This window comes from Streptomyces sp. NPDC052064 (assembly GCF_055585925.1).
Window position 1 is genome coordinate 476666 of record NZ_JBVJJE010000004.1, and the last position, 57274, is coordinate 533939.

Sequence of the window (57274 nt, forward strand, 5' to 3'; positions counted from 1 at the left end):
CCTCGTCCCGGTCCATCACCGGCCCGGTGGATCCCGTGACGCCCATCGATCACCTCTCGCTGCGGTTGTGCCGGTTGGTGGGGTCGGTGCGGTTGTCAGGTCGTGCGCAGGTACTGCGGTGCCGGTGGTTCCGACTTCTCCGGATCCTTGCCCAGTGTCGCCGACAGCCATTTGTCGTACGACGCCTGCCAGCCGTCCGCGGTGTCCTTGCGGTAGTCCACCAGGATCTGGTTGACCCGGCGTACCAGATCGTCGGCGTCCTTCTTCATCGCCACGCCGTAGTACTCGGCAGTGAAGGCGTCGCCCTTGAGCTGGACCGTCGGATCCTGTGCCGCCTGGCTCGCGGCGAGCGCGCCGTCGGTGACCACCGCGTCGGCTTCGCCGAGCTGGAGCCTGACGAGGCAGTCGAGTTGGTTCGGGACGGTTTTGGAGATGTCGGTGGTGGCGGGGAGTTTGCCGTCCTTCTGGTCCGCTTCCAGCGTGGAGTACGCCGTGGAGCCCGTGGCCGTGCAGATCCTCTTGCCGGCGAGCGTGTCGTCGTAGCCCTTGATGGGTGAGGACTTGGGGGCCAGGACGTGCTGTCCCGTCTTGAAGTACGGCGCGGAGAAGGCGACGTCCTCGATGCGCTCGCAGTTGATCGTCATCGTGCGGACGACCATGTCCACGCGGCCGTCCTGGATCGCCGGGATGCGCTCGTTGGTGGGGATCGCCTTGAACTGGACCGCCCGCGGGTCGCCGAGTATGTCCTCGGCGATGCGGTGGACCAGGTCGATGTCGAAGCCCTCGAGCTCCGCGGTCCTGCCGCTGTTGGGGTTGCGGTAGCCCCAGCGGTAGCTGTTCTGGTCGACGCCGACGATCAGCTTGCGCTTCCCGCCCGTGCGGTTCTTGATCGTCTGGATGGTGTCGCCGTCGGCGGAGGAGGGCGACAGGGTCTGCTTCTCGGGGGCTTCGCAGTCCTCTTCTGCCTTGTCGGCCTTGACCCGGGCCGACTGGGCGACGGACTGGCCGTCAACGGTCCTCGTCCCGGACAGCGGGAGGCACAGTGCGAAGACGGCCACCAGGGCGCAGACGACCGCCATCGCGGCCACCCCGCCCCAGCCCTTCAGACTGGCCCGCAGACGTCGTGCTCGCATGGTCGCGCCCCCTTTCACCCGTGTCCCGTTCATCGGTACTCCGACAGCCTGCGGCCGATGCCCAGCACCGCGCCCGCGGCACCGAGCACCGCGAGGACGGCCGCGCCTGCCGACAGGCCCGTCAGGGCGTCCCGGCCGTCACCGGCCGCGCGCTTGAACTCGGTCTCCTCGTGTGCGAGTGCCGTGCGCAGGTTCTCGTCGACGCTGTCGAAGCACTCACCGGTCGTCTTCCCGGTGCCGACGACCTTGTCCAGCGCCTGCTGGTAGTTGCCGTTCTCGTCCTGCTCGCGGGCCGCGGTGTGGCGCTTCTTCCACTCCGTCATGTTGCCGACGGCGGCGGTGACGGGGCTTTCGCCCGATGCGTCGTCGGCGAGCTTCCCGGCGGCCGTCAGGTGCTTACCCAAGGCGTTGATGTCCGTGCGGAAGTCGTAATCGTAGGCGTCGTAGGTCTCTTTGCCGACTTTCTTCGTCTCGGCGCCGCGGGCCACCAGGGTCAGGTTCTCGTTGCCCCTTGCCTTGAGGGAGGCGATACGGGCGTCGTGCAGCACGTTCAGGGAGCGGACGCCGTGGTCGTAGGAGTCGTTCAGGCCCGCGCGGGCGACGCTGTGGCCGACGACCAGCCAGAGGAGGACCACGGTCACGGTAGCCGTGGCGGCGACCAGGCCGTGGTTCAGGACGCGGTTCGTGCGCTGGTAGTTGCGGTGCTGTGTCCAGGCGAGGGCGGCCAGGGCGGCGATGCCGAGGGCGATGGCCGCCCAGGGGTAGGGCGTGGCGTCCGCGTAGTCCGCGCGCAGGCGCTGGTTCTCCTTCTTGTACAGGTCCTCCGCCGCCGGGAGCATCTCCTGCTGCATCTTCTCGTTGGCGTAGCGGAGGTAGGCGCCGCCGACCGGGAAGCCCTGGCGGTTGTAGGTGCGGGCACGTTCGACCAGGCCCTTGTATTCCGGGAGGAGTCTGTTGAGCTTGGCGATGGCCGTCGCGGACGGGGAGTCCGGCTCCGAGTTGGCGGCGGCGTTGACGAGTTTCTCCGCGGCCGTGCGGATGTCCTTCTCGTAGCGGTCGCGGGAGGCCGCCGTCTCCTGGCCGCCGGCGAGGAAACCGCTGGAGGCGGCGGTGTTGGCGTCCGCGAGGGAGCGGTAGATGTCGGCCGCGTCCGAACTGAGGGGCTGACTGCTGGTGAGGACGTCGTCGGCGGCGGCCGCGCGGTCGGTCATCTGCCAGGCGGTGACAGCGCCGAAGGCGACGACGAGGAGCGCGAGGAGGGCTCCGATGATACGGAGGCGGCCGGGCTCTGTGGTGGCGGCGGCACGGAGTTGGTCCAGCCCCTCGGCGAAGGCGGTACGGCGGGGCTGAGGTACCACAGGGCCGTGGGGAGCTTGGGCTGGTTGCGTCGGTTGGGCCGGCACGGCCGGGAGGGTGGGCAGGCCGGACCCCGTTGGTGGTGTGCTGCTCGTCGGCAGGTGTGTCACTGTGACCTCCCCCGTGGTCATCCGTCGCCGCAAGTATCCCTTCCGGCACTGACATCCGCACCGGCCTTGCCTCGATCTTGATCTGATCGCAGCGCGAGGCACCACCCCTTGCCCAGAAACACGTCGGGGGAACCGGTTCGGTTCCCGTCGGGAATGCGCACAGCTACTCCACGTAGCGTCGAAACCCTTGCGCCGGCACTTCGAAGCCACACGCTTCGTAGAAGCTGTGGACGTACTCGTCGTCCGCTGCCAGCAGCTGCACCTTGTAGCAGCCGGCCGGCTCCCCCAGCCGCACGGCCGCCTCCATCAGTCGACGCCCGACGCCCCGCCGCTGGAAGCGTGCGGCCACCACCACGTTCTCCACGAACTGGATGGCCCGACCACCGCGGGTGAGATTCGGCATCACCATGCAGTCCGCCGTCCCGGCCACGACACCGTCGGCCTCGGCGACCAGGACGGTCCGCCCCTGCTGCCCGGATATGGCCGCCCAGGTCCAGCCCACTGACGTCCGGCCCACCCGAACACTCGCGTGTGTCAGGCAGGCCGGCCGCTCGAGCACTCACTGTCGGGGGCATGGACCCGGGACGGTCAGTCCCCCGTCGGTGTCTCCCGGCGGCGGAGCACGATCAGGGTCGTTCCGCCGATCAGGACCAGGGCGATGGCGATGCCGGCGATCAGGGGGGTGACTCCGGAGCTGCCGGTTTCGGCGAGGTTGGTGTCGGTGGCCGTGCCGCCGACCGAGGCCGGGCTCGGTTCGCTGAGGGTCTGTGTGGCCGTCCCGGTCTCGCTGCCCTGGATCCGGCAGTCCAGCATGCCGGTGAAGCGCTTGGTGAAGCCCCCCGGGCCCTCGATCGTGAAGTCGTACGCCTGGTCCTCCTGGAGCGGGACCGTCACCGTTCGGGACTCGCCCGCGGCGATGGTGTGCTCAAGGCCCGCCAGTTCGAAGGTGAACGGCTCGTCGCCCTTGTTGGACGCGATGATGTCCACGCCTCCCTCGGCGCAGTTCTTCGCCGCCGACAGTGCCGGGATCGCGCCCTCCTTCGCCCACGTCGCCCCCGCCGTCGCCGACACCGTCGACTCACTGGAACCGGCCAGGATCTGCGTCTGGCTCCGGCTCTCGGAGGCGAAGGCTCGGCCGACCGGCACGGTCGTCGAGGCCTGCACGGTCAGTTCTGCCGTGCCGGAGGCCGCGTCCTTGGGCACCTCGAAGAACACCTGTCCGCCGTTGGACGTGGAGGTGACGGTCTTGCCCTGCCTGTCTACGATCCGGACCCCGCTCGTGGCGGCGTCCGCGGGCGGGCTCACCGCCACACTGCCGGCGTTGGTGTGCACCGTCACGGGGCCCAGCCGCTCCCCCGGCCGGCCGGAGACCGCCGGCGGGTCGAGGGTGAGCGAGGCCCGTGGCTCGGGCCGACTCCGGGCGTTCTTCTCCAGGTAGTCCGCGAGCCGCTCGGCCTGCGGGTCGAGGGCGTCGACGGCCACGTCGTCCGAGTAACGCCAGATCGCCACCTGCGTGCCGGCCGCCGCGTCCTGCTCGGTCAGCACACCGCGGACGCCCGCCTTCCGTGCCAGCGCCGCGAGGTCGTTCACCTGCGGGTAGGAGTTCTGAAGGATCCAGCGGATCCGGCCGGCGTCCTTGTTGGCGCCCAGGGACGTGCCGTTCCAGGGGGTCTCGTGATACTTGGCGTCTCGTTGTGTCGGATTGTGCAGGTCGACGCAGTACGTCTGGAGCATGCCGCCGTCCTCGACGGACATCTCGAACAGGCCCGCCGACACCTGCTGGTCCCCGGTGGCGCCGTGTATCACCGCGGTGCCGTACGTCTTGAGCCCGGCTATCGTCGCGGTCGCTCCGCCCTGAGTCCGCGTGGTCTCCTCGGCGGTCGCCTGGCCGGCGCCGGCCAGCACGCCCGCGGCGACGAGGCCGGACACCAGCGTCGCGGCACCGAGGCGGACAGCCCCTCGCCTGCGTACGAACACCGCAGAGAACGAAGCAAACACCAAATTCCCCTTCGAGCAGGACCCGTCGATGTGGGGGGTACGGTCCCACCAGCAGAATCAGAGGCCTCACAGGCCGCAAGAGCCCCGAAAGCCATGCCCGGCATCCTAGGTACGCGTCGGACGCCGCTCGCCGGTGAGACGGTCGGACGAGTGATCCGAATCGGAATCGTTATCGCCAAGACCCCTTATGAGCAGGGCTTATCGACAAGTCCACCCCCGATTTTCCGGTGCGCACTCGCCGATAAGCCGCAGTTCGGGCAGGTGGTCGAGTGATTGACGTCACGTCAATACAGCGGCTTCCGGAGGCTGTTGAGACGGAACGGTCGTGGGATCCGACGAACCCCCCGGTGGTGTCTCCCAGTTGGGTTCCGGCTGCGCCGGCGCGGATGCCGTCTCCGGCTTGCCTGCGCGGCGGAACGCCGAGGTGCCCCAGGCCAGGTCGTGACCGATCGCGACCGCGTCGATGTCCGCCGAGGTCCAGCTCTGCCCCTCGCGCACGTCTGTCCGCACCTTCAGCCGGCCCTGGACGATCACGGGCTCGCCCACCGTCAACGACGCCGCCGTGTTCGTGGCGAGCTGCCGGTTGGCCCACACCGTGAAGAAGTTGGTGTGCCCGTCCGTCCACATGTTCTTCTCGCGGTCCCAGTAGCGCGCGGTCACGGCCATCCGGAACCTCGCCGACGGGCCGGACGCCATCTCCCGGTACACCGGCTGCGTCGCCACCCTGCCGACCGCGCAGACCATCGTCTCGTTCATCGCGAACCCCTCCCTCGCCCGGACACTCCGGCACCGGGCCGACACGCGTACGGGCCCGTCCCGTACGGCTGCGTCTGCCAGACTGCCGCCGCCGGGCCGAGCCCGCTGAGCGCTGTGGATCACCGCCCACCTGTGGATAATGCCGCCACCCGGACGGGTGACGCCGAGCTGAGTGATGCCGAGTGGGCGTGTGAGCCAATGGCGCGAGTGACGCAATGGCGCGAGTGACGCCGAGTGCCATCTGCGGCCCGTCACAACCGCCACGCCCCGTGAGTCACCGTCCCGGCCCAAGCGCCATCACCCCGCCGGGGCGTCACCAGCCCTGCCCTGACTCCCGCCCCCGCGTCACCTCCCCGCTCTCAACACCCTCCCGTACTGCTCCCGAACCTCCCGATACCGCAGCAGCTCCGCCGCCACCGGATCCAGCACCCGGGCCCTCCCGCACCCGGCCGCCGCCTCCCGCAACAGGCGTTCCGCCTCCAGGCCGTAGCGCCGGGCAGGCCCCCGCGCCGCCATCCGGCAGCTCCACTCGATGAGCGGGCCGCCGACGATGCCGATCACCATCAGCAGCACCGGCACGCCCAGGTTCGGCGACATGACCCCGACGATCTGGCCCAGCAGCCACAGACCTCCCAGGAACTGAATGATCGTCATGGACGCCTGGGACAGCACGGCCATCGGCCACCACCCCGGCCGCGGCGGCCGCCCCGTCGGCACCCCCGCACGCCCGGTCAGCTCGTCCAGCGCCTCGGGCAGCCCCTGGGAGCCGCGGACGGCCGCCTCGCGCACCGCCTGCGCCCAGGGCGCGGGCAGGCCCGCCGAGGCCCGGTCGGCCACGGTCCGTACCGCCTGCTCGACCCGCTGCCGGGCGGTGGCCTCCTCGTCGGCCTGCGCGCGCGAGGGGAGCCGTCCCGTAGCGGACTCGCCGCGGTCCTGGTACCAGCGCCACAACCGCAGCCAGGGCGTACCGCAAGCGCGGTTGGCATTGCGCAGCCACGCGCGTTCGGCGGCCTCGCCCGCCGCCGTGGCGCCCACCGCGTCCGCGAGCCGGTCCGTGAACTCCTCCCGGGCCTGTTCGCTGAGGCCGGTCCGGCGCTGCGTGGCGTAGACGGGCCACAGCCGGGCCGCCGCGATGTCCACGTCGGCCGAGATACGGCGGGACGGAGCCGTGCGCTCCGCGACGAACTGGCCGAGCGCCTCGCGCAGTTCGCCGACGCCGTCCCCGCTGAGCGCGGACAGCGCGAGCACGGTCGTACCCGGTTCGCCGTATTCCCCGAGGGCGATGCCGTCCTCGTCGAGGAGCCGCCGCAGATCGTCGAGGACCTGCTCGGCGGCCTCCCCGGGCAGCCGGTCGATCTGGTTGAGGACGACGAACATGACCTCCGCGTGGGCCGCCATCGGCCGCAGATAGCGCTCATGGAGGACGGCGTCGGCGTACTTCTCCGGGTCGACGACCCAGATGACCGCGTCGACGAGCGTCAGGATGCGGTCCACGTGCTCGCGGTGCTGTACGGCCGCGGAGTCGTGGTCGGGCAGGTCGATGAGGACGAGTCCGCGCAACGGTGACTCCCCGTCCCCGATCGGCAGCGGACGCCGGCGCAGCCTGGGCGGGATGCCGAGCCGTTCGATGAGGCCGGCGGCCCCGTCGCTCCAACTGCACGCGATGGGCGCCGCGGTGGTGGGACGGCGTACTCCCGTCTCCGAGATGGCCACCCCGGCGAGCGCGTTGAACAGCTGCGACTTGCCGCTGCCCGTGGCGCCCGCGATGGCGACGACGGTGTGCTGCCCGGAGAGCCTGTGCCGGGCGGACGCCTCGTCGAGCACCCGGCCCGCCTCCGCCAGCGTCCGGCTGTCGAGGCGGGTGCGGGAGAGCCCCACCAGTTCACGCAGGGCCTCCAGCCGGGAGCGCAGCGGCCCGTCGAACACCAGCGGGGACACCGTCGTCGGGGCGGCGGGACGGCTGTCCAGCACGGCGTACTGGTGTCCGCCGGTGGTCTCGTCGACCCGCCGTGCGATGAGCCCGTCGTCCCAGGCGCCCGAGGAGTCCGTACGGGAGGAGTCGCCGTCCGGCACACGCGCGTGGGTGCCGTCCGGGCTGTGGCCCTCGGAGGCGTTCTCGGGGGCCTCCGCCGATGGGTTCTCGGCGGCTCCAGCCTTGCCCGCGCCGCCCGGCTGGTCGGCGCGCTCGGTGTGGTCCTGGTCAGTGACGGCGGTCACCGGTCACCTCTCCTTCTGAAGTACGGACAGGGCGGCGATGAGTTCGGCCTGGGGCTCAGGGTGGATGTCGAGGGCGTCGAGCGGGGCGAGCCGTCGCTCGCGTTCGGTGTGCAGGACCCGGTCGACGTGCTCGGTGAGCAGCCGTCCGGCCCGGTCGCGCAGCCGCAGCGCGCCGTGGGCGCCGATCCGCTCGGCGAGCCCCTCCCCGGCCATCCGTCCCCGGCGGCCGCCCAGCAGGGAGGTGGCGACCAGGGCAGCGACCAGCTCGGGGTCGGGGGCGAGGTTCCGGTCGAGCCCGCGCACCTCGTCCTCGGCGTACTCCTCCAGCTCCCGCCGCCACCGCCGTACGGCGAGACCGATCCGGTGCTCGGCGCTCTCCGCGGCGGGTTCGCGGTCGGCGAGCCCGGGTGCGGCCGCCGCGGGGTCGCGCCGCCAGGCGTCGTCGATGCGCTCGTCGGCGGCGGTGACGGCGCACAGCAGCAGCGTGCTCAGGCTCTCCGCGAGCGCGTCGAGGAGTTCGTCGGCGGTGCAGTCCAGGGGGAAGGCGCGCCACCGCTTGAGGGCGTCCCCGGCGAGCACCGTCCCGGCCTGCAAACGGCCCCGCACGCGCGTGTGCTCGCTGTCGTACGCCCCGTCGACGGCGGCGGTGAGCCGCAGCGCGGCGGCGTACTGCGCGGCGGCGGCGCCGGCGAGCTCGGGCATCCGGGACTTGAGGGAGTCGAGGACGCCGTGCGCCGTGCGGGCCATGACCTGCTGCCGGGCCGCCGGGTCCTGGACCTGGTGCACCAGCCAGGTGCGCAGCTGGGCGACAGCACTGGCCGGCAGGAGCCCGCCGCCCCAGGCCGACTCGGGCAGCTCGGGCACGGTGAACCGCGGCACCTGCCCGAGTCCGGCCTTGGTGAGCAGGGCCCCGTACTGCCGCGACACCTCGGCGACCACCTGGTGGGGCACCCGGTCCAGGACGGTGACGAGGGTGACGTCGTACTCCTTGGCGGTGCGCAGCATGTGCCAGGGCACGGCGTCGGCGTAGCGGGCGGCCGTGGTGACCATGATCCAGATGTCGGCCGCGCAGATGAGCTCGGCGGCCAGGACGCGGTTGTCGGAGACAAGGGAGTCGATGTCGGGGGCGTCGAGGAGGGCGAGGCCGGGGGGCAGCGTCTCGACGGTCTCGACGCGCAGCACGCGCGCGGGGTTCTCGCCCGGGAGCAGCAGATCGTCCGTGGGGTCCTGCTGGGGTACCCACACACGGGTGAGGTCGGGCAGCACCCGCATCCCGCTGAACCAGTGATGGTCCTCCGGATGGCAGACCAGCACGGGGGTCCGTGTCGTCGGCCGCAGCACCCCGGCCTCGCTGACCCGCCGTCCCACGAGCGAGTTCACCAGCGTGGACTTCCCGGCTCCGGTGGAGCCCCCCACGACGGCCAGAAGTGGCGCTTCGGGGTCTCTCAGCCGGGGCACCAGGTAGTCGTCGAGCTGGGCGAGCAGTTCGTCGCGGCTGGCACGCGCGCGTGGGGCCCCCGCCAAGGGCAGCGGGAAGCGTGCGGCGGCGACACGGTCGCGCAGGGCGGAGAGTGCGTTGAGCAGCTGAGGCCGTACGTCCAAGGTCACCACATGTGAAGAATGCCCAACTTTAGGGGAATTCTGAAGCATATGAGCATGTCTGCGCGCCGACGGAACACAAGGGACGGAAGGGACGACTGGGACACGGGCCCACTCCAGGCATAACGAGTGCACAACACCCGATGCCTCTGACGCCAAAAGCGGTGCACGATTCGTACCTGCCTGCGATTATCAGGACCGCTTCACCGAACCTCCACATCGAGCCACGGAGGCGAAGCAACAGGGACAAGGACGCGGGAGCCCTATCCTTGTCCCCGGCAACGTCACGGATCGGCCCACACCAGGGCACCACGACAGAGGCCACCACACCGGCCCCCGTAGCTCAGTGGATAGAGCAGGCGCCTTCTAAGCGCTTGGCCGCAGGTTCGAGTCCTGCCGGGGGCGCAAGTCTCCGCCCTCCCTTTGGGGAGGGCTTTTTGCTGGTCAGGGCGTATGCCAGCCGACACGGCGAAGCCCCGGAGGCCCCTTGATGATCAAGGGGCCTCCGGGGCTGTCCGGCTGTCACCGGGTTTTTGCGGGTAGCCGTGTCGAATACATGTCGAAGTTCTGAGCCTCGGCGGCGTCAGCCGGTGGACGGCCGCTCGGGGAGATCTCCGGCAGCTTCGAGCCGCTCTTCAGGTCGGGCAGCTGGCCCTCGACGCATCGGGCGTAGGTCGCCAGGAGCACGGCAACGCTGTTCCCGGCCCAGTCGGCCACCTGGGCGGGTGGGATTCCGTCGTTCAGCCACTTCGTCAGGCGCGTGTTCCGGTTGCCGTAGACGCGCCGTCCGGTGGGCGACTCGAAGGCGTGCGGGGGCAGTACGGCCTTACGGGCGTTGCGCCACGCCCGACGGATGACGGAACCGGCCAGGATGCCGCCGGACTCGCCTTGGAACAGCAGGTCACCCGGCTTGAGCTGTTCGTCCTCGATGTGCTGCCGAAGGATGCGCGTCAGGGCGGGATGCCCCGGCACGGTGCGCGTCTCACCCTCCGCACGGCCCTTCAGGCCCCGTTGCTCGTGGATCTCCCCCGTATCGGTCCACTGCTTGCCGACCTCCGGGGTCGCCGTGTGGATCAGCAGCTCACACCACTGGTCGTCGGCGTCAGGCTCGGGCAGGGTCACGTCATCCACGCGCATTGCTACGGCCTCCTCGGGCCATGGACCGCAGTAGCTCAGGCCCGAAAGGACCTGGCACTTGGATGGCACGAGGGCATACGCGGCGTCAAAGCAGGTGAGTCCGATGTCCTCATCAGGTCGCTCTCAGTTCGTTTCGTCTTGCTGCTGCCAGGCACGAGGCCAGTTGCCGGACGGTGGAGGGGGCCCCAAGATGCCTAGGTCACGTCGCGCGAGAGCGTAGAAGTCATCACGTGCTCGGCTCATCTGCCCAACCGCTCTCCCCCAGCCAGCAGGGTCGTCCTTCAGACCGCGAGCATAAAGTTCGACGTTCCACACAGCTTCATGCCACTTACGAGCCGCCGCTATGGTCTCGGCATCCCCAACGAGCAGCACTGTTTCCCACTCGGCTGCACGCCGCGCCTCGGCCTCGGCGAGCTGGGTCAGGCCCTGCTCCGGATCCAGCGGGTCCACAGCGTGCTGGAATCCCCTTTCGGCCCCTATGCGCTGCGCGATGTTGATCTGATGCTTCAAGGCGTTCGCGTAGGACGCGTAGGTGTCCAGTCTCTTCTGATCCCAGCGTTCGGCTCTTGCCCGTCGCCACCGGCTCCGTTCCGTGAGGGTGGTTGCCACGTAGGAGCCGATGGCCCCTACGACAACGCCGACCAAGGCAGGTAACTGCTCCCACAACGTTGCTCCCCCCATGACTAACGCAGACAGTCGGAGACACAGTGCCGTACTCAGTGGCTTCGGGGTAGGTGGTATGCCCGCGATTTCATGCCGGTCAGCGCGCGCTTCGGCCGGCGCAGGCTCCGTCTCCTCCTCGGTGTCCCGCCTCTTTGACGAAGCCCAGGGCCCAGCCGAGATCCTGGATCGCTCGGACAAGCTAAGCAGCCGTGACACGCAGGTACTTACCGATCAGGCTCATGGCCGGAGACCAGGCGACTCCCAGGGCGTGGCCACACTGCAACGTCTCGCGCAGGTCGAGGTAAAGGCGCGTGGTGTTGCCGTCCTGCTTGAGGCCGTGAATGCGTTCGTCGATGTAACCGAGGCTGTTCAAGGCCTTCCGGACCTTGGCGGGGGTGGGCTCCACGACTTTTTGCAGCACCTCGATGATGCGCTGTTCGTGGTGGACGCTCGTGCACCAATCGTGCCGGTCCAACTCTGACGCAGGCCCTGTGAGAGGGCCGGGCTCGATCGGGTCAGTCGGGGGTGTTTCCCCAGGGGCGAGACTCCGCACCGGCTCCGGCCTGGTCGACTTTCCGGGCGGTGGCGACGGGCCCCCGTCGGACGGTGGACACGCCTGAGCGTACGTATCCAGCATCGCCGCGAACGCCTCCTGCTCGGGGGAGGGCTGTGAGGGTCTCGCCCTGGAGGCGACGCTGCTGAACCGGCTCACCCTGTGGGCCACTGCCCTTCAGCTCACTTCCGCAGCCGGTGAGTGCCAGAGAGGCGAGAGCGGCAGCCGCCAGGCCGCGCCGGTGATGGGCGAATGCGCTGATGGAGGCACGGATGTGTGTCATATGCAGAGTCTCCGGTCACCACCGCTCGCCCCATTGGGTATGCGTACTTACCCACGTGGGTACTCGACTTCAGCAGCCGACGGGCGTTCCGTGCCACGAGGAAGTAGTGCCCCGTGCAGCCAATGAACGCAGGTCAAAGCCCCTGAACGTAGCCCCCCAGCCTCACCAACACAGTCGGAAAGCATGCTGGCGTGAGAGTAGGGCCTGTACTGCGTCCGGTCGGTGATCGTGATCAGCTTGGGGTGTGGAGACCATCATCGCCAGTGCCATCGCCGTTCTGGGAACCCTGCTCGGCTCAGGGCTCACCCTGGCGATTCAGCAGCGCACCACCGACAAGGGTCATCAGTTCACCCGCCATGAGAGGCTCCGGCAGGAGCGGCTCGATGCCTACTCCGCCTACGCCGGCGCACTCATCAACTACCGCCGCTGCCTGGTGCATCTCTGGTTCTGCGAGCATGAACAACCACCACACGAGGACCCCGGCGTGGTGAAAGTCCGCGCCTACGACCTGCGCTCCAACGCCCAAGAAGCCCTCTTCCGGGTGCAGATGCTCACTGATGACGAGGCCTTGAGCCAGGCGGCAGAAGCTGTACTTGCGGACGTCACAGCGCTGCCCAAGACGGATAGCAGGGCCGAGCTCGACCAGCACAGGATGAAGACCCGCGACGACATCAGCCGACTGGTCAGAGCCTCCAAGCGCCATCTCTGAGGGGTTGGCAAGCCAGGCCGGAAGAGGCCACGGCACAGTTCTACAAGAGCCCTACAGTGTCAGCATGTTCGAGACGATCCGTTGGCGCTGCTACGCCCACGTGGCACACCGCCGCGGTGCCGAGCGAGTGGTCGGCCGCATCGGAGAGCTGTTGCCGCACACCATCGAGATCGAAAGTTACGAGCGGTACTGGAAGTTCCCAGAGCTGGCCGAGCTGCGGTTCGTCTCTCCCCTCCGTCGTTCCGCCCCGGAGGATGCACTTCTCACCACCCTTCAGTGGGCATGGAGGGTTGCGACGCCCTGGACGCTCAGCAGCCCGGAGTCAGGCGTACGTCATGATTTCGAAGGCATCGCGTCCTCTGACGTCGGAGCCAGCTTCAGTGTCGTCGGCATCGAGTGGATGGAGTTCACCATCACCGATCGCCAAGAGAAACCTCTGCGGATAGGGCGAGCTGACATCCACGAGTGACATCGACAGCGTCGGACGCAGGCACCCATGCACGGCCCGGCGCAGCTGCCGCGACCGGACGACGACACAGCCGGGCCTGGCATGGATCGTGCGACCGGCCTGCGTCCGCGGCTGGTCGCTACGCGCAGCACGTCCCGCAATGCGCTGGTCAACCGGGCGGCGAGAAGGTGCAACTCCTCCAGGTCTTCGGTGTCGTCGTCGAGTACCTGACGTGCATGCTCAAGCAGTTGGGACGCCATCCCAAGGTGGAACGCCTCGATGTGGTCCGGCAGGCGGGACACGTAGCCCCCATGGTCACCAGTGCTCAGATAGCACGGCTTGCCGTCCGGCCTCGCCCACGGGAGAAGCCTCAGTTCGTCCTGTGCCCTCATCCCTCGTGGCCTCGATGTTGGGCGCCGGCGTGCCGCTGGATGTCGAGTTCCTCGCTGCGTCGCCTCCGGGCCGAGACTCAGGGCTGCCAGGCCTTCAGTGTCATCCGCTGCCGAACGTCCGGCGCGGAGTGACGGGAAACCCAGGACACCCGGCCACAAATTCATGCACACGCATTGAAAAGGCAACGATCTCGCAAAAGGCTCCCATCGAGAGGCCGGACAGACCGGGCAGCGCAGGGCAGGCCACCCCCGTCCCGCCCATTACTTGATGGTAACTTTCACCAGCCGCTCTGACTTGACCACCAGAGCCACACAACAGAAAACAAATGGGAGAAACTGCGCGCAAGTTGGCTGTAGGCGCTCTCGCGGCTGGCCTCTTCGCCATGGAGGCGGGCACGGCGTTCGCTGCCTCGTGGCATGACATTCCGACACTCTCGACCGGTGGTGCAAAGTTCCACCACGGTCAGTACAAGTGGCACCCTGCAGGCCAGAACCGCGGGGCCTTCGAGTGGAAGGGCCCGCTTCAGGACGCCGACCACGGCGACGGTCACAACGTGTACGTGCAGGTGAAGGTCGAGGGCTACGACTGGAACCGCTACAACGGCAAGCAGAAGAAGACCGTTCCGGTAGGGGCCTCCAACTGGGCGCCCCCGCAGCGGTACACCGACGACGCGTACATCCGCGTCTGCCGTGACAAGGGTTCGCTCAATCCGGACAACTGCTCGGTCACCAAGCACTACCAGAGGTAAGCAACAGCACACCGCCAAGTACCGGGCCCAGGCTGACCCCTGGGCCCGGTCGCTTCTTTGGGGATAGCCATCAGTACGTCAGAAGTCCTTTCCGCCGAAGGCGTTGACCTTTCCTACGGCAAGCAACTGGCTGTCAGCGACGCCCACCTCTCGATCTCCCGAGGGGAGGTCGCGGCCATCACCGGACAGAGCGGTTCGGGAAAGTCGTCGCTTCTGTACTGCCTCGCGGGGGTGCTGCCTCCCGCGCGCGGACGCGTGCGGTTCGAAGGACAGCCGCTCGGCGATCTCACCGACGACGAGATCAGTACGCTGCGCCGTGAACGCTTCGGATTCGTCTTCCAGTACGGCGAACTGCTCCCCGAGTTGACCATCGAGGAGAACACCGCCCTGCCACTGCGCTTGGCCGGGCAGCGCAAGCGGCCCGCGCTCGCGGCCGCCTGCGAGGTCCTCACCCGGCTGGGACTCGGCGAACTGCGCGAGCGCCGCCCGTCGCAGGTGTCAGGCGGTCAGAGCCAACGCGTTGCCGTCGCTCGGGCCCTGGTCCACCGCCCGGCCGTCGTGTTCGCCGACGAGCCGACCGGGTCGCTGGACAGCGCCAACGCGTCCACCGTACTGAAGGAGTTCCTCGGCCTGGCGCGCTCGCAGGGCACTGCCGTCATCCTGGTCACCCATGACCCCGCCGTCGCCGCACAGGCCGACAGCCATTACACGATGTCCGACGGAGTCCTCACCCCCCGGGGGGCGGCGTGAAGGAGTTCCTGCTCGGTCTGCGCCTGCTGTTCGGCGCCGGCCGCGGCAACCGCATACGTTTCTTCCTCATGGCGGCCGGCGGCTCCCTCGGGGTCTGCTGCCTCGCCCTCGTCCTCACCATCCCTCAGATCCTCGACGCACACGACGGCCGGGCAGCCGCACGACAGCCACGGTCCGCTTCGGTGAAGCCCGCGGGTTCCACGCTGGTCCTCCAGCGCACCGATCCCTACGGCTCCAAAGCGTTCACCCGGGTGTTCATCGCCAAGGGGGCCAAGGACGCCGACAAGCTCCCGCCAGGGCTGAAGGAACTTCCGGACCCGGGCGAGGTGTTCCTCTCCCCCCGCGCAGCCGACCTGCTCCGTGACCAGCCCGCGGTCGCGGGACTCCTGCCCGGCGCCGAGAAGGGCCTGATCGGCGCGACAGGGCTCGCCCACCCGGACGAGCTGTTCGCCTACATCGGCACAACACGCGACAAGATCGCCGACGAAGGTCGCGCCCTGAAGAGCTGGGGATACAGTTACGCCCCCTTCCCCGCCGTCGAACCCTCGACCCTGACCTACATCCGCTTCGCCCTGGGGTCACTCGTCCTGCTACCCCTCGGCATCTTCCTCTCCGTCTGTGCCCGGCTCTCCGCCGCCAGCCGGAACCGCCGCCTCGCGTCCCTGCGTCTGCTGGGCCTGAGTACCAAGGGCACCCAGCGGGTCAACGCTGCCGAAACCGTCGTCGCGGCGCTGTTCGGCGCGATTCTCGGCCTCGGCGAGTACTGGGTCCTGAACCAGGTGATGACCCGGACCGGACTGCCCAGTCTGCGGTGGTACCCGGACGATGGCGCGTTGTCCGCGACGACCATCGCCGTCTGTCTGATCGGCGCCCCGCTCCTCGCCTGGTTCGTCGGCCGGGCCAGCGCACGCGATGCCGCCGCCAATCCACTGTCGGTACGCCGCACCGCCGCACCCAGGCGCCCCACCAAGTGGGGCGGCCTGCTCCTGGTGGCCGGCCTCGGCATCGTCGTCGGCTACTGCGCCACCGGCTTCACCGACCACCCCGCCGACACCCTCGGCCCGAACGCGTTCCTGATGCCCGCAGGCATCCTGCTGACCGGCCTGGGGCTGGTGCTGACGCTGCCCCTGATCTCCTACGCCCTCGCCCGCCGGCTGGCGCGAACCACCCAGTCCCTCACTCTGAATCTGGCGATGCGCCGCAACGAGGTCGAGCCGGGCAGCACCATGCGGGTCGTCACCGGCCTCGTGCTGCTCGTCTTCTCCGCCTCCCTCGCCCAAGGCGTCCTCATCCAGCTGGAGCAGGTAACCCGGCCGTCCGCTCCCGTACAGGACTACTCCATCCCCCTGTCATCGCTCACCTCACGACAGCAGGACGAAGTCGCCGGCGTACCGGGGGTAGGCGCGCACGCGGTGACGATGGAGTCCTGGACCGACCCCGATGGCTCCGCTGACCAGCCCTGGGGCAGCGCCGTCGTAGCCACCTGCGACCAGTTGGCCAAGCTGGTACGGCACTCCGAGGGCTGCGTGGACGGCAAGGTGATGCGGCTCAGTGACCCGAACGCCGGCACCGGACAGGGCGCGAGTCCCGGTGACACCCTTCCCTTCCGCATATCGGAGGGTGGTCGTGGCAAGACCCTGAACATCACACTTCCGCACGACGTGATCGCCTACAGGTCGTACGACCCGTCGGCGGTCCACGGAGCGGACGTGCTCATCCCGCCGTCGGCGCTGCCCGACACGGCAAGCCCGGAGGGTGCGCGGTACGTCCTCACCAGCAGCTCCGACCACGCTGAGGTCCGCAAGGTCCTCGACGGTATCGCCGCCGTCGCCCCGACCACCGCTGTCGAACCCGTCGGCGTGAACGTCGAGGGCCTTCAGCAGATCGCAGTCCTCGAGACCCTGCTCGCCGTCGGCATGATCATGGGGCTGGTCATCGGGACCGCAGCCTTCGTCGTCTCGGCGACCGACCGGGCGGTGGAGCGGCGCGCACAGGTCACCGCCATCACGCTGATCGGAGCACGGGCGCGGACGATGCGAGCCGTGCAGTGCGTACAGGTCGTGCTCCCCCTGAGTGTCGGGCTCGCGCTGGCACTCGTGACGGGTAAGCTCGCCGAGGCCTGCTATCTCATCACCGGCGGCAGCGAGATCTACTGGGACTTCGCCGGTGTCCCGGTGCTCGCGCTCGCGGCAGTGGGCGTGGCGGGCGTGTCCGCCGTCGGCACGCTCCCGCTCGTAGGACGGCGCATCGACCCGGAACTGATCCGCCGCGACTGAGCACGTGCACTCGACCGCTCAAGGCGCTGATCCCCATAGTCAAGGGCATACCACCGATCCGCTCCCGCCGTGGACGACGGCGACGCCGACCGGGCAAGCTCCACGCCGATAATGACGAAGATCGACGATCACGGAGGGCAGCCGCACCAAACCCACGACAAGAGGTGGAGACGTGGCCGACCTGATCAGACGCCAGGAATATCCCGTGAACGTCGACTACCACGGGTGGGCCTTGCAGGACTTCGACGATACGCAGGTTCCCATGCTGTTCCCGGAGGGTTTCGAGGGCGACACGTTCCTCACTGCTCATCCCGGTCGCCTTGATTTTTACAGTGCCGGACACACCCACACCGTGTCTCTGACAGTGGAGATCTGGGACGGGGAGCCTGCGGTGCCGACCGGGGAGTGGGAAGAGACAGCCCTGGCTGACATCGTTTGCTCTTCGGGCAAGCTGCGCGCCAGGGGGGTGGCGGCAGGACCGATGCCAGGGGCGATCGAGTTGTGGGACGGGCCGGGTATCTGGGCGGTACGAGTGGTGTGCACCGGGCGGGAGGCAGCATGTGCGCAGACCCAGCACAGCGTTGTGCACGGCACCGAGCGGTACATCGCACAGTTTTGGCGGCTGCTGGGAAGTGAGGATTCCGCCAGTGCCCTCTGTCAAATGCCTGCCGAAGCCCGGCCGAAGCAGGTCAGCAGCGGATTAACACTCGACGTGCAAAGCGCCTCTTGAGCGTTTGGTCGCAGGTTCGAGTCCTGCCGGGGGCAAGTCGCCGCCCCCTCGGGAGGGCGTTCTTGCTGTTCGGGCCGTGTCATCGACCGCGCGCAGTCACACCTGCTCCGGTCCCACATGTGATTCCGCGTCTCGACGACGAGCCGGTTGTGCGAGCGTCGGCGGTCGTCGTCGAGCAGCCGCGCTCGGCCGTGAAGCGGCGGGCCAGCGCCACGTCTCTCTCCCCGGCGAGTCGAGGAACGTTCGTACCGCTTCCCCCCTACCGGGAGACCCGCCCATGAGAAGCGGGTCCCAGCGGATCCAGGCACCGAACCGCCCCAAAGCCCTCTAGTGGCCAGGATTCGACCTCGATTCGAACGACTCTCGATAGGCTCTCGGCGCCCCCGCAAGGGAATGCCGCCCACCCCGAAAGGCACCCGTGTTACGACTCGCATGGCGGACCCTTTCGGGCCGCAGGGCAAGCTGGGCCGCCGGTTTCGTGGCTCTCGTCCTCGCGTTGATCATGACGACGGCGTGTGCCGTGCTGCTGGAGTCGAGTACTCGTGCCGGCTCCCCCACCGAGCGTTACGCGGGTACGGACGTGGTCGTCGTCGGGCAGCCGTTCGTGCCCCGGACCGAGGAACTCCGGGCGGCGCTGCACCGGTTGCCGTCCGTCGAGCGGGCCGTTCCCGAACTGTCCTTCCCCGCCACGGCCGTGGACGCGTCGGGCAGGCAGGTCGAGGCGCCCTGGGACGGACCGTTCCTCGGGCACTCCTGGGAGAGCGCCGCCCTGGGGCCCTTCGCGCTGCGGCAGGGCCGCGCCCCCGCCGGTGACTCGGAGGTCGTGCTGGACGGTGCCCTGGCCGGGCGTCTCGGCGCCGGGGTGGGCGACACCGTACGGCTGGCCGGGCCGGACGGGCTGCGTCCGTACCTGGTCTCGGGTGTCGCCGACCCGCCGCGGCAACCGGCGCGCCAGTACGCCGTGTTTCACACGGCCCGTGAAGCGGAGCGGCTCGCGGGCTCGGAGCAGCCCGTGCGGGCCGTCGGGGTGCTGGCGGCCAAGGGGACGACGGACAGCGCGGCGCTCCGGCGGCAGGTGGAGGAGACCGTCACGGACCTGTACGGCGACGATGCCGGGGCCCTCGTGGTCGCCTCCGGCGCCGGGCGGGCGGACGCGGAGTTCTGGGACGTGCCGTCCCCGGCGTCAGTTCTCTCCTCGCTCGTCGGGACGTTCGGGGTGCTGTCGCTGTTCGTGGCTGGTTTCGTCGTTTCCGGCACGCTGACGCTCGCGGTCGCGGGGCGGCTGACGGAGATCGGCCTGCTGCGGGCCGTCGCGGCCACGAAGGGGCAGATCCGCCGGATGATCGCGGTGGAGGTCCTGCTGGTGACGGTGGCGGCGGCGCTTCTCGGCGTCCCCGGCGGGATCGGCGTGGCGATGCTCCTGCACCGGGTGCTGGTCGACGGGGACGTGCTGCCCCCGTCGTTCGCCCTGTCCGTGGGGCCGGTCGCGCCCTGGGCGACCGTCGTGCCGGCCGCGGTCGTGGCGCAGCTCGCGGCGTTCGCCGCCGCACGGCGCGCGTCGCGGGTACGGCCGGTGGAGGTGCTGCGCGAGTCGGCCGCTCCGGCACCGAAGCCGGGCTGGTGGCGCGTGCTGCTCGGGGTGGGCGTGCTCGCCGGGGCGGGCGGCTGTCTCGGCGCGGTGGCGACCGGCCGGCTGGACGGTGGCGGCGGCACGACCGAGAGCATGGTGCTCGTCCTGATGGTCGGCATGGCGCTGCTGGCTCCGCTGATCTGCCGGGTGGCCGGTGCCCTGTTCCTGGCTCCGGTGGTGTGGTTCCTGCCCAGGGAGGGAGCGCTGGCGGTCCGCAACCTCCTCAGGCAGAACGCGCGGCTGGCCGCCACCGTGACACCGCTCGTTCTCGCCCTCTCCCTCACCGGCACCCTGCTCTGCGTGCCGCTGATCACGTCACACGGCGCGCAGCGAGCGGAGCGGGAGCGACTGCTCGCCGATCACGTGGTGTCCTCGGCCGGGCCCGGCATCGCGCCGGGCTACGCGGAGCGGGCCGCCCGGCTCCCCGGCGTGGCGGCGGCCTCCGGGCAGCTGTCCGTGGACGGCGAACTGAGCCGCGCGGACGCCGGCCCGGACGACGACGCGTCCGTCGTCGGCGGAAGGCTGGTCGCGATGCGGGCCGACGCGGTGCCCGGCCTCCTCGACCTCGGGGTCCACACCGGCTCGCTCGCCCGCCTCGGCGACACGTCCGTGGCACTCGGCGACAGCGCGGCCCGCGATCTGGGTGTCACAGTCGGCGACAGCGTCCGGGTGAACTGGGACGACGGCGGCCGGGACACGTACCGGGTCGCGGCCGTCTACTCCCGCGACCGGGACTTCGCCGACGCGCTCCTGCCCCGCGCCTCGGCGGCCCGGCACGCGGCCGCCCCACTGGACGACGCCGTCCTCGTACGGACCGCCGCCGGGGCCGACCGGGACGCCGTCGAGCGTCGATTGGAGGTCCTCGCGGCGGACTTCCCCGGGGCGGGAGTCGACGGCTCCGCCGGTGGGGACACGGAGGAGGGATCCGGTGCGGCGGCCGGCCTTTTCGTCCTGCTGTTGCTGACGGTGATCAACGTGTTCGCCGCCATCGCCGTCGTCAACACCCTGAGCATGGCGACGGCGAGCCGCCGGCGGGAGTTCGCCCTGCTGCGACTGGCCGGCGCGCAGCCGGCCCAGGTACTGCGGATGCTGGCCTGGGAAGCCGTGCTCACCTGCGCGGTCGCCCTGCTGCTGGCTGCTGGGGTCTGTGCGTCGGTGCTGGTGCCGCTGAGCATCGCGGTCACCGGTTCCGCCGTCCCGGCCCTGCCCGGTGGGCCGTTGGCCGCGCTGGCCGCCGGGGCACCCCTGGTGGCCGTCGCGACGGTCACCCTCGCCGGCCGGTCGGCCCTGCGAAGCGCCGCGGCCACGCCGGGAGGCCTGGCGAGGGCCGTCTCCTGACCGCCCGTCGCCTGCCCCCCTCCACGCCGCCGGAGGCCTTTCACGCCGCCGGAGGCCTTCCCGCCACCCCGCTGATCCCCGATCATGGTCCGTGGAACCGGATCAGGCCGTGGGAGAGGTGGGACGTGCGGCTGCGCTGTGCTGTGCTGGACGACTTTCAGAAGGTGGCGACCGAGTTCGCCGACTGGTCGGTGGTCGCGGACGACGTGGAGGTCGAGTCCTTCGACAGCCACCTCGCCGACGAGGACGCCCTGGCCGTGACGCTGGCCGACTTCGACATCGTGGTGACCCTGCGCGAGCGCGTGTCGTTCCCCGGGTCGCTGTTCGCCCGGCTGCCCCGGCTGAAACTGCTCGTCGCCTCCGGCATGCGCAACTCGGTCATCGACTACGCGGCCGCCGAGGCGCACGGCGTCACGGTGTGCGGCACGGCCAGTTCCTCGACTCCGCCCGTCGAACTGACCTGGGCCCTGCTGCTCGGCCTCGCCCGCGGCCTCGTCGAGGAGAGCGGCGCCCTGCGCTCCGGCGGGCCTTGGCAGAGCACGGTCGGCGCCGACCTGCACGGCCGGCGCCTCGGGCTTCTCGGCTTGGGGAAGATCGGCAGCCGCGTCGCCCAGGTCGGCCTCGCCTTCGGCATGGAAGTCCACGCCTGGAGCCAGAACCTCACCCGAGAGCGCGCCGGCGAGGTCGGCGTGGAACTCGCTCCCTCCAAGGAAGACCTGCTCGCGAACAGCGACTTCGTCTCGGTCCACCTCGCGCTGAGCGACCGCACCCGCGGCCTGCTCGGTCCCGCCGAACTCGCCCTCCTGAAGCCGACCGCGTACCTGGTCAACACCTCACGCGCAGCCATCGTCGACCAGGACGCGCTCCTCGCCGCCCTGCACGAGGGTCGTATCGCCGGGGCCGGCATCGACGTCTTCGACGTCGAGCCCCTCCCCGCCGGTCACCCGATGCGCACGGCCCCCCGCCTCCTGGCCACCCCGCACCTCGGCTACGTCTCCCGGGCCAACTACGCGACGTACTACGGCCAGGCGGTCGAGAACATCCGGGCCTTTCTGGCCGGTTCGCCCGTACGGCTCCTGGCGCCCCACTGAGGTGTGCGGCCTGTGACGCCCTGCCCGGCGGTCACGGCGCCTGCGTCGGCGGCTGCGACCGGCCGGTCCCCGCCGTGTGCGCCCGCTTGCCTCGCCGTGCCCGTTCGCGTGCCGCGCGTACGCAGCCGCACCGGTGCACGGCTCGTACGGACTACGCGTACCGGTAGATCTGGCTGTGGTCCTCCAACTCGGCCGGTGTGACGTTCCACGGCGGCATCTTCTCGTGCCGCGCGACGACTCGGCCGTGTTGTGCGTCCCCTCGGGCGAGCGGCTTCGCGGGGAGATAGCGGGCGCCCGGGTGCCGCTGCTGCCAGCGGAACCAGAGAAGATCCACAAAGGCATGGTGCAACCAGAAGGCGGGGTCGTTGACGGATGCGCCGCCCGTCATGTGGCCGCCGACCCAACGGTGGACCCGGTTGTGGGTGTGCCACGAAGCGGGGCCCCGCCCGGGCCCCCACCCCTCCAGCTTGTTGCGGAACCCTTTGGTCGATTGGGAGTTCCAGGGTGCCGCGTCGTAGACGGGATCGTTGAGGGCCCCCTCCAGATCCCCGGCCGTGGGCAGCGCGATCGGGTCCCGGGGGCGGCCCAGCTCACGCGTGAGGTACTCCGTGTCGGTGATCCCCACCTTGATCGTCCACATGCCGTGGCGGTAGGCGAAGGGGCCGGACACCACCTGCCGGTCGGTCGGCCGCCCGGTGCCGCCGAGCAGGTCATCGGTCCACGGTACGGCCGTCGGCGTGCGGTTGCGCGTCCAGTCCCAGTACGGCAGGGTCACCGACTCGTCCACGCGGCGCAGCGCGTTCTCCAGGTCCAGCAGGAACCTGCGGTGCCAGGGCAGGAAGGAAGGTGCCATGTGGGCGGTGCGCAGGCCGCCCTCACCGTCGGGGGTGTAGTACTCGATGTGCATTCGCACGAACTCGTCGTACTCACCGCGTCGTTTGAGCTCCAGCAGCGCGTTGACGAGCCGGCGCCGTTCGGTCCGGGTGAGCGTGCTGATGTCCTTACGCGTGTACACCATGGCGATGCTCTTCCTCGGCGTCCTTGTTCCCGTTCGCCGTACGGCAGTCCTCCGTGCGGCTGCTCCGCTCACCCGGCGTGCCCAGCCGTGTCCCGGGGCCGAGTTCGTCGACGGCAGCGCGCACGGCGGCGAGCGGGGTCGCGTACGACCGGTAGTGGTCGACCATGCTCATCCAGCTGCCGTCCGCCCGGCGCATCAGATGCAACGGCCGCCCCTCCACGGTGACGTGCCACACGCTCGGGCCGTCCTCCCCGGGCCGCCCGGCGTCGTACCTGACACCTGCGATGCGGCGCCCGAGGTACGTCTCGTCGAACCGTTCCTCGTCTCCGGCCGGTCCCGGCGCCTTCCCCGCCGATCCCGGCGCCCTCGGGGCCGTCCCCAACGCCACCAGGGCCGGGGCGAAAGGCACCGCGCACGCCGACGCGAACAGCCCCCACAGCACACGGCGTCGCACCGTGGTCCTGGCGCGGTGGACGGCGGGCGGCTTCGCGGGGTGTGCGGAGCCGGCAGCCGCGGGTGTGACCGTCGTGGGCGCCGGGGGGCGCGCTGGTTGTGACTGCGGTGGTTTGCCGGTTCGCAATGCCTGTCTCCTCCTCGCCCTGAAGAAGGCGGTCCAGTGGCACACGCTCGACGGGCCTCGGCGGCAACTCGAAAGCCACCAGCGGGAATCACTTCACCGCCCTCAACGAGCTCCGGACCGAGCGGAAACCCCCACACGCGGAAAATACGGCGACCCACACCGAAGGTCACCCGAATGAAGGGCAGGTCTTATCCGCCTTTCTCATCCTCGCATCAGCAGGGGAAACGGTGACCGGCGGCACCACCGTGCCGACCAGCCCGGCTGCTGGACCTGGGTCTGGAGGGTGGCGCACAGTGCGGACGACGCGATGCGCCGTGCGACGTGCCGCCGGGGACGCCCGCCGCCCTCCGCATTCGGCGCAAGACCCGCAACCAGGCCGGGAGTCGCCACGGCCGGACGGTACGCCTGAAAAAAGAATGGAATTTCCATATATGCGCATGTCTTATCCTGTATGCCCTTAATGCCGGGATACAGTGACGCGTCGAACCAGCCGACAACCATATGTTTCCCGTGAAGGAGCAACGCCGGCCATGCGTCACTCCCAAGGTCTTCCCACCACGGCGTACGGGGAGATGGTCCTGCCTGACGGCCCGTCAAAACAGGACGGTCGTCTTCAAGGCTGTCCCGCACGGTGATGGCCGACCGGGTTTCCGGGTCGTCACGCACGACACGGCCGGGGGCCTCACCTCGCGTCCTCCACATCACCCAGCCGGTGGACGGCGGCGTCGCCGGCGTGGTCGCCGAACTGGCGCGCACCCAGCGTGCGGCCGGTTTCGACGTCACGGTCGCTTGCCCCGACGGGGGCCTGCGAAAGGCACTGCGGGATCTCGGCGCGGACGTACGGCACTGGCCCGCCACACGTGAGCCGGGACCGTCGCTCGCTGGTGAGGTGCTCCGGCTCGCTCGCGTCGTCGAACAGGTGCGGCCCGATGTGCTGCACGCGCACAGCGCCAAGGCCGGACTCGCGGCCCGGCTGGCGGTGCGGGGGCGGATCCCGACGGTGTTCCAGCCGCACGCCTGGTCGTTCGAGGCGGTCGGCGGGGGCACCGCGGCGGTCGCCACGGCGTGGGAACGGTGGGCGGCGCGCTGGACCACCCGCGTGGTGTGCGTCAGCAAGGCTGAGCGCGCGAGAGGCCAACGCGCCGGGGTGCGCGCCCACTGGCGGGTGATCCCCAACGGCATCGATCCGGTGCGTTTCCACCCCGCCGCCGTCTCCGCCGTACGCCCGGCCCTCGCACCGCTCGCCGACCTTGATCCGGCCGCTTTGCTGGTGGTCTGTGTGGGGCGGCTGTGCCGGCAGAAAGGGCAGGACCTGCTGCTCGAGGCGTGGCCCTCGGTGCTGCGACGGGTGCCCGGAGCCCGGCTGGCGCTCGTCGGGGACGGGCCGCAGGAGCCGCAGCTACGGCACCGCGCGCCCGAGGGAGTGCTGTTCACCGGGGCCGTCGCCGATGCCGTCCCCTGGTACCAGGCCGCCGACCTGGTGGTACTGCCGTCCCGTTGGGAAGGCATGGCGCTCGCCCCGCTGGAGGCGATGGCGTGCGGGCGTCCCGTGGTGATCACGGACGTGGCCGGAGCGCGCGAGAGTCTGCCGCCCGGTCACACAACGCACTGTCTGGTGCCCGCGGGCCGGCCCGGCCCGTTGGCCGACGCGCTCACCAGGACGCTTCTCGACCCGCCGCTGCGTGAGTCGCTCGGAGCCGAGGGGCGCTGCCACGTATTGGCCGCGCACGACGTGCGGCGCTCGGCCGAGGCGGTCGCGGATCTCTACCGCGAACTGCTCGGCGCCCGGCGCACGGTGGCCCACCGCGCGGAACCCACTGAGTGCAGGGAGTCGATCCGCTCGTGACCGCCGAACGTACCGTCCCTCCCCCTGGTGGCCTGCCACCGAAGCAGGGATTCCCACCCGTCTCGGTCATCCACCCGCGCGGCGCCGTCGGCCACTTGCGGCTTCCCGCCGGGCGGCGCACCGCAAGGCGGCGCACCACCGTGCTGCCCCTGCTCGCCGTGGACGCGGCCGCCGCGCTCGCCGCCGCCCACGCGCTCCCGCATCCCCTGGTGGCCGCGCCCTTGCTGCTCGCCGTCCTCTGTCTGAACGCCCGGGCGGCTTTGTACCGCCCCGCCGCCGTACCCGCCGTCCTCGACGAACTCCCCGCCGTCTGCACACGGATCGCGGTGAGCTGGTGCGCGCTCGCGGCCATGGTCGCGGCGCTCTCCCCCACACACGCCCTGTCCGTCCGTACGCTGCTGACCGGCTGCGTCCTTCAGTCGGCGGCGAGTTGGGCGGGACGCGGCGCGGCGCACTGGCACCGCCGCCGGGCGCTGGCCCGCCATCCCGCCGCGGCCCTCGTCGTCGGCCCGGCCACCACCGCCCCGCGCGTGGCCGCCGCCTTCCTGCGCCACCCCGGGTCCGGCCTCAGGCCGGTCGGTGTCCTGTCCGACAGCGGGGCCGACGGCGAGGGGCTGCCGGTGCTCAGTACGGACGAGGAGGCGCAGCGGGCCGTCATCCAGAACAACGTGCGGGCCGTGCTCATCGTGGGCCCTGCGGGCGAACACGCCGCGCTGCTGCGGAAGTTGGCTGATGCGGGCTGCGTTCTCTGGGAGGTCGACGCGGACCTGCCGGCACCCGGCCGGGCCGGGGACACGGCGTACGACGAGGCCGGACGCACTCACCGCCGCCGGTCCCAGCGCGAGCGGATCGCGGGCTTCTCCTGCTGTCGCCTGGATGTCGGCCGACGCCCCGACAGCCCCGTCAAGCGAGGCCTCGACATCCTTGTCTCCGGGATCCTGCTCCTCCTCGCCGGCCCGGTGCTGCTGGTCTGCGCGGTGGTGCTGCGGGTCAGCGACGGGCCCCAGGTCCTCTTCCGCCAGGAGCGCGTCGGCAGGGGCGGCCGCTCCTTCACGCTGCTGAAGTTCCGCACCCATCGCCCGGCCGACCCCCGCGAGGCGGCGACCCGCTGGAGCGTGGCGGGCGAGCGGAACATGAGCCGCTTCTGCCGCTTCCTGCGCCGCACCTCGCTCGACGAGCTGCCCCAGCTGTGGAACGTCTTCCGGGGCGACATGACCCTGGTCGGGCCGCGCCCCGAACGGCCTTACTTCGTCGCCGTGTTCAGCCAGACCTACCCCGGTTACGCCGCCCGCCACCGCATGCGGACCGGACTCACCGGGTTCGCCCAGATCCACGGGCTGCGCGGCGACACCTCCATCGAGGACCGCGCCCGGTTCGACAACGCGTACATCGACGACTGGTCGCTGTGGCAGGACGTCTGCATCCTGCTGCGCACCGCCGCCGTGCTGGTCCGGCCGACGGGGAGCTGAACACCGGTGAGCCACGCACACGCCCTGCCCGCCGCTCGCCGGCTGGCACCCGTCCTGCCGGTGATCGCGGTGATCGCCCTGCTGGCGCTGCCCGCCGCGCCGGGCGGGGAGGGCGGTGCGACCCCCGCCGACGCCGCCTCGGGTGCCGTCGTACTGTGCTGCGCCGTACGTCTTCTGTACCACCGGCGACGTCCCCTGTCGCCCACCGCCGCCGTGATTCTGGGCCTGCCCGTGGTGGGGATCGCGGTCGCGGCGGCGGGAGCCGAAGTGGCGGGCACGGCGGTCGCGGGCTTCGTGCGCTACCTGCAGATCTTCGTCCTCGTCCCGGCCGCCGTGCTGCTGCTCCTCCGCGGCCGGCGAGACGTCCGGCTGCTGGCCTGGTCGGTGGTGGCGCTCGCGATGTGGCAGGGGGCCATCGGGGTGCACCAGTACGTGACCGGGACCGGCGCCTCGTACATGGGCCGGGAGATCCGCGCCGTCGGCACCTTCGGCCCCGGCGACATCATGGGGATGGCGACCGTGGTCGCCTTCGGGCTGGTGTGCGCGGTGGGGCTGGCGCTGGGCTCCGCACCGGTACGGAGGGGGCACCTCCCCGCTCGAGCGGAGCCGGGAAACCGGGGGCGGGTGTGGGCCCTGGTGTGCGCGCTGCTGCTGGTGGTGCCGCTGGCGGTGTCCTTCAGCCGGGGCGCGTGGATCGCGACGGCCCTCGCCTGTACGGCGCAACTGGTCCTGGCGGGCCTGCGGCGCGCCGTCAGGGTGGGCGCGGTCGTGGCCGCCGTCGCCGTGATCCTCGTCGGCGGATTCGGTGTCGGCTCCGCGCTGCTTCAAGAGAGGCTCAGCAGCATCGGGCAGGTCGCCGACGCTCCCGACCAGTCGGTCTCCGACCGGTACGCCCTGTGGGCGGCAGCCGCCGGCATGTGGCGCGAGCGGCCGCTGACGGGCATCGGCCTCAAGGGCTTCCCCGAGCACCGCGACGGGCACGCCCCGCTGGCGCTGTCGTCGGGCAGTGACACGGAGGGCGCGGGCGCGGCGTACCGGAAGCAGCCGCTGCTGTCACCGCACAGCATGTACCTGCTGGTGCTGGGCGAGCAGGGGCTGATCGGGCTGCTGACGCTGGTGGGGAGCTGGCTGGCGCTGCTGGTGCTGGGGCTGCGCAGGCTGGCGCGGGCCCGGCGAACCGGGGATCCCGGGCTCGACTGCGCGCTCGTCGCCTGGGGCCTTCTGGTCTGGCACCTGGTCAACTTCGCGTACTCCGACATCGGCGGCCCCTCGACCGTGCTCACCGCCGTCTGCCTCGGCCTGTCGGCGTGGTGGGCGCTGGCGGGTCCCGGCCGGACCGTTCCCGAGGAGGCCGCGGCACGATGACCGTCACCCCGCCACGGGCCGGGGACGCCACCGTCCCCCTGGCGCGCGCCGGCACCGAGGGCCCGGAGACCAGCGGAGCCGGGCCCGTCTCGCAGGGTTTCCTCGCCAGGGCCGCCCTCGTCACCGTCGTTCTCTCCCTGGCCGGTGCTCTGCTGGGCCTCGGCCGGGACCAGGTGCTGGCCCACCTTTTCGGAGCGGGGAGCGAGACGGACGCCTTCCTGGTCGCCTGGACCGTGCCGGAGTTCGCGGCGACGCTCCTGATCGAGGACGGGCTGGCCTTCGCACTCGTACCGGCGTTCAGCGCGGTCCTGGCCCGCCGCGCCCGGGAGGGCACGGGCGACCCCGTGCGCGCCCTGGTCCGCCGCACGCTTCCCCGCCTGGCGCTGGCGTTGTCCGTGGCCTCGGCCCTGGTCGTCTGGGGGGCGCCGTACCTGGTCCAGGTGCTGGCGCCGGGGCTCCCGGACCCCGGGCTCGCTGTGGACTGCACCCGGCTGACCGGCACCTGCGTCCTGACCTTCGGCCTCGCCGGCTACTGCAGCGCGGCCCTGCGCGCGCACCGCCGGTTCGTCGCGCCCGCGGCCATCTACGTCGCCTACAACGCCGCCATCATCACGGCGATGTGCGTCCTCGGCGCGCGCTGGGGCGTACGGGCGGCGGCGGTCGGCGTCGCGGTGGGCGGCGCGCTCATGGTCGTCACCCAACTTCCGTCACTTCTGAGACGGTTGTGCCGTGTGCCGACAGCCGCAGAGAAAGCCGCGGCAGCCAGGGAGACGTTGCGGCACTCCATGAACCTCGCCCTCATCGTCACCGTGCTGCTCTTCGCCCTGTGCCGCCAGTCCCAGGTCCTCATCGAGCGTTTCCTGGCCTCCTCGCTCCCGGCCGGCGCCATCTCGCATCTGAACTACGCCCAGAAGGTGGCCCAGATGCCGATGGCGCTCGCCCTGATGCTGTGCACGGTCACCTTCCCGGTCGTGTCGCAGGCGCTGGCCCAGGGCGACACCGAGCGGGCCCGCGACCGCGTCGAGCGCGACCTCCGGGCGGTGTCCTCCTTCGTGCTGCTCGGCACCGCGGCCGTCGTCGCCTGTGCCCCGCAGCTCGTCCACATCCTGTTCCAGCGAGGCGCGTTCACTACGCAGGACGCCGCGGCCACCGCCGCCGTCATGCGCGTGTACGCCCTCGGGCTGCTCGGCCACGCCCTGGTGGGCGCGCTCGTCCGGTCGTATTTCGCGGCGGGGCGGCCCACCTGGTACCCGGTGGCCGCGATGACCGCCGGGATCGTCGTCACCTCGTGGATCGGCGCGGTGACGGCCGGCTCGTGGGGCGTCCTGGGGATCGCCGCGGCCAACGCGGTCGGCATCACCCTCACCGCCCTGATCCTGTTGTTCGGCATGGAAGCGCGCGGCGTGCCGATCCGCATCCGGCCGCTGCTGGCCGCGATGGGCAGGCCACTGCGCGCGGCGGTGGTCGCCTGTGGCGTGGGCGGGTTCTGCGCGAGCCTCGTCGGCTCCCCCGCCCTCGGATTCGCCGCCGGCGGCACGACCGTGACCGTCGTCTTCCTCCTGCTCGCCCGGATGCCGGGCGAGCAGCGTCTCGCATCCGCACTCCGCACCGTCACCCGGAGGCTTCCGCATGCTCGTTTCCGCTGACCACGGCCCTTCCACCGCCCTCGGTCCCGACAGGCCCCGGAGCCGACCGGGCCCGCCCCTCTGGGTGGCGATGTACCACTCCGTCGGCGACTGCTCCGACGACCCGTACCGCGTCACCGTCTCACCCGGCCGCCTGGACCGGCAGCTCGACTGGCTCCGCCGCCGGGGCCTGCGCGGCGTCGGTGTCCATGAGCTGCTCGCCGCGCGCGCCCGGGGAGAGGGACAGGACTTGGTGGGGCTGACCTTCGACGACGGGTACGCCGACTTCCTCACGCACGCCCTGCCGCTGCTGCGCCGCCACGGCTGCGGCGCCACCCTGTTCGTGCTGCCGGGCAGGCTGGGCGGCGAGAACGCCTGGGACCCGTGCGGTCCGCGCAAGCCACTGCTGTCGGCGGAGGGCATCCGGCACGCCGCCGCCGAGGGCGTCGAGATCGGCTCGCACGGCCTCACGCACGTGGACCTGACCCGGGCCGACGACGCCCTGCTCCGCGCCGAGGTGAGGGACAGCAGAGCAGCGCTGCGCGAGGTGACCGGGGCGGACGTCCACGGCTTCTGCTACCCGTACGGGCGGCTGGACCGCCGCGCCGTCGACGCCGTACGGGACGCGGGATACAGCTACGCCTGCGCCACCGGCCCCGGTGACCTGTCCGGCCCCCTCGCCATCCCCCGCGTCCACATCGGCGAACGGGACACGGCCTGGCGGCTGCGTCTCAAGCACCTGCTGCGCCGCCACCCCGTCGAGGGAGTGTGAGCCTCCGCCATGCCCGGGCTGAAGGCCCTGCACATCATCACCGGCCTCGGCGTCGGCGGTGCCGAACAGCAACTCCGGCTGCTGCTGCGCCACCTGCCCGTCGACTGCGACGTCGTGACGCTCACCAACCCCGGCCCGGTCGCCGAGAGCCTGACGGCGGACGGTGTCCGCGTCATCCACCTCGGCATGTCCGGCAACCGTGACCTGTCCGCCCTGCCCCGTCTGGTCCGCCTGATCCGGTCCGGCCGCTACGACCTCGTGCACACCCACCTCTACCGGGCCTGCGTGTACGGCAGGATCGCCGCGCGTCTGGCGGGCGTCCGGGCCGTGGTGGCCACCGAACACTCCCTCGGCGGCACCCAACTGGAGGGCCGCGCCCTGACCGCCGGCGTGCGCGCGCTGTACCTGGCCAGCGAGCGGCTGGGCCACGCCACGGTCGCGGTCTCGCCCACGGTGGCCGACCGGCTCCGGCGCTGGGGTGTGCCCGAGCCGCGCATCGAGGTCGTGCCCAACGGCATCGACGTGGCCCGCTTCCGCTTCGACCCGGTCAGCCGCGAGCACACCCGCCGCCGTCTCGGACTGCCACAGGACGCGTACGTCGTCGGCGGCATCGGCCGGCTGACCGCGGGCAAGCGGTTCGGCGTCCTGATCGGTGCCCTGGCTCGGCTCCCCCGCGACTACCGGCTCCTGCTGGTCGGCGGTGGCCCGGAGGAGAACCTGCTGCGGCGCACCGCCCAGCGGGCCGGAGTGACCGACCGGGTGCTGTTCACCGGCGAACGGCCGTACGACGCCGACGGTGGCCGCGGACTCGGTCTGCCGTCGTTGACCTCGGCGATGGACGTCCTCGCCTCGCCGAGCCCGGAGGAGGCCTTCGGCCTCGCCGTCGTGGAGGGCCTGGCGGCGGGGCTGCCGGTGCTGTACGCCTCCTGTCCGGCGATCGACGACCTGCCGCCCGGCCTCGCCACCGTCACCCGCCGGGTGACGGGCGGTCCGGACGTGTTCGCTCGCGCCCTGGCCGAGACCCGCGCCCTGACCTGGGCCGGGCGGTCGCATCCACCGGCCCGTCCCGTATCCGCCGCCGCCCGCCATTACTGCATCACGCGCAGCGCCGCACAGCTCATGAACGTGTATGCCGCCGCAGTCTCCTGCTCGCCCCCTTCACGACCACCCCTGGGAGTGACCGACCGATGACCTCGACGACCTCGATGACCTCCACGGCCGAACACCCGACAGCCCCAGCTCCCACGCCCCGGCGGCGTCCGCTGCTGAGACGGCTCAAAGCGCTACCGCCGTGGTCCCTGCTCGCGGTCGGCGCCCTCGCCGGAGGCCTCGCCGGAGGCGCGTACGGCGCCCTCACACCGCCCGCCTACTCGGCCACCTCGTACGTCGTCGCCGTACCGAGCGACAAGTCGGACCCGCAGTCCGCGCTCGGCTTCGCCCAGGCGTACGGCCGGGTCGCCACGCAGCTGGCGGTCCTCGGGGACGCCCAGGTGTGGGCGGGCGTACCGGTGAAGACGCTGCGCGACAGCGTGCGGTCGGCGACCTCCCCGGACGCCCCGATGGTGTCCCTGACGGCCACCTCGGCGCGCGCCGATCTCGCCACCGACATGGCCAACGCCGTCTCGCGCTCGCTGATCGAGTACGCCAAGGACACCAAGGGCGCCACGCACGTCGAACTCCTGCAGTTCTCCCGCGCCGTCAAGCCCACCGAGCCGTCCTCGGCGCCCCCGGTGCTGACGGGCCTGGTGGGCGCCAGTGCGGGCGGCCTGCTGGGGGGCCTCGCGCTGCTGGCCCGCCCCCGGCCCACCGCCGCCGACGCCGCCCGCCCGGTCGCCGTGCCCGGCCCGGCCACCGCCACCGACGCCCAGGGGCGGCCATGAGCGGCGCACTACGGGTGGAGGCTGCGGCCCTGTCGGCCGACATCGGCACCCTGCGGGCCGAACTGTGCACCGACGAGCGGGAGTTCGCCGCGCTGGGGCCCGTCTGGGAGCGTCTGTACCGAAGCTGCGGGGCGGCCACGCCGTTCCAGAGTCACGCCTGGCTCCACTCGTGGTGGATGTCGTACGGCAGACCGGGCCGGCTGCGGCTGGTGCTGGTGCGCGACGCCGCAGGCGGCGAACTCCGCGCGGTCGCGCCGCTGATGCGGGCCGGGCACCCGCTGCCCCGGCTCGTTCCGCTCGGCGGGGCGATCTCCGACTACGGGGACGTACTGCTCGACGACGAACACGCGGACCGAGCGGCGACCGCACTCGCCGAGGCGCTCTCGGCCGCCGCCCGCACCGCACTGATCGACTTCCGTGAGGTCCGACCGGGCGGCGCCGCGGAACGGGTGTACGAACGCTGGCGCGGCCCCCGGCTGCGGTTGACCGACTCGATCTGTCTGGAGCTGCCCGCGCGCCCGATGGACGAGTTGCTCAGCCGGCTGCCGTCCGGGCGGGCGCAGCGGGTCCGCACCAAGATCCGCAAGCTCGACCAGCTCGGAGTCGAGCACCGCTTCGTCCGGTACGACGAGGTGGACTCGGCCCTGCGCACCATGCTGGAACTGCACCGCCTCCAGTGGCAGGACCGCAAGGTGACCACCGAGCACCTCCGACCCCGCTTCCATGAGCACCTGACCCGCTCGATCGGCCCGATGGTCCGGTCCGGGGACGCCCTGGTGACCGAGTTCCGGGTCGGCGGTGAGGTACTCGCCGTCGACGTGACCCTGCTGTCGCGAGGGCTGGCGGGCACCTATCTGTACGGCGCCCATCCGAGGCTGCGGGACCGGAAGGCGGACATCGCCACCATGATGCTGCGCGCCTGCGCCGACCGGGTGGCCGACGGCGAGTGCCAGGTGCTCAGCATGCTGCGCGGGGCCGAGCCGTACAAGTCCCGCTGGCGCCCGGACACCGTGGTCAACCAGAGGCTGTTGCTGGCCCGGCGGCGCACCGCCCCGCTGCTGTCGGCGGTCGCCTGCGAGGCCGCCGCGCGCAGCCGGGGCAGGGAACTGGTGCGCGGCCGGCGGGAAGACGGTGGCGGCAGGACCTGAGCCTCCGCTACCACCGTGAGGCCGATGAGTCATCGGGTCCAGTGGGACCACCACGTGGACGACCACCAGTCGCGGCGGATACAGAGCTGCCAACCGAGCCAGTTCTCGATCCAGTCGCCCAGGTCCACCGGCGAGCAGTCCTGGGAAGGCAGTGGCGCCGGGGTGGTACCGGGCACAGGCGTCGGCACCGGTGCGGGAGTCGGCACGGGCTCGGTGCGTCCGTGAAGCACGGACCGGTACGCCTCGGCCGCCTTCGGGTTCCGCCGGCACTGCCACACACCGTGCGGGCAGTAGTCGGTGAGGGCGTTGTACAGCGGCTTGTGCTCGTCGATCCAGGCGAGCATGCGCCGCATGTACTCCGGGTTGTCGCCGTTGCGGAACAGACCCCACTCCGGATACGAAATGGGCTTGCCGTGCGCCTTCGCGAAGTCCACGTGCGCCTGCAGCCCGTACGGCTCCGTCACCTGCCCGTCGAACGACATCCCCCGCGGCTGGTCGTAGGTGTCCATGCCGATGATGTCGACCGTGTCGTCCCCGGGGTAGCACTCCGTCCAGGGAACCGCGTCGCGCCCGCGGTTCGGCGCGAAGTCGAACCGGAACCTCTGGCCCGGCACCGAGCGCATCGCGCCGACGATCCTTTTCCAGTACGCCTTCCACGCCTCCGGGTCCGGCCCGCACCGATGTGTGTACGTCGTGCCGTTCATCTCCCAGCCGAGCACGAGGACGGTGTCCGGCACCCTCAACCCGATCAACCGCTTCGCCAGGCGGCGGTAGTGCGCGTCGAACTCCCCGGCCGCGCCCCGGCGCAGCAACGCCCGTACCTCGTCATCGGGGACGCCCTCCTCGTTGCGCTCCAGCATGGGAACGTTGAGAACGAGGATCCGGTCGTCCCTCTCCCGGCGCCAGTCCGCCCAGGAGTCGAGGAAACGGGGGGCACCTTCGATGTTGGTCCAGAGGTCGCCCGGCAAGTAGGTGTGCCCCACCCGCAGGTCGGCACCGCCCAGCCACCGGCTGAGCCAGGCCATCCGGGCTACCCCTCGGGGGCCGTAGTCGAGGTAGGCGCCGGTGGCGGACAGCGGGGCGGATTCGGCGGGAAGGGGAGGCGGAACAAGCGGAGTGAGCGATCCCCCGTCGGCCGTCGCCGTCGGCACCGGCCTCCTGGCGGCCGTCTCCGCCCCGGCACCCACCGCGTGCCCCGGCCCCGGCACCAAGGCGGCCGACACGGCGATACCGGCCAGGACGTACGCGGGCCATCTGCTGCGGCGCCGCTGCCGTGCGGCCATGGCTGCTCCTGTCTCCGCTCGTGGCGAGCGGCCGTAGCGCATGCGCCGCCGCCCGCCTTTGTGCCCTTTCCACTGACATACGGCCGCAGCTCTTGACGCGTCGCCATGTGAGTCCCCTGTCCGGGCACACTTCGACCAAGGGAGCCCAGGAACGAGTTCGGGTGCCGGACGCGGTTCGTCCGGCACCCGAAACGAGCGCTGTCGAGCGATTCCCTCCTTACCGACGGAACCCGGCCCCGCCTCGTCGGTACACGATGGTGCCGCTCGTCACCAGCAGCGCGGCGACACCCGCGGCTGCGAGCACCTGCTCGTCAGCGCCGGTTTGGGCGAGAGAGGCCGGCTCCACCGACGGCTTGGCGTGCGGGACGGTCGACCCAGGGAACGTGGGCGTACTCGACCCCGACGGAGGTGAGTTGGGCGGTGACGTACGCGGGTTCGTGGGCGGTGTGGACGAGTCGCCGCCGGAGCCACTGCCAGAGCCGCCGGAACCGCCGTCGCCGCCGGAACCACCGGAACCACCCGAACCACCCGAACCACCAGAGCCGCCGGAACCACCGGAACCACCAGAGCCGCCAGAGCCGCCGGAACCGCCAGAGCCGCCAGAGCCGCCGGAACCGCCGGAACCGCCGTCGTCACCGGAGCCACCGGAACCGCCCGAACCGCCAGAGCCGCCTTCGCCACCGGAGCCACCGGAACCGCCCGAACCGCCGGAGCCGCCAGAGCCGCCGGAACCGCCGGAACCGCCGGAGCCACTGTCATCGCCGTAGCCGTCGTCGCCGTAGCCACGTTCATCGCCGTAACCGGCGTCGCCGTAGCCACCATTGTCGCGGTCGTCGTGGGAAGCGTCGTTCCACGAGCGCGGGTCCGGGCCGCTGGTCGAGGCCTCCCCGTCGGACGACTTGGCCTCGCCGTCCTCACCGGCGGAACCGTAGTCGGCGTTCGCGGCAGCGTCCGCTCCGAACTCGGCTTCGTGCCCCGACACGGCACTCGGTGACACCCCGGGGCCCCCCTCGGAGCTCACGTCCGCGAACACCGGCGTGCCGTACAGGGACAGAATGCCCGTCGCGGCGGCTGCCACGACCATTCCCCTGCTCAGGTTCTGTCGCAATCTACTTGTCTTCCTGCTCGAAATAAGTACCGCAGCCGTTCGGCTGACGTTGTGCGGAGTCCTGTACGGGGCGACTGAACGTGTCGTCGAGGCCGGGCCGCGTACGAGCCGCGAGGCTGTGTTCCTGCGTGTTGAGGCGTTGAGTTCCGCGCAAGGGGGGGAAGCGAGAGGACTGGCTCTCTCGTCAGGCCCTCTTCCTCTTGCCGCGGTTGCGCCGGGGAGCGGCTTCACGCCTGCCGTAGTTTCGTTGCCTCTTGATTTTCTGACTGGTCAGAAAATGGGATCCGGTGAAGTGCCAATAATGACAGCCGGGGCATCGATAGATCCGGTCGGGAATCCTCTCGATCAGCGGCTGCCTGACGAGCCAGGCGCGAGCCTCGTCCTCGGTACGGAACGACGCCTTTCCCGATTCCGGGCAACGCGGCAGGATGATCGTGGCACTCATTTCCCCTCCGAAGTGCACTACTTGTGCGATCGCCTGCGGCGCGCCGATTTCAGGTGATCAACACCAAACCCGAGAAAGCGAAAGCGCCTCTCCCTTGACGGATGAGGAAGTCGCCCCATCCGCCGTCAGGGAAAGACGCTTTCAAGTGGGTCACGACCCCCGAGGGAATCGAATGCGGGTACCCCTGCCGCATCGGACTTGAACAGTCACCATCGGAAAAAGGGGAACTCCGTGCGTCCCGTGGACGTCAGACGATGTCGAGGATAGCGTCGATGATGGCGACGAGGCCCTCGTCGTCAACCCCCGTCGTGCTGGCGTCGACGGTGACGGGGGCCGTGTTGGTGTTTTCGTTGACGGCAACAGCGGTGTTGTCGTTGTCGTTGTCGTTCTCGTTAACGTTGTTGATCTCGTTGACGATGGTGGGCTGGTCGTCCTTGCCGTCCTTCTCGCCGCCGTAGGCGCTGGCAGCCGAGGCGGAACCGGCGAGGATAGCCACGGCCGCCAGGGACGCGGCAGCGCCGCGCATCATGCTCTTGCGCATTGAATATCTCCGTTCTGTTTCTTCCCCACTGGAAGAACGCAACCGATATTGCCCCAGCGCCGAAGCAGACGCCACTTCGAGCACCCCTAACCCCGGAACTTCATCCACATGGCCCCTGCAGGGCAGGTAATAGGAACTACCCAACGCCCAGGTCATGGCGCATTACTTCCACCGATGGAGTAACGACACACTGCCTGCGCAACGGCCTTGAGCCATCGCTTTCTTCCGCCCTGGATTCGAACGGGTGACCTCTCGAATGCATTCGCCCGTTGCCCCGGCCTCCGGCCCACAACGCCTCGATGGAGGCGTACCCGGTCCTGGAGGGGACGCCGCTCTCGCCGGGCCGGCATCAACTGCTGGGCGGACAAGCGCTGCCAGGGCGCCGACGGCACGGTCCGTCTCCCTCACCGGCCGCCGATGGGACAGCCTCTCCACCGGACCGAGGGTGAAAAAGGCTCACGGCCCCGCTGGAACCGGGAGCGGCCAACTCCCCCACGCGCGGCGGGCCTTGCTACGCGCCACAGAAGGGCATCGCTGATCGCGTCGCCGGCGTGATGTGCGGATTCGACAGGCCTGCCCCCGCAGTACGCAGAAGACGAGCGTGCTGTGGGGGCAGGCAAGACGACAGCCGCCGCCCCCCGACCTCGCGGATCGCGAAGTGGGTGGCGGCGGCCGCGTCCGTCAGACGGATGGCGACGGCAGAGCCCCGTCAGCGGGTGCAGACCGTCTTGCTCTCGCCGTCGGTCTTCAGCGTGGCGCAAACGCGCTTCACTGCGGGCACGGTGACAGTGACCTTCTCCATAACGCCTGCCTCAACGTCCTTCTTGACGTTGGCGAGTTCCTTGTCACCTGCGGAGATCGTCACGCCCACGGTCCGCGCCACCTCGCACGTAACGCCGACGGTGATCTCGCTGGTCGCGCCGGTGTTGATCTTCTGGAGCACGACGCCGCAGGGGAAGCTCTGCGGAGCTGCCTGCGCCGGCGCGGCAGCCAGGAGCGGCGCGGAAGCCAGCAGCACGGTGGCCGCCGAGCGAAGCATGCGGTGAGACATAGGTTCTCCCAAAGTGACTGGTGACAGGCCGCCACAGGCGATCTGCCCTTGACCAAGGCGCGCAGAAATATCCCTTACGCGCCTTACGGGGAGATGTGACCACGGGCTCAGAAGCCCCGCAATCTGCCACGCCCGCTGCTGACCGGTTCCACCTCGGAGGGGTGACCAGCCTTCGCGACCTTCACGTTCATGTGTGCGGAGGGTGCCTGTCGAGTCGGCACGGAGCACGGTGCCGGTGTTGCCACCGGTCCAATTCAGGGAGCCAAGGGCGGTTTTGCAGACCGCGTTGAAGAGTCAGCTCCGTACAGCGCCTCGATGTCGTCCGCGTACGCAGCCGCCACCGCATGGCGTTTGACCTTCAGGGACGGGGTCAGCATCCCGTTGTCCTCGGTGAACTCGCCGTCCACGAGACGGAATTCGCGGATGGACTCGGCGCGGGAGACCGCCTGGTTCGCGTAGTCCACGGCCTTCTGGACGTCGGCGCGCATGCGGGGGTCGGAGACCAGCTCGGACAGTGGGGTGTCGGCGGGCATGCCGCGGACGTGGAGCCAGTGTGCGACGTCCTCGGGGTCGAGGGTGATCAGGGCGGCGACGAACGGGCGGTTGTCGCCGACGACGACGCACTGGCCGATCGGCGGGCGGCTGCGGAGGCGGTCCTCCAGCACGGCCGGGGAAACGTTCTTTCCCCCGGAGGTGATGAGGATGTCCTTCCTGCGGCCGGTGATGGTGAGGTAGCCGTCCTCGTCGAGGGAGCCCAGGTCACCGGTGGCGAACCAGCCGTCGGTCAGGACGGCGTCGGTGGCGGCCTCGTCGTTCCAGTACGAACCGAAGACGATGCCGCCCTTGATGAGCACCTCGCCGTCGTCGGCGATGCGGACCGTGGCGCCGGGCACGGGCCGGCCGACCGTGCCCGGGCGGGGACTCAGGGGCGGAACGATGGTGGCGGCCGCCGTGGTCTCGGTGAGGCCGTAGCCCTCGTAGATGATGATCCCGGCAGCGTAGAAGAAGAGGTTGAGGTCGCGGTCGAGCGGGGAGCCGCCGCTGATGGCGTAGCGCGTGCGGCCGCCGAGTTCCTTGCGGATGCGACGGTAGACCAGGAGGTCGTACAGCGCCCACGCGGCGTACAGGGCGGGGCCCGGGCCCGGGCCCCGGTCCAGGAACCGGTTCATGTGCGCCTCGCCGAAGCGCACCCCGATCCGGTGCGCACGGTCGAAGGAGGCGCGGCGGCCGATCCGCTCGGCGGTGGCGCGCCCGGTGTTGTGGATCTTCTCGAAGAGGTAGGGCACGCCGACCAGGAAGGTGGGGCGGAACTCCTTGAGCGCGGGACGGAGTTCGGCGGGTTTGATGCTCGGGCAGTGGCCCATCTCGATGCGGGCCAGAAGGCAGGCGATCTGGATCGTACGGCCGAGGATGTGGGCGAGCGGCAGGAACAGGAGGGTGGAGGCGACCTGGCCGGTGACCTCCTTGAAGACGGGGTGGAGCAGCTCGACCGTGTTGGCGGCCTCCGCGTGCAGGTTGGCGTGGGTGAGCAGGCAGCCCTTCGGCCGGCCCGTGGTGCCGGAGGTGTAGCAGACGGTGGCGACCGTGTCGGGGGTGAGGGCGCCGCGGCGCTTGGTGACCTCCTCGTCGGGGACGTCCCGGCCGAGGGTGGCGAGTTCGGGCATCGCGTCCTCGTCGAGCTGCCAGCAGCGCGGCGGGGTGGCGTGGCGGGCGGTACCGGCGCGCACGGCCTCCGCGTTCTCGGAGGTCTCCGCGATCACCATGCGCGCCCCGGAGTCCCGTACGATCCACTCGATCTGCTCGGCCGATGACGTGACGTAGATGGGGACGCTCTGGCCACCGGCCGCCCATATCGCGAAGTCGAGGACCGTCCACTCGTAGCGGGTGCCGGACATGATCGCGACGCGGTCGCCCGGTTCGAGGCCGGCCGCGATGAGTCCCTTCGCGGTGGCAGTGACCTCGCGGGCGAATTCGGCGGCCGATACCCGGCGCCAGGTGTGGCCCTCCTTGCGGCGGAGGGCCACGGTCTCCGGAGCCTCGGTCGCGTTGATGAACGGAAGGTCGGCGATGCTGCCGGTCGCCGGCCGTGCCGCCATGGCCCTGGTGCGCGCCTCGCGGACGACACCGTGTTCGTCCCTGATGACCTCGACCTTCACGCGGCCCGCCAGGTCACCCCGCTGCTTCGCCTGCTTCAAGTCCTTGCGTACGCCCATGACGGCTCCCGGTTGCGGCTGTGCCGGCGTGCTGCCGTGTGTACCCGTTCTACTTACCCGAGAGTCAACTTACTCATAAGTAAGGAATATTCAAGGGGCGCGGCTCGCCGGCTCCTCGGCCGACGGACGACGCACCCCTCCCGCAACCCGGCAGATGTTGTCGGCTCGCATGCCGGTGGAGTCCTCGGTGATGTCGAAGAGCACCCGCTCACCCACGAGGAGCGTGCGGTCCGTACGACCGTGAACCGCGGAACGACAGGCGACAACATCGGGTGCTCCGCCGTCCCGCGAGATGACGCCCACTCCCCGGTCAGGATCGAACCACTTCACGACACCGCTCGGCACAGCCACCCCCGACATCCAGTGACACGGATGGAGGGTTCACGCGGCGTCCGCGCGCACCTCCTCGTCCTCGACCCGACCACATCCGGCACGCGAGACTTCCACGTTGCGCTCGTGCCGCTCCTCACCACATGAATGGCACGCCGTCTACGCCTCGTGTAGTGCCGCAACGCGGGTTCCGACGGCCCGCGTTCCACACACCGGACACCGCCGGCGCGTGCCGGCCCTGGCCGCAAGGGTGCCCAGGGCCTGCTGGAGAGCCGCTTCCACGGCGGTGGGCACAAACAGCGTTCCCACACCGTCGGGCGGAACCAGCCAGCGGAGACGCCCCAAGGCCCGGTGCGGCGCGGGTACCGTGACCCATGCGCCACTGCCCAGGTACCGGACATCCGTGCCGACCCAGCGGACTGCGGGATCCGGTGGCAGGAAGAAGCCCACTCTGCGGGCGACTGCGTCCGCCAGTACGGGGCCGGGCGCCTGCGGAATGCGTAAGAGGGCGTCCAGCGCCAGTACACCCAATTCCTCCGGCACACTCAGCACATCCCAGAACCGTCCGCAGGCCAGCACCGCGACGCCGCTTTCTCCGTGCCACTGCCGTTTGCAGTCGCGCGGATCGGTCGCGGCGGCGGCGAGCCACTCCGTGGCCTGCCTCCTGATGGTTCGCATGAGGTTCCTCCGGATCCAGCGGAAACGGCGTTTTCCCCCTTGCCACCAAGGCTGGTCAGGCCCGGCCCGTTCATGATGATGGATTTCTCTATTGCGCGGAAGGGGTGGCGTACCATGGCGAATTTCCTCTGAAGTGTTCGATATCGAGCTACGCGTCCCCCCGAGTTCCGACAATCGCCCAAGAATATGAACGCGATTCCATCGTGGGAAAGACCCGGTTCACGTCAGCCGGTTCGCTTCAGGCGGCTCGCCGTGTCGATCGCCTCTGCGAGCCGTCGTATCTCCTTGTCCAGGGTGCGGTCCGCCAAGTCGTCGGCCCGCTCGGAGAGTTCGCCGAGTCGCGGGGCGCCCGGCAGAGAACGTCCCGAGTCGCGGAGGGCGTCGGCGAAGTAGGCGGCCGTCGCGGTGACCTGGAAGGAGCGGTTCGCGCTCCGGACGGAGTCGTCGAGGGCGTCGGACTCCAGGTCGCCGGTCTCCTCGTGCGGGTCGCGGGTATCGGGGTCGAGCCAGCGGACGGTGGCGGTGGCGAGGTGGCCTTCGGCGCCGGGTTTGGTGCGGACGGCGTACAGGGCGGTGACGGTGTGGCCGGGGCCGACCTCGCCGCCGTCGACGCGGTCGTCGCGGAAGTCCTCGTCGGCGACCCGGCGGTTGTCGTAGCCGACCAGGCGGAACTCCTCGACGGTCTCGGGGTCGAAGGCGACCTGGGCCTTGGCGTCGCGGGCGGTGAGGTCGATGTTGCGCGGGAGTTCCTCGCAGAAGACCTTGCGGGCCTCCTCGGTGCCGGACACGTACACGGTGTGGCCGTCGCCCTTGTCGGCGAGGCGTTCCATCAGGGCGTCGCCGTAGTCGCTGCCGACGCCGACGCCGAAGAGGGTGATGCCGTGCTCGCGGCGTTCGCCGGAGATGCGCTCCAGGATCGTGTCGGCGTCGGTGTCGCCGGTGTTGGCGAGGGCGTCGGAGACGAGGACGACACGGTTGGTCGCGCCCTCGCGCAGGCCTTCGACCGCCGTCTCGTAGCCGGTCTCGACGCCCGCGCCGAGGTTGGTGGAGTCCCGGGTGTCCAGCTCGGAGATGACGTCGTGGATCTCGTCGCGGTTGCCGTCGAGGCGGGTCATGGGCAGGACGGTCTCGGCCTCGTCGCTGAAGGTGACGATCGCGACCGAGTCGTCGTCGCGCAGCCGGTCCGTCATCACGGAGAGGGACTCCTGGGCGAGGTCCAGGCGGCCCGGTTCGGCCATGGAGCCCGAGACGTCGACGACGAAGGTGAGGGCGGCGGGCGGGCGTTCGCCGGTGCGTTCCGTGGTGCGGGTGGCCAGGCCCACGCGGACCAGGGACCAGTCCTCGTCGTCGGTGCGGGCGCCGTCGACGGTGACCGAGAAGCCGTCGCCGTCGGGGCGTTCGTAGTCCTGGCGGAAGCTGTTGACGAACTCCTCGGGGCGGACCGTCGACGGGTCGGGGAGCCGGCCGTCGGCGAGGGCGCGGCGGGCGTAGTCGTAGGAGGCGGTGTCGACGTCGAGGGCGAAGGTGGAGAGGTGGTCGGGGGCGGCCTCGCGGTCCTGCCGCTCGGTTGTGCCGTCACCGTCCTCGTGTCCGTGGGCGGGCGCGGGCAGGCCTGATATGTCTCGGTCGGACGCCCGGCTGCCGTCGTCGGCGCTTCCGCTGCACGCGGTGAGCAGCAGTCCGCCCGCCACCGTGAGGGCGAGCAGCGCTCCCCGCCGTTTCCGTGTCCGGTACCGCTCGTACGATTCCATCGTCCGTTCCCCCTGGGTCCGTTGGCGTCGGCTTCTTGCGACTGTGACGGCGCAGGGGGCGGAAACGTGCGGTACGGAGGGTTGCGGAAGCGTCTCGAAGCGGCCACGGAGACGGCCCGTCGAGACCGGTGGGTGATCCTCCGTTGACCTAGGAGACGACGTCCTTGCGGGCGAAACCGCGGAAGGCCAGGGCGAACAGCACGAGCGCGTACGTTACGGAAATCGACGTGCCCTGGATCATGTCCGTCCACTGCACCTGCGGTTGGACGGCGTCCAGCCAGGCGTACTGCCAGTGCGCGGGCAGGAAGTGCCGCCAGTCGCCGAGGGCCGTCACCTGGTCGAGGACGCTGCCGATGATGGTCAGGAACACCGCGCCGCCGACCGCGCCGAGCGGTGCGTCCGTCCGGGTCGACAGCCAGAACGCGAGGGCCGCGGTGACCAGTTGGGACACCATGATGTACACCACGACGATCAGCAGGCGCTGGGCCGCGGTGCCGGTGGGCAGGGTGCCGCCGGTGGGCAGCTGGAGCGGGCCCCAGCCGTAGGCGGCCGTGCCGACGACGAGGGCGACGATCGGGAGCAGCACCAGCGCGGCCAGGCTCAGGGTGAGTCCGACTGCGAGCTTGGACCACAGCAGCCGGGCCCGGGGCACGGGCGCCGCGAGCAGGTAGCGCAGGGACGACCAGCTCGCCTCCGAGGCGACCGTGTCCCCGCAGAACAGGGCGACGGGGATGACGAGGAGGAAGCCGGCGGCGGAGAAGAGGTTGACGGCGGCGAAGTTGGCCCCGGACGCCGTCGCCGTGTCCATGAGGTTCACGCGGTTGTTGTTGCCGCCCGGGTCGCCGCCGACCTGGAAGGCGATGAGCAGGATGATCGGCAGGGCGAACAGGACACCGCCCATGACCATCGTGCGGCGCCGCTTCAGCTGCCGGACCAGCTCGACGCGGAAGGGCAGGGTGCGGCCCGCGCGGTAGCCGTCGGCGACCTCGACCGGCTCGGCCCGGTCGGCGAGCTTGCTCATGCTTCGGCTCCGATCAGGGTGAGGAAGGCGTCCTCCAGGCGGCGGTGCGGGCCGACCGACCGCACGGGCACGTCCAGCCGTACGAGTTCGGCGACCAGGCGCTGCGGGGTGCCGTCGGCGTCGAGCTGGACCAGCAGCCCCTCGTCGACGGGCACGACCGAGGCGACGCCCGGCAGGGCGGCGACCTTCTCGACGATCGGCTCGTCGACGGGCGTGGCCGTGCCCACCAGAAGGGTGTCGCCCGAGCCGACGATGTCCTCGACCGGGCCCGCCTGGACGAGCTTCCCGTGGTCCATCACGACCAGGTGGGTGCAGGTCTGCTCGACCTCCGCGAGGAGGTGGCTGGAGACGATGACCGTGCGGCCCGCGGCGGCGTAGCGGATCATGACCTCCCGCATCTCGCGGATCTGGGGCGGGTCGAGGCCGTTGGTCGGCTCGTCGAGGATGAGCAGGTCCGGCATGCCGAGCATGGCCTGGGCGATGGCCAGGCGCTGGCGCATGCCCTGGGAGTAGGTGCGCACCGCGCGGGCGAGCGCGTCGCCGAGGCCCGCGATCTCCAGGGCTTCTTCCATGTGCGCGTCCTCGGCGGGGCGGCCGGTGGCGCGCCAGTACAGCTCCAGGTTCTCTCGGCCGGACAGGTGCGGCAGGAAGCCCGCGCCCTCGACGAAGGCGCCGACCCGGGAGAGGACCGGGGCGCCGGGGCTGATGGCGTGGCCGAAGACGCGGATCTCGCCGCCGTCGGGCTTGATCAGGCCCATCAGCATGCGCAGGGTCGTGGTCTTGCCGGCGCCGTTCGGGCCGAGCAGGCCGAGGACCTGGCCCTTTTCCACGCGGAAGGACAGGTCCTTGACGGCGTACCGGTCGGAGGACTTGGCGTACCGCTTGGACAGGTCCGTGATCTGGAGGGGCACTTCGGCGAGCTCCAGGTCCGGCGGGGCGGGGGCCGCCGTGCGGCGGCGTCCCGTGATGATCAGCGCCAGGGCGATCGCGGCGCCGGCGAGCGGCATCCACCACACCCAGGCGGGCAGCGGGCCCTGCGCGTTGCTCTCGCCCAGCGCCGACGGGACCTTCAGATCGCCCTTGAGGGAGACGGTGTACGTGGCCGGAGTCGTCGGAGAGGCGTAGCCGAGGTCCGTCGAGGCGAGGACCAGGCGCAGCCGGTGGCCGTCGTCGACCTCGTGGTCGATCGCCGGGAGGGTGATGGTGACGTCCTTGCCGGCCTTGGCGCCCTCGACCCTGATGGGCGTGACCAGCTGGGAGGGCAGCACCGGCTGGGTGCGGCCCGGGCCGACGTCGTAGACCTTGGCGAAGAGCACGGCGTCGTCGCTGGTGGACTTCACGTGGACCGTGGCCGTCGGGGAGCCGGTGATCTGGACGTCGTCCCGGAAGGGGGCCGACTCGAACGCGGCGAACTGGCCGGGGAAGTCGAGGGAGACCCCGACGCCGAGCGTGGAGAGCTGGCTGAGGCCGCCCGCGCCGCCGAGGCCGGGCAGGGCGGAGACGCCGGGCGGGCTGGCGCCGGGCGGGTTGTCGAAGCTCTGCTCGCGGCCGGCCAGGGAGATGGAGCGCTGCTTGCTCTCCAGGCCGGGGTAGCGGTCCGAGGTCACGCCGGTCAGCCGGGGTTCGCCGTCGCCGGAGCCGAGACCGAGGGTGCGGGTGACGCGGAAGGCGGGGCCGGTGTCGACGCCCTTGTCGTCCTTCAGGTAGCGGTCGAACCAGCTCTGCACGCGCCCCTGGACGCGGCTGGTCTCCATGTCGCCGCCGTCGTGGCCGCCGGCGATCCAGTCGACGTCGACGGGGGCGCCGTTCGCACGGATCGCCTTCGCGGCCTGGTCGGCCTGGCCGAGCGGGAAGAGGGAGTCGGACTGGCCCTGCATCAGCAGCGTCGGCACCTTGATGCGGTCCCCGACGGCGGAGGGCGAACGCTCGTCGAGCATCCTGCGCGCCTCGGCGTCCGGCTTGCCCGACTCGGCGACCCGCTCGTACATCCGGCACAGCGCGGGCTCGAACCGCTCGCAGCCGCCGCCGGAGTTGACGAAGATGCCGGCCCACAGCTTCTTGAACACGCCGTTCGGGAACAGCGCGTCGGCGAGGTTCCAGTACGTGATGGCCGGGGCTATGGCGTCCACCCGGTCGTCGTGTCCCGCCGTGAGCAGCGCGATCGCACCGCCGTAGGAGGCTCCGGCCATGCCCACGCGGGGGTCGCCGGGCTTGTCGAGTTCGACCTGGGGCTGCTTCGCCAGCCAGTCGATGAGCTTCGAGACGTCGGCTACCTCGCCCTTGGGGTCGTTCAGCCCGATCTTCCCGTTGGACTTGCCGAAACTGCGCGCCGACCAGGTCAGGACCGCGTAGCCGTCTCTGGCGAGCTCCTCGGCCTGCTGCCGTACGTCGTTCTTGCTGCCGCCGAAGCCGTGGCCGAGCAGGACGGCGGGGCGGCGGCCGGCTCCGCCGGAGGTGAAGTACGAGGTGTCGATACGCACCCCGTTCCCCGTGTCCAGGACCCGGTCGGCGCGGTCGACCGGGGGCACCTCGTCGGACGCGACGGCCGTCCACGTCCCCGCTCCCACGAGCACGACGACGGCGGCCCCGGCGGCCATGAGGCGCCGGGGCCCCCGAAGCAGCCCGCGGAGTCCGGGCAGTCGAAGATCCATGCGTCAACGGTACGGGGTCAACCTGTCGAACAGTTGTCGACCGGAGGCCGAGGTGGCACGCCTCCCCTCGGAGTACGGGGGGTCTTCGGCGTACCGCGTCTGGTGTACGGCCTTGAGCTCGGTCGGTGCTGTGATCGGCCGTGTGCGGGTCGGTCGTGGTTGTTCGCGCAGTTCCCCGCGCCCCTGAAGAAGGCCTCTTACGCCTCCGGGACTGATACCAGCCAGCGTGTTTCGCGGCGGGGGCGCAGGTACAGGGCCCAGTACAGGGTCGCTACGGCCGTGATGCCGCCCGTCCAGAGCAGGTACGTCGACTCCTGCCGGCTCAGGATGTACCCGAGGACCATGATCAGCAGGGCGGGGGACGCAGGCCACAGGGGCATGCGCCATGCCGGGGTGTGCTTGTGGGGAGCTCGGCGGGCCCGCAGGGCGGCGGAACGGGGGCGGGGGCGCCCTGCGGTAACCGCAGGGCGCCCCCGGAAAAAACCTGGGTCGTCACATCTCAGTGGTTGCGCGGGAAGCCCAGGTCCACGCCCGCCGGGACGTCGGCCGGGTCCGGCCAGCGGGTGGTGACGACCTTGCCGCGGGTGTAGAAGTGCGTGCCGTCGTTGCCGTAGATGTGGTGGTCGCCGAAGAGCGAGTCCTTCCAGCCGCCGAAGGAGTGGTAACCCACGGGGACCGGGATCGGGACGTTCACGCCGACCATGCCGGCCTCGACCTCCAGCTGGAAGCGGCGGGCCGCGCCGCCGTCCCGGGTGAAGATCGCGGTGCCGTTGCCGAACGGCGAGGCGTTGATGAGATCCAGAGCCTCCTCGTAGGTCTCCGTGCGCAGCACGCACAGGACCGGGCCGAAGATCTCGTCCTGGTAGGCCTTCGCCGACGTGGGCACCTTGTCGAGCAGCGAGATGCCGATCCAGTGGCCGTTCTCGAAGCCGGCACCTTCATAGGTATACGCCGAACCGTCGAGGACCACATCGGCGCCCTCGGCCGCCGCGCCCTCGACGTAGGAGGCCACCTTGTCGCGGTGGACCTTGGTGATGAGCGGGCCCATCTCGGAGGTGGGGTCGTTGCCCGGTCCGATCTTGATCTTCTCGGCGCGCTCGCGGATCTTCTCCACCAGTTCGTCGCCGATCGCGCCGACCGCGACGACCGCCGAGATGGCCATGCAGCGCTCCCCCGCCGAGCCGTAGGCGGCGGAGACGGCGGCGTCGGCCGCCGCGTCGAGGTCGGCGTCCGGGAGGACCAGCATGTGGTTCTTGGCGCCGCCGAGCGCCTGGACGCGCTTGCCGTTGGCGGAGGCGGTGGTGTGGATGTAGCGGGCGATCGGGGTCGAGCCGACGAACGACACCGCCTTCACGTCCGGGTGTTCGAGCAGCCTGTCCACCGCCACCTTGTCGCCGTGGACGACGTTGAAGACGCCGTCCGGCAGGCCGGCCTCGGCGAGCAGCTCGGCGATCTTGATCGACGCCGACGGGTCCTTCTCGGACGGCTTCAGCACGAAGGTGTTGCCGCACGCGATGGCGATGGGGAACATCCACATCGGCACCATCGCCGGGAAGTTGAACGGGGTGATGCCCGCGACGACACCGAGCGGCTGGCGGATCGAGGACACGTCCACGCGGCTCGCCACCTGCGTGGACAGCTCGCCCTTCAGCTGGACGCTGATGCCGCAGGCCAGGTCGACGATCTCCAGGCCGCGGGCCACCTCGCCGAGCGCGTCGCTGTGCACCTTGCCGTGCTCGGCGGTGATCAGCTCGGCGATCTCGTCGCGGTGGGCGTCCAGCAGCGCCCGGAACTTGAAGAGGATCGAGGTCCGCTGGGCCAGCGACGACTGGCCCCAGGTGGCGTAAGCCTCCTTGGCGGCGGCGACCGCCGCGTCCACCTCGTCGACCGAGGCGAACGCGACCTTCGTCGTCACCTCGCCGGTCGCCGGATCGGTCACCGGCCCGTGCGTGCCCGAGGCGCCTTCGACGGTCTTACCGCCGATCCAGTGGTTGACGATCTTCGTCATGGCCGGGAACTCCTTCACAGATGGCGGCGTCGGGTGGAGACGTGCCGTTCGTACAGCTCACGTGCCTTGACCGCGGACGGCCGTGTCGCGGTCTCGGCCACGGGTACATCCCACCAGGCCTGCGCGGGAGGCGCGCCCGACACTGTGTCTGCCGTTTGGGTCTCGACGTAGACACATGTGGGAGTGTCGGCCGCCCGGGCCTCGGCGAGTGCCTCCTCGAGGTCCCGTACGGACTTCGCGCGCAGGACGCGCATGCCGAGGCTGGCCGCGTTGGCGGCGAGGTCCACCGGCAGCGGCGGCCCCGTGTACGCGCCGTCCTCGGACGGGAAGCGGTAGGCGGTGCCGAACCGCTCGCCGCCGACCGACTCGGACAGGCCGCCGATGGACGCGTAGCCGTGGTTCTGGATGATCAGGACCTTGATCGCGACGCCCTCCTGCACGGCCGTCACGATCTCCGTCGGCATCATCAGGTAGGTGCCGTCGCCGACCAGCGCCCACACCGGCCGGTCGGGGGCGGCCATCTTCACGCCGATGGCGGCCGGGATCTCGTAGCCCATGCAGGAGTAGCCGTACTCCAGGTGGTACTGGTCGCGGGACCGGGTCCGCCACAGTTTGTGCAGGTCGCCGGGGAGGGAACCGGCGGCGTTGACGATGATGTCCGACTCGTCGACCAGGGCGTCCAGGACGCCGAGGACCTGCGGCTGGGTCGGGCGGGTGTCCGGCTCGTCCACCTCGTAGCAGGCGTCGACGCGCTGCTCCCAGCGCTCCTTGTCCTCGGTGTACTCGGTGGCGTACGACGGCGCGACCCGGTGGCCGTGCATCTCCAGCCTCTCGGTCAGCTCCTCCAGGCCCGTGCGGGCGTCCGCGATCAGGGGCTGCCCGGCGAGCTTGTGGCCGTCGAAGGAGGCGATGTTGAGGTTGAGGAACCGGACGTTCTCGCCGGTGAAGAGGGTGCCGGAGGCGGTGGTGAAGTCGGTGTAGCGGGTGCCGACGCCGATCACCAGGTCGGCGGTGCGGGCGAGTTCGTCCGCGGTGGCCGTGCCGGTGTGGCCGATGCCGCCGACGTCCTGCGGGTGGTCGTGGCGCAGGGAGCCCTTGCCGGCCTGGGTGGAGGCGACCGGGATGCCTGTGGTCTCGGCGAACTCGGCGAGCGCCTCCTCGGCGCGGCTGTGGTGGACTCCGCCGCCCGCGACGACCAGGGGACGCCGGGCGGCCCGGATCATGTGCACGGCCTCGGCGAGTTCCGAGGCGTCGGCGCCGGGACGCCGTACGGTCCAGGTGCGCTCGGCGAAGAAGTCGTCGGGCCAGTCGTACGCCTCGGCCTGCACGTCCTGGGGCAGTGCGAGGGTGACGGCGCCGGTCTCGACGGGGTCGGTGAGCACGCGCATCGCGTTCAGCGCCGAGGCAATCAGGGCCTCCGGCCGTGTGATCCGGTCGAAGTACTTCGACACCGGGCGCAGACAGTCGTTGACCGACACGTCGCCCGCGTACGGCACTTCGAGCTGCTGGAGGACCGGGTCGGCCGGGCGGGTGGCGAAGATGTCGCCGGGCAGGAGCAGCACCGGCAGGTGGTTGATGGTCGCCAGGGCGGCGCCGGTGACGAGGTTGGTGGCGCCCGGGCCGATGGAGGTCGTGACCGCGTGCGTGGACAGGCGGTTGGACTGGCGCGCGTAACCGACCGCGGCGTGCACCATGGCCTGTTCGTTGCGGCCCTGGTGGTACGGCATCGCGTCGGTGTGCTCCAGGAGCGCCTGGCCGATGCCGGCGACGTTGCCGTGGCCGAAGATGCCCCAGGTCGCGTGGATGAGCCGCTGCCGTACGCCGTCGCGTTCGGTGTACTGGGCGGCGAGGAAACGGACCAGCGCTTGCGCGACGGTCAGCCGGGTCGTCATCGGTAACCCCCTGTGCCTTCTACGTGGGCCGGATGGAAGCGGATCCGCCACTCCCGTACGGCTCCGTCGCCCCGTACGACTCGACGGCGCGCGCCGGGAACCTCAGTGCGCCCTGTGCGTGCCCCGGTCACCGGCCCCTGTGCCCCGCCGAAACCGGGGCGGCGCTGGACGCACGCGTCGCGCCACAGCCAGTGGCGAGCGCGCTGCCGGCCCGAAGCTCTGCCACAGGGCAGGTGACGTGGTACATGTCGTGGCCGCAAAGGCTCCGTGTGGGGGACCTCCGGCGCGGGGCCGTAGCGGGCGGGGAGTTGTCGCTCGCACTTCGCTCCTGCCAAAGCAAAGCGGCCTTCCGCGCCGGAGGCGATCTGGGCCCGGGCGTCACGGGGCGCGTACGCGAGGTCGGTGACCGACGCGAACACGCTCCTCCCGCCCGAGAGGTGGAACTGTTCGTTCTCGACGCGCACAAGGCACGCGCCCGTCAGGGGCAGCGCGATCCACTCGCTGTCCCCGGTGGTGAAGGTGTGGGTGCCGCCCGGTGCGAGCTCCACGATCCGCAGGCTGCCGTGCGTCCGGCCGGCCCGCTCGGGGCCGATGTCCTGGACGTGGTTCACGTCGGTCGTGGTGCCCTCGGGGACGTACAGCTCACTGGTCATGAAGCGGCCCTCACAGCAGTCCTACGGCGGTGTCCACGGCGGCGGCCACGTCGCCGTCCGCCGGGTACAGCAGCGAACGGCCGACCACCAGCCCGCGCACGGTGGGCAGTTGGAGAGCGCCGCGCCACTTCTCGTACGCCCCGGCTTGCTCCTCGGCGGAGCCCCCCACCTCGCCGCCCAGCAGTACGGCGGGCAGCGTGGAGGCGGCCATGACCTCGGCCATGTCGTCGGGGTTGTCGGTGACCGGCACCTTGAGCCAGGTGTAGGCGGAACTGCCGCCCAGGCCCGAGGCGATGGCGATCGACCTGGTGACGGCCTCGGCGGACAGGTCGTTGCGCAGCCGGCCCGTCTCGTCGCGGCGGGAGATGAACGGCTCGACGAAGACGGGGAGGCGGCGGGCCGCCATGTCGTCGACGGCGCGGGCGGTGGACTCCAGGGTGGTGAGGGAGCCCGGGTCGTCGTAGTCGATGCGCAGGAGCAGTTTGCCCGCGTCGAAGCCGAGACGCTCGATGTCCTCGGGGCGGTGGCCGGTGAAGCGGTCGTCGAGTTCGAAGCGCGCGCCCTGGAGGCCGCCGCGGTTCATCGAGCCCAGGACGACCTTGCCGTCGAGGGCGCCGAGCAGGAGCAGGTCGTCGAGGATGTCGGCGGTGGCGAGGACGCCGTCCACGCCCGGGCGGGACAGGGCCAGGCAGAGGCGTTCGAGGAGGTCGGCGCGGTTGGCCATGGCCATGCTGCGGCCGCCGACGCCGAGGGCGCCGCGGGCCGGGTGGTCGGCGGCGACGATCATCAGCCGGCCGTTGTCGTTCAGCAGGGGCCGGCGGGGGCGGCGGGCGGCGGCCTCGGCGATCGCCTCCGGGCGGTGGCTGCGGAGGCGGACGAGTTCGGAGACGTCGACGGTCACGTGACGGCCCCCGCGGTGACGGCCGCCTCGATCTCGTCCGGAGCGGGCATCGCGGAGGAGCACTCCAGGCGGGAGGCGACGATGGCGCCGGCGGCGTTGGCGTGCCGCATGGTCTTCTCCAGGTCCCAGCCGGAGAGGAGGCCGTGGACGAGGGAGCCACCGAAGGCGTCCCCGGCGCCGAGGCCGTTGAGGACGTTCACGGGCAGCGGCGGGACCTCGGCGGTGACGCCTTCGCGGTTGACGGCGAGGACGCCCTTGGGACCCTGCTTGACGACGGCCAGCTCGACACCGGCGTCCAGGAGGGCCCGGGCGGCGGCGTGGGGCTCGCGCACGCCGGTGGCGACCTCCACCTCGTCGAGGTTGCCGACGGCGACGGTGGTGTGGCGCAGGGCCTCCCGGTAGAAGGGGCGGGCCGAGTCGGGATCCGTCCAGGCCGTGTCTTTCCAGAGAATCGGGCGCCAGTCGAGGTCGAAGACCGTCGTGCCGGACTTGGCGCGGTGGGCGAGGGCCGCGAGGGTCGCCGTACGGCTCGGTTCCTCGCTCAGGCCCGTGCCCGTGGCCCAGAAGACGCGGGCGTCGCGGATGGCGTCGAGGTCGAGCTCGTGGGCGTCGATCTCCAGGTCGGGGGCCTTGGGCTGCCGGTAGAAGTACAGCGGGAAGTCGTCGGGCGGGAAGACCTCGCAGAAGGTGACCGGGGTGGGCAGGCCGGGGACCGGGGTGACCCAGCGGTCGTCCACGCCGAAGCCCTTCAGGGCCTCGTGCAGGTAGGTGCCGAAGGGGTCGTCGCCGGTGCGGGTGATCACCGCGGTCCGCCGCCCCAGGCGGGCCGCGGCGACCGCGACGTTCGTGGCCGAGCCGCCGAGGAACTTGCCGAAGGACGTGACCTGCGGCAGCGGGACGCCCGTCTGGAGCGGATACAGATCCACTCCGATGCGCCCCATGGTGATCAGGTCGTACGCCATCGGCTTCCCCTAGGTGTCGGCTCTCCCCGGCTTTGTAGTCCCCTTCCCGAAGCCCTGTCAATGTTTTGTCCGGACATTCGGACCAGATCATGACAGCGCTTTCCGCGTGGCTTGGGTATGTGTCCGCTCAGTTCTTCAGTTCTTCAGTCTTCGGCCCCAGGTGTCGGTCCGCCTCTCCAGGCGGCTGCCGCGCGGCACGACGACGGCGGTACCCGGCGTCAGGCTGGTTCCCTCCTCCGGTTCGAGCGGCGGTGTGGATCTCCCAGTGGACGCCGTGGACGTCGTCGTCGGTCTCCACGTGGAAGGTCATCACCTGCCAGCCCTCACGCTCGGAGTCGAACACGGGCTGCTCGCCTGGAGGTCCTTTCCGTGCGGTGCGTCGGGGCGCGGAGGTCCCATGCGGCCAGGACACGACGCAGCTCGACCGAGACGCCCGCCCGGAGCAGGCGCAGCGCGTACGCGATGTCCTCGTCGCGGTTCGGGCACAGCTCCGCGGTCGCGATACAGGCGGGCGACAGTCCGGACAGGCCAAAAGGCCCGCGCCGGGGCGGCACAGGGGAAGCGGACTGGGATCCCCGGTAATCGAACTGGAGACCCTTGACGCCTACTGCGCCACGAGCTCCCCGCGCCGAGCCGCCGACCTGCTCCATCTGCACCACAGCAGCGTCGCCCGCCGGCTCGAACAGATCGGCAAGGCCCTCGGCTTCGAACTCACCGAGCCGGCCGGCCTGTCGCGGGCCGGCCTCGCGCTCGCCGCATGGCGGCTGCTCGACGGCTGAGGACCGATGCCATGTGCCGCGTCAAGGCGCCCCGCCGAAGCTCCGGCGCGCACCTTTGCCCCGGATGTGTCACAAACACCCCCTTCCTGTCACATGTGTCGCGTGTGCGCGGGCCTTCCGTCACACCCGGCGCACAGGCCCTGCCCTGCGTCACCGAGCGTCGTTGTCCGGACACAGCTTGTTGATCGCCAGCGCAGCGCCCGGCTCCCCCGGACGGCCGTCCCCGGTCGCCGCCGTGGTGCGCGCGGGGAGGTGCACGTCATGACCGACCGAAGACTCTGGTCCTACAAGGAGATCGCGGCACATATCCGGGTGCAGCCGGACACCGTGCGGTCATACCGCAAGCACGGCCTGCTGCCCCCGCCCGACCACGTCGAGAACGGCAAGCCCTACTGGTACGCCGACACGGTCCGGGCCTGGGTGGCATCCAGGCCCGGCAACCGTGCCCGAAGAGCCGACTGACCTTCCCGGCCCGACCTCGTGCCCACCGTCGCGTGGGGCCACGGGTGGCTCCGGGGGTGGGTCAGCGCCACGGCTCGATCACCGTCGCGCCCGCCGGTGGTGCCGTCCCCATCGCCGCCAGCGCGGGCGGGGCCTCGTCCAGCGGGATCGTGGACGTCACCAGCAGGTCGGGGCGCAGGACGCCGCCGCGGACCAGCTCCAGCATCGGTGGGTAGCTGTGCGCGGCCATGCCGTGGCTGCCGAGGAGTTCGAGTTCCAGGGCGATCACGCGGGCCATCGGCACGGGTGTCGTGCCGGTCGGCGAGGGCAGCAGGCCGACCTGGACGTGCCGCCCGCGGCGGCGCAGGCCGTTCACGGAGGCGGCGCAGGTGGCCGGGGAACCGAGGGCGTCGAGGGAGAGATGGGCGCCGCCGCCGGTGAGGTCACGGACCGCGGCCGCGGGGTCCGGCACGACCGACGCGTCCAGGCACTGCGCCGCTCCGAACTTCCGCGCCAGGTCCAGCGCTCGGGCCGACACGTCGACGGCCACGGCCCGCGCGCCCGATGCCGCCGCGATCATCACCGCGGAGAGGCCGACCCCGCCGCAGCCGTGCACCGCGACCCACTCCCCCGCCGCGACCCGGCCCTGCCGCACCACCGCCCGGTACGCCGTGGCGAACCGGCAGCCGAGAGAGGCCGCCGTCGTGAAGGACATTTCCCCGGGGAGCGCCACGAGGTTGACGTCGGCGTGGTCCAGGGCCACGTACTGGGCGAAGGAGCCCCAGTGCGAGAAGCCGGGCTGGGTCTGCCGCTCGCACACCTGGTGGTCGCCCGCCGCGCAGGACGGGCAGGTGCCGCAGGCGCAGATGAACGGCACGGTGACCCGGTCGCCGGGCCGCCAGCGGGTCACCCGGTCGCCCGCCGCCTCGACGACCCCGGCGAGTTCATGCCCCGGCACATGCGGCAGTGCGATGTCCGGGTCGTGGCCCTGCCAGCCGTGCCAGTCGCTGCGGCACAGCCCCGTGGCCTCGACCCGCACGACGACCCCGTGCTCCGCGGGCTCCGGATCAGCGACGTCCCGCACCTCGGCCGGCTCCCCGTACCGCTCGAACACCACGGCCCGCATGTTCTACCCACCCTTCGTTCGTGTCCGGGGTCGCTGGGGGTCCTGGCGCCCCGGGCGGTCAGCGCCTCGGGGAACGCTAGCCCGTGCCGTACGGGTCCGTGCTTCAGCCCGGGGCTCCGACCCTGTCCCTGGCCGGTTCAGGTGCTCCGGCCGGTTCCGGGTCCGCCTCGCTCAGACCGAAGCGTTCGTGGAAGCGGCGCAGGGGGGCCGGCGCCCACCAGGTGGCCCGGCCGGTGAGGCGCATGACCGCGGGGACCAGGAGGCTGCGGACGATCATGGCGTCCATCAGGACCGCCAGGGCGATGCCCAGGCCGAGCATCTTGGTGTTGGTGACCCGGGACGTGCCGATCGCGGCCATGACCACGGCCAGGATGACCGCCGCCGCCGTGATCAGCCCGCCGGTGCGCTGGAGGCCGTGGCGGACGGCCTGGTCGTGGTCGCCGGTGTGGTCGTACTCCTCCTTGATGCGGGAGAGCAGGAACACGCCGTAGTCCATGGACAGGCCGAAGGCCACGCAGAACATCAGGACGGGGAGAGTCGTCTCGATGGAGCCGGGGCTGGTGAAGCCGAGCGGGCCGGAGAGGTGGCCGTCCTGGAAGATCCAGACGACCGCGCCGAACATGGCCGTCAGGCTGAGCGCGTTGAGCACGACCGCCTGGACCGGTATCAGCACGCTGCCCGTGAGGAGGAAGACCAGGAGCAGTGTGACGATCGTGATGAAGACGGCCGCGAGGGGCAGGCGTTCCCCTATGGCGTCCTTGGAGTCGACCAGGACGGCCGCCGTGCCGGTCACCTTGGTGTCGAAGGGGGCCCGGGCCTCGCGCAGTTCGCCGACGAGGCGCTGGGCCGGGTCGTCGACCGCCTCGCCCTTCGGCAGCACCGTGAAGTACGCCGAGTCGCCCTTCACCAGCGGCCCGTCGACCCGCAGCACATCGGGCAGTCGGGCGATCCGCTCCTTGTAGGCGCCGTACCGCGCCTCGGTCGCGCGGCCCTCGGCGAGCACTTCGAGGCCGCCGCCGGGGCTGCCCGGGAAGCCCTCCCGGATGTGCTGCTGCACGACATGGGACTCAGACGTCGAGGGCAGTTGGCGGTCGTCGGCGGTGCCGAACTTGACGCCCAGGAAGGGTAGTCCGAGCAGGACGAGGACAGCTGTGGTGCCCAGGGCGAAGAACGGGGCGCGGCGCATGACGAGCGACGCCGTGCGCGCCCAGGCCCTGCCCTCTTCCTCGGCGGGCTTCGGTCGGTGTCCGCGCCGGAACGCGCGGCGCAGGTCCCAGGAGTTGACCCGGCGCCCGAGCAGCATCAGCGCGGCGGGGAGCAGGATCAGCGCGGCCGCCGCGGCCAGCAGGACGACGGCGATCCCGGCGTAGGCGAAGGACCGCAGGAAGTACTGCGGGAAGACCAGCATCGCCGCCAGGGACACCGCGACCGTGAGGGCTGAGAACAGCACCGTGCGGCCGGCGGTGCGCAGGGTCGTGCCGATCGCGGACAAGGGCTCGGCGCCGGTGGACAGTTCCTCGCGGAAGCGGCGGACGATGAACAGCGCGTAGTCGACGGCGAGGCCGAGGCCGAGGGCCGTGGTGAGGTTGATCGCGAACACGGACACGTCGGTGAGCTCGGTGAGTCCGCGCAGGATCGCGTTGGTCCCGAGGATGGCGACGATGCCGATGCCGAGCGGCAGCAGGGCCGCGACGGCGCTGCCGAAGACCATCACCAGCAGCAGGAGCGTCACCGGCAGGGCGATGAGCTCGGCCCGCGTCAGGTCCTCCTGGATGATCGTCTGCATCTCGTGCCGCACGGCGACCGGGCCGCCGACATT

At 71.0% G+C, this 57274-nt stretch carries 50 protein-coding genes, 1 tRNA gene and 3 pseudogenes (2 of these 54 cut by a window edge); 20 read left to right on the top strand and 34 right to left on the bottom strand.

Translation table 11 applies throughout. The features are described from left to right. From ACZ6TU_RS13335 to ACZ6TU_RS13370, 8 genes are all read right to left on the bottom strand, one after another. Nucleotides 1–46, bottom strand: the 5' end (the start) of a protein-coding gene (locus ACZ6TU_RS13335) for a hypothetical protein (protein ID WP_467668334.1). Its footprint begins 1289 nt before the window's first position; only the first 46 of its 1335 coding nucleotides appear in the window; the start codon lies at nucleotides 44–46; its stop codon lies off the left edge, out of view. 49 nt (nucleotides 47–95) lie between these two features. Continuing rightward, nucleotides 96–1133 (bottom strand): glutamate ABC transporter substrate-binding protein, encoded by a 1038-nt coding sequence (locus tag ACZ6TU_RS13340; RefSeq protein ID WP_467668332.1) that lies wholly within the window; start codon nucleotides 1131–1133, stop codon nucleotides 96–98. A gap of 29 nt (nucleotides 1134–1162) precedes the next feature. Beyond that, a complete protein-coding gene (locus ACZ6TU_RS13345; RefSeq protein ID WP_467668330.1) occupies nucleotides 1163–2599 on the bottom strand; it encodes a hypothetical protein in 1437 nt (478 codons plus the stop codon). Between the two features lie 163 nt (nucleotides 2600–2762). Then, nucleotides 2763–3116: a GNAT family N-acetyltransferase gene (locus tag ACZ6TU_RS13350; RefSeq protein ID WP_467668328.1), complete on the bottom strand. Its 354-nt coding sequence runs from the start codon at nucleotides 3114–3116 to the stop codon at nucleotides 2763–2765. A 71-nt stretch (nucleotides 3117–3187) separates the two neighbouring features. After that, nucleotides 3188–4597: a Cys-Gln thioester bond-forming surface protein gene (locus ACZ6TU_RS13355; RefSeq protein WP_469548192.1), complete on the bottom strand. Its 1410-nt coding sequence runs from the start codon at nucleotides 4595–4597 to the stop codon at nucleotides 3188–3190. A 279-nt stretch (nucleotides 4598–4876) separates the two neighbouring features. Beyond that, the gene (locus ACZ6TU_RS13360) at nucleotides 4877–5353 is read right to left on the bottom strand and encodes a single-stranded DNA-binding protein (protein ID WP_469548194.1); all 477 of its coding nucleotides are present in this window, start codon (nucleotides 5351–5353) and stop codon (nucleotides 4877–4879) included. Between the two features lie 345 nt (nucleotides 5354–5698). Beyond that, a complete protein-coding gene (locus tag ACZ6TU_RS13365) occupies nucleotides 5699–7570 on the bottom strand; it encodes a YfjP family GTPase (RefSeq protein WP_469548196.1) in 1872 nt (623 codons plus the stop codon). Between the two features lie 3 nt (nucleotides 7571–7573). Next, nucleotides 7574–9181: a dynamin family protein gene (locus tag ACZ6TU_RS13370; RefSeq protein ID WP_467668320.1), complete on the bottom strand. Its 1608-nt coding sequence runs from the start codon at nucleotides 9179–9181 to the stop codon at nucleotides 7574–7576. Between the two features lie 320 nt (nucleotides 9182–9501). Here ACZ6TU_RS13370 and ACZ6TU_RS13375 point away from each other — a divergent pair. Then, nucleotides 9502–9574: transfer RNA gene (locus ACZ6TU_RS13375), tRNA-Arg, on the top strand. Between the two features lie 117 nt (nucleotides 9575–9691). Here ACZ6TU_RS13375 and ACZ6TU_RS13380 read toward each other — a convergent pair. The 3 genes from ACZ6TU_RS13380 to ACZ6TU_RS13390 all read right to left on the bottom strand — a co-directional run bounded on the left by ACZ6TU_RS13380 (nucleotide 9692) and on the right by ACZ6TU_RS13390 (nucleotide 11444). After that, nucleotides 9692–10306, bottom strand: coding sequence for a hypothetical protein (locus ACZ6TU_RS13380; RefSeq protein WP_469548198.1), 615 nt, complete (start codon nucleotides 10304–10306; stop codon nucleotides 9692–9694). A gap of 123 nt (nucleotides 10307–10429) precedes the next feature. Further along, entirely contained in the window at nucleotides 10430–10816 is a 387-nt protein-coding gene (locus ACZ6TU_RS13385) for a YbhB/YbcL family Raf kinase inhibitor-like protein (RefSeq protein WP_467668316.1), read from the bottom strand. 352 nt (nucleotides 10817–11168) lie between these two features. After that, on the bottom strand, nucleotides 11169–11444 hold the full coding sequence (locus tag ACZ6TU_RS13390) for a hypothetical protein (protein WP_469548201.1): 276 nt from the start codon (nucleotides 11442–11444) through the stop codon (nucleotides 11169–11171). A 605-nt stretch (nucleotides 11445–12049) separates the two neighbouring features. Between ACZ6TU_RS13390 and ACZ6TU_RS13395 the strand changes: the two genes are divergently transcribed. Beyond that, nucleotides 12050–12514, top strand: coding sequence for a hypothetical protein (locus ACZ6TU_RS13395; RefSeq protein ID WP_469548203.1), 465 nt, complete (start codon nucleotides 12050–12052; stop codon nucleotides 12512–12514). A gap of 64 nt (nucleotides 12515–12578) precedes the next feature. Continuing rightward, complete coding sequence (locus tag ACZ6TU_RS13400; protein ID WP_467669113.1) at nucleotides 12579–12983, top strand: hypothetical protein; 405 nt, start codon at nucleotides 12579–12581, stop codon at nucleotides 12981–12983. Nucleotides 12984–13060: 77 nt separating this feature from the next. On the opposite strand, the pseudogene ACZ6TU_RS13405 reads toward ACZ6TU_RS13400, so the two are convergent. Beyond that, a pseudogene (locus ACZ6TU_RS13405) lies at nucleotides 13061–13354 on the bottom strand (hypothetical protein); the annotation flags it as partial. Between the two features lie 554 nt (nucleotides 13355–13908). Between ACZ6TU_RS13405 and ACZ6TU_RS13410 the strand changes: the two are divergent. From ACZ6TU_RS13410 to ACZ6TU_RS13440, 7 genes and pseudogenes are all read left to right on the top strand, one after another. Next, nucleotides 13909–14103 (top strand): hypothetical protein, encoded by a 195-nt coding sequence (locus tag ACZ6TU_RS13410; RefSeq protein ID WP_469548205.1) that lies wholly within the window; start codon nucleotides 13909–13911, stop codon nucleotides 14101–14103. Between the two features lie 63 nt (nucleotides 14104–14166). Then, nucleotides 14167–14853, top strand: coding sequence for an ABC transporter ATP-binding protein (locus ACZ6TU_RS13415; RefSeq protein WP_469548457.1), 687 nt, complete (start codon nucleotides 14167–14169; stop codon nucleotides 14851–14853). Continuing rightward, nucleotides 14850–17129 (top strand): ABC transporter permease family protein, encoded by a 2280-nt coding sequence (locus ACZ6TU_RS13420; protein WP_469548206.1) that lies wholly within the window; start codon nucleotides 14850–14852, stop codon nucleotides 17127–17129. The genes ACZ6TU_RS13415 and ACZ6TU_RS13420 overlap by 4 nt, the downstream gene beginning before the upstream one ends. Nucleotides 17130–17149: 20 nt before the next feature. Further along, nucleotides 17150–17266: pseudogene (locus ACZ6TU_RS13425) on the top strand (IS5/IS1182 family transposase); the annotation flags it as partial. A gap of 35 nt (nucleotides 17267–17301) precedes the next feature. Next, nucleotides 17302–17859 (top strand): hypothetical protein, encoded by a 558-nt coding sequence (locus ACZ6TU_RS13430; protein WP_469548208.1) that lies wholly within the window; start codon nucleotides 17302–17304, stop codon nucleotides 17857–17859. Between the two features lie 478 nt (nucleotides 17860–18337). Further along, on the top strand, nucleotides 18338–20827 hold the full coding sequence (locus tag ACZ6TU_RS13435) for an ABC transporter permease (RefSeq protein WP_469548210.1): 2490 nt from the start codon (nucleotides 18338–18340) through the stop codon (nucleotides 20825–20827). Between the two features lie 125 nt (nucleotides 20828–20952). Next, nucleotides 20953–21918: a D-2-hydroxyacid dehydrogenase family protein gene (locus ACZ6TU_RS13440; protein WP_469548212.1), complete on the top strand. Its 966-nt coding sequence runs from the start codon at nucleotides 20953–20955 to the stop codon at nucleotides 21916–21918. A gap of 151 nt (nucleotides 21919–22069) precedes the next feature. Here ACZ6TU_RS13440 and ACZ6TU_RS13445 read toward each other — a convergent pair whose 3' ends face one another. Further along, complete coding sequence (locus tag ACZ6TU_RS13445; protein ID WP_469548213.1) at nucleotides 22070–22936, bottom strand: tyrosinase family protein; 867 nt, start codon at nucleotides 22934–22936, stop codon at nucleotides 22070–22072. After that, nucleotides 22920–23390 (bottom strand): tyrosinase cofactor, encoded by a 471-nt coding sequence (locus tag ACZ6TU_RS13450; RefSeq protein ID WP_467668300.1) that lies wholly within the window; start codon nucleotides 23388–23390, stop codon nucleotides 22920–22922. The genes ACZ6TU_RS13445 and ACZ6TU_RS13450 overlap by 17 nt, the downstream gene beginning before the upstream one ends. Nucleotides 23391–24150: 760 nt before the next feature. Between ACZ6TU_RS13450 and ACZ6TU_RS13455 the strand changes: the two genes are divergently transcribed. The 8 genes from ACZ6TU_RS13455 to ACZ6TU_RS13490 are packed head-to-tail and all read left to right on the top strand — an operon-like array spanning nucleotide 24151 to nucleotide 33621. Then, complete coding sequence (locus tag ACZ6TU_RS13455; RefSeq protein WP_469548216.1) at nucleotides 24151–25362, top strand: glycosyltransferase; 1212 nt, start codon at nucleotides 24151–24153, stop codon at nucleotides 25360–25362. Beyond that, entirely contained in the window at nucleotides 25359–26831 is a 1473-nt protein-coding gene (locus tag ACZ6TU_RS13460; RefSeq protein WP_469548218.1) for an exopolysaccharide biosynthesis polyprenyl glycosylphosphotransferase, read from the top strand. The genes ACZ6TU_RS13455 and ACZ6TU_RS13460 overlap by 4 nt, the downstream gene beginning before the upstream one ends. Before the next feature lie 6 nt (nucleotides 26832–26837). Beyond that, nucleotides 26838–28196 (top strand): O-antigen ligase family protein, encoded by a 1359-nt coding sequence (locus ACZ6TU_RS13465; RefSeq protein WP_467668295.1) that lies wholly within the window; start codon nucleotides 26838–26840, stop codon nucleotides 28194–28196. Further along, on the top strand, nucleotides 28193–29842 hold the full coding sequence (murJ, locus tag ACZ6TU_RS13470; protein WP_469548219.1) for a murein biosynthesis integral membrane protein MurJ: 1650 nt from the start codon (nucleotides 28193–28195) through the stop codon (nucleotides 29840–29842). Before ACZ6TU_RS13465 ends, murJ begins: the two co-directional genes overlap by 4 nt. Next, on the top strand, nucleotides 29826–30593 hold the full coding sequence (locus ACZ6TU_RS13475) for a polysaccharide deacetylase family protein (RefSeq protein ID WP_467668291.1): 768 nt from the start codon (nucleotides 29826–29828) through the stop codon (nucleotides 30591–30593). Before murJ ends, ACZ6TU_RS13475 begins: the two co-directional genes overlap by 17 nt. 18 nt (nucleotides 30594–30611) lie before the next feature. Next, a complete protein-coding gene (locus tag ACZ6TU_RS13480) occupies nucleotides 30612–31784 on the top strand; it encodes a glycosyltransferase (protein ID WP_467669079.1) in 1173 nt (390 codons plus the stop codon). Then, the gene (locus tag ACZ6TU_RS13485) at nucleotides 31781–32473 is read left to right on the top strand and encodes a YveK family protein (RefSeq protein WP_467668289.1); all 693 of its coding nucleotides are present in this window, start codon (nucleotides 31781–31783) and stop codon (nucleotides 32471–32473) included. Before ACZ6TU_RS13480 ends, ACZ6TU_RS13485 begins: the two co-directional genes overlap by 4 nt. Next, a complete protein-coding gene (locus ACZ6TU_RS13490; protein ID WP_469548221.1) occupies nucleotides 32470–33621 on the top strand; it encodes a GNAT family N-acetyltransferase in 1152 nt (383 codons plus the stop codon). The genes ACZ6TU_RS13485 and ACZ6TU_RS13490 overlap by 4 nt, the downstream gene beginning before the upstream one ends. Before the next feature lie 29 nt (nucleotides 33622–33650). Here the strand turns inward: ACZ6TU_RS13490 and ACZ6TU_RS13495 are convergent, their stop codons facing one another. From ACZ6TU_RS13495 to ACZ6TU_RS13580, 18 genes and pseudogenes are all read right to left on the bottom strand, one after another. Further along, the gene (locus tag ACZ6TU_RS13495) at nucleotides 33651–34904 is read right to left on the bottom strand and encodes a glycoside hydrolase family 26 protein (RefSeq protein WP_467668286.1); all 1254 of its coding nucleotides are present in this window, start codon (nucleotides 34902–34904) and stop codon (nucleotides 33651–33653) included. Between the two features lie 217 nt (nucleotides 34905–35121). Continuing rightward, nucleotides 35122–35982, bottom strand: a complete 861-nt coding sequence (locus ACZ6TU_RS13500; RefSeq protein WP_469548223.1) for a hypothetical protein — start codon at nucleotides 35980–35982, stop codon at nucleotides 35122–35124. Between the two features lie 214 nt (nucleotides 35983–36196). Next, nucleotides 36197–36457, bottom strand: coding sequence for a hypothetical protein (locus tag ACZ6TU_RS13505; protein ID WP_469548225.1), 261 nt, complete (start codon nucleotides 36455–36457; stop codon nucleotides 36197–36199). Between the two features lie 247 nt (nucleotides 36458–36704). Beyond that, a complete protein-coding gene (locus ACZ6TU_RS13510; RefSeq protein WP_467668280.1) occupies nucleotides 36705–36998 on the bottom strand; it encodes a hypothetical protein in 294 nt (97 codons plus the stop codon). A 709-nt stretch (nucleotides 36999–37707) separates the two neighbouring features. Then, nucleotides 37708–38049 (bottom strand): hypothetical protein, encoded by a 342-nt coding sequence (locus ACZ6TU_RS13515; RefSeq protein ID WP_467668278.1) that lies wholly within the window; start codon nucleotides 38047–38049, stop codon nucleotides 37708–37710. 254 nt (nucleotides 38050–38303) lie between these two features. Then, entirely contained in the window at nucleotides 38304–40262 is a 1959-nt protein-coding gene (locus ACZ6TU_RS13520) for an AMP-dependent synthetase/ligase (RefSeq protein ID WP_469548228.1), read from the bottom strand. A 90-nt stretch (nucleotides 40263–40352) separates the two neighbouring features. Continuing rightward, complete coding sequence (locus ACZ6TU_RS13525; protein ID WP_467668275.1) at nucleotides 40353–40622, bottom strand: cold-shock protein; 270 nt, start codon at nucleotides 40620–40622, stop codon at nucleotides 40353–40355. A 129-nt stretch (nucleotides 40623–40751) separates the two neighbouring features. Beyond that, nucleotides 40752–41270 carry a hypothetical protein gene (locus tag ACZ6TU_RS13530; RefSeq protein ID WP_469548230.1) on the bottom strand — a complete coding sequence of 173 codons (519 nt, stop codon included), beginning with the start codon at nucleotides 41268–41270 and terminating at the stop codon, nucleotides 40752–40754. Nucleotides 41271–41494: 224 nt separating this feature from the next. Beyond that, a complete protein-coding gene (locus tag ACZ6TU_RS13535) occupies nucleotides 41495–43021 on the bottom strand; it encodes a vWA domain-containing protein (protein WP_467668271.1) in 1527 nt (508 codons plus the stop codon). Between the two features lie 148 nt (nucleotides 43022–43169). Further along, nucleotides 43170–44042: an ABC transporter permease gene (locus ACZ6TU_RS13540; protein ID WP_467668270.1), complete on the bottom strand. Its 873-nt coding sequence runs from the start codon at nucleotides 44040–44042 to the stop codon at nucleotides 43170–43172. Beyond that, complete coding sequence (locus ACZ6TU_RS13545; RefSeq protein ID WP_469548232.1) at nucleotides 44039–46693, bottom strand: alpha/beta fold hydrolase; 2655 nt, start codon at nucleotides 46691–46693, stop codon at nucleotides 44039–44041. Before ACZ6TU_RS13545 ends, ACZ6TU_RS13540 begins: the two co-directional genes overlap by 4 nt. Nucleotides 46694–46890: 197 nt before the next feature. After that, nucleotides 46891–47124: pseudogene (locus ACZ6TU_RS13550) on the bottom strand (amino acid permease); the annotation flags it as partial. 68 nt (nucleotides 47125–47192) lie between these two features. Next, nucleotides 47193–48701: a CoA-acylating methylmalonate-semialdehyde dehydrogenase gene (gene mmsA / locus ACZ6TU_RS13555; RefSeq protein WP_467668266.1), complete on the bottom strand. Its 1509-nt coding sequence runs from the start codon at nucleotides 48699–48701 to the stop codon at nucleotides 47193–47195. A gap of 14 nt (nucleotides 48702–48715) precedes the next feature. Continuing rightward, a complete protein-coding gene (gene iolD, locus ACZ6TU_RS13560) occupies nucleotides 48716–50593 on the bottom strand; it encodes a 3D-(3,5/4)-trihydroxycyclohexane-1,2-dione acylhydrolase (decyclizing) (protein WP_467668264.1) in 1878 nt (625 codons plus the stop codon). Then, on the bottom strand, nucleotides 50590–51246 hold the full coding sequence (locus ACZ6TU_RS13565) for a 5-deoxy-glucuronate isomerase (RefSeq protein WP_469548234.1): 657 nt from the start codon (nucleotides 51244–51246) through the stop codon (nucleotides 50590–50592). Before ACZ6TU_RS13565 ends, iolD begins: the two co-directional genes overlap by 4 nt. 10 nt (nucleotides 51247–51256) lie before the next feature. Continuing rightward, nucleotides 51257–52147 carry a Cgl0159 family (beta/alpha)8-fold protein gene (locus ACZ6TU_RS13570; RefSeq protein ID WP_467668260.1) on the bottom strand — a complete coding sequence of 297 codons (891 nt, stop codon included), beginning with the start codon at nucleotides 52145–52147 and terminating at the stop codon, nucleotides 51257–51259. Next, complete coding sequence (gene iolC / locus ACZ6TU_RS13575) at nucleotides 52144–53109, bottom strand: 5-dehydro-2-deoxygluconokinase (RefSeq protein ID WP_469548237.1); 966 nt, start codon at nucleotides 53107–53109, stop codon at nucleotides 52144–52146. The genes ACZ6TU_RS13570 and iolC overlap by 4 nt, the downstream gene beginning before the upstream one ends. 323 nt (nucleotides 53110–53432) lie before the next feature. Continuing rightward, entirely contained in the window at nucleotides 53433–53759 is a 327-nt protein-coding gene (locus ACZ6TU_RS13580; RefSeq protein WP_469548460.1) for an alpha/beta hydrolase fold domain-containing protein, read from the bottom strand. Here ACZ6TU_RS13580 and ACZ6TU_RS13585 point away from each other — a divergent pair. Beyond that, a complete protein-coding gene (locus ACZ6TU_RS13585) occupies nucleotides 53751–53888 on the top strand; it encodes a helix-turn-helix domain-containing protein (protein WP_469548463.1) in 138 nt (45 codons plus the stop codon). The two genes, ACZ6TU_RS13580 and ACZ6TU_RS13585, sit on opposite strands and share 9 nt — an antisense overlap. 261 nt (nucleotides 53889–54149) lie before the next feature. Beyond that, nucleotides 54150–54350 (top strand): helix-turn-helix transcriptional regulator, encoded by a 201-nt coding sequence (locus ACZ6TU_RS13590; RefSeq protein WP_403853191.1) that lies wholly within the window; start codon nucleotides 54150–54152, stop codon nucleotides 54348–54350. A 61-nt stretch (nucleotides 54351–54411) separates the two neighbouring features. Here the strand turns inward: ACZ6TU_RS13590 and ACZ6TU_RS13595 are convergent, their stop codons facing one another. Together ACZ6TU_RS13595 and ACZ6TU_RS13600 are read right to left on the bottom strand one after the other, a co-directional pair. After that, nucleotides 54412–55455, bottom strand: coding sequence for a zinc-dependent alcohol dehydrogenase family protein (locus ACZ6TU_RS13595; protein WP_469548239.1), 1044 nt, complete (start codon nucleotides 55453–55455; stop codon nucleotides 54412–54414). Nucleotides 55456–55558: 103 nt separating this feature from the next. Continuing rightward, nucleotides 55559–57274, bottom strand: partial view of an MMPL family transporter gene (locus ACZ6TU_RS13600; protein WP_469548241.1) — the 3' portion only. Its footprint extends 492 nt past the window's final position; only the last 1716 of its 2208 coding nucleotides appear in the window; the start codon falls outside the window, past its right edge; the stop codon is at nucleotides 55559–55561.

Bases quoted from the DNA above. Each gene is read 5' to 3' on its own strand.
- ACZ6TU_RS13565 (WP_469548234.1), bottom strand. From the start codon at position 51,246: ATGACCAGTGAGCTGTACGTCCCCGAGGGCACCACGACCGACGTGAAC.
- ACZ6TU_RS13490 (WP_469548221.1), top strand. From the start codon at position 32,470: ATGAGCGGCGCACTACGGGTGGAGGCTGCGGCCCTGTCGGCCGACATC.
- ACZ6TU_RS13340 (WP_467668332.1), bottom strand. From the start codon at position 1,133: ATGCGAGCACGACGTCTGCGGGCCAGTCTGAAGGGCTGGGGCGGGGTG.
- ACZ6TU_RS13540 (WP_467668270.1), bottom strand. From the start codon at position 44,042: ATGAGCAAGCTCGCCGACCGGGCCGAGCCGGTCGAGGTCGCCGACGGC.
- ACZ6TU_RS13495 (WP_467668286.1), bottom strand. From the start codon at position 34,904: ATGGCCGCACGGCAGCGGCGCCGCAGCAGATGGCCCGCGTACGTCCTG.
- iolC (WP_469548237.1), bottom strand. From the start codon at position 53,109: ATGGCGTACGACCTGATCACCATGGGGCGCATCGGAGTGGATCTGTAT.
- ACZ6TU_RS13515 (WP_467668278.1), bottom strand. From the start codon at position 38,049: ATGTCTCACCGCATGCTTCGCTCGGCGGCCACCGTGCTGCTGGCTTCC.
- ACZ6TU_RS13535 (WP_467668271.1), bottom strand. From the start codon at position 43,021: ATGGAATCGTACGAGCGGTACCGGACACGGAAACGGCGGGGAGCGCTG.
- ACZ6TU_RS13380 (WP_469548198.1), bottom strand. From the start codon at position 10,306: ATGCGCGTGGATGACGTGACCCTGCCCGAGCCTGACGCCGACGACCAG.
- iolD (WP_467668264.1), bottom strand. From the start codon at position 50,593: ATGACGACCCGGCTGACCGTCGCGCAAGCGCTGGTCCGTTTCCTCGCC.
- ACZ6TU_RS13485 (WP_467668289.1), top strand. From the start codon at position 31,781: ATGACCTCGACGACCTCGATGACCTCCACGGCCGAACACCCGACAGCC.
- ACZ6TU_RS13445 (WP_469548213.1), bottom strand. From the start codon at position 22,936: ATGGTGTACACGCGTAAGGACATCAGCACGCTCACCCGGACCGAACGG.
- ACZ6TU_RS13510 (WP_467668280.1), bottom strand. From the start codon at position 36,998: ATGCGCAAGAGCATGATGCGCGGCGCTGCCGCGTCCCTGGCGGCCGTG.
- ACZ6TU_RS13530 (WP_469548230.1), bottom strand. From the start codon at position 41,270: ATGCGAACCATCAGGAGGCAGGCCACGGAGTGGCTCGCCGCCGCCGCG.
- ACZ6TU_RS13505 (WP_469548225.1), bottom strand. From the start codon at position 36,457: ATGAGTGCCACGATCATCCTGCCGCGTTGCCCGGAATCGGGAAAGGCG.
- ACZ6TU_RS13545 (WP_469548232.1), bottom strand. From the start codon at position 46,693: ATGGATCTTCGACTGCCCGGACTCCGCGGGCTGCTTCGGGGGCCCCGG.
- mmsA (WP_467668266.1), bottom strand. From the start codon at position 48,701: ATGACGAAGATCGTCAACCACTGGATCGGCGGTAAGACCGTCGAAGGC.
- ACZ6TU_RS13525 (WP_467668275.1), bottom strand. From the start codon at position 40,622: ATGTCGGGGGTGGCTGTGCCGAGCGGTGTCGTGAAGTGGTTCGATCCT.
- ACZ6TU_RS13455 (WP_469548216.1), top strand. From the start codon at position 24,151: ATGGCCGACCGGGTTTCCGGGTCGTCACGCACGACACGGCCGGGGGCC.
- ACZ6TU_RS13475 (WP_467668291.1), top strand. From the start codon at position 29,826: ATGCTCGTTTCCGCTGACCACGGCCCTTCCACCGCCCTCGGTCCCGAC.
- ACZ6TU_RS13520 (WP_469548228.1), bottom strand. From the start codon at position 40,262: ATGGGCGTACGCAAGGACTTGAAGCAGGCGAAGCAGCGGGGTGACCTG.
- ACZ6TU_RS13595 (WP_469548239.1), bottom strand. From the start codon at position 55,455: ATGCGGGCCGTGGTGTTCGAGCGGTACGGGGAGCCGGCCGAGGTGCGG.
- ACZ6TU_RS13580 (WP_469548460.1), bottom strand. From the start codon at position 53,759: ATGGAGCAGGTCGGCGGCTCGGCGCGGGGAGCTCGTGGCGCAGTAGGC.
- murJ (WP_469548219.1), top strand. From the start codon at position 28,193: ATGACCGTCACCCCGCCACGGGCCGGGGACGCCACCGTCCCCCTGGCG.
- ACZ6TU_RS13360 (WP_469548194.1), bottom strand. From the start codon at position 5,353: ATGAACGAGACGATGGTCTGCGCGGTCGGCAGGGTGGCGACGCAGCCG.
- ACZ6TU_RS13400 (WP_467669113.1), top strand. From the start codon at position 12,579: ATGTTCGAGACGATCCGTTGGCGCTGCTACGCCCACGTGGCACACCGC.
- ACZ6TU_RS13590 (WP_403853191.1), top strand. From the start codon at position 54,150: ATGACCGACCGAAGACTCTGGTCCTACAAGGAGATCGCGGCACATATC.